We start from the raw sequence: 43,170 nt of genomic DNA, 5'->3' as shown, positions 1-43,170 counted from the left end.
GGCTTCGCCGCCGGGGGCCTCGACGACGCCGTCGAGGGAGACGAAAGCAGAGCTGATCAACGTACGCATCTCAAGATCTCCTGATGTCCATGGGATCTCCACAATGCGCTGTCCGGATCAGGGCGGCAAGGAACGATCACATCACGATCGTCGCCGCGTCCTCTGCGTCCTCCGCGTCCTCTGGGTTCTCTGTGTCCTCCGCGGTGGGCGAGGCGGAGGCCAAGAAGTGTCCTGCCCACCTGTGAACCCACCGAGGATCCGTCTGCACGGTGTGATTGGCTTCGCCGCATGGATCACAGGCCGGCACCTCCCTTCGACCCTGAACTGGGCGTCGTACTCACGGGTTTGAGCGAGGAGGCGCGGAAGCCGATCACGCCGGACGACCTCGCGGAGCGGCAGCGGCGGGATGCCGGGTCCCGGCCCCGGCCGACGGCCGAAGAACTCCGTGCCGACGGGCGGTTCGAGGTGGCGGAGCTGCGCGTGCCGGGGCCGCCGGACGGGCTGGACGTCACCCTCGTGAGCGCCCGCCCGTCCGGACTCGCCGGACGGCCCCTGCCCCTCCTCTACTACCTGCATGGCGGCGCCATGATCATGGGCAACGCGTGGTCCGTGCTCCCACGGATCCTGCGTGAGTGGGCGCTGCCGCTCGAACTGGCCGTCCTGTCCGTCGAGTACCGCCTGGCACCGACGACCACGTACCCGGGACCGCTGGAGGACTGCTACGCCGGGCTCGCCTGGGCGATCGGGCACGCGGACGAACTGGGCATCGACGCGGACCGCGTCATCATCGGCGGCAAGAGCGCCGGAGGCGGCCTCGCCGCCGCCCTCGCTATGCTGGCGCGCGACCGAGGCGGGCCGCGAGCGCTCGGGCAGTTGTTGCTGTGCCCGATGCTCGACGACCGCGACGAGACGTTCTCCAGCCATCAGATGTCGGGCCTGGGCGTGTGGGACCGCACCTCCAACGCGACTGCGTGGAAAGCGCTGTTGGGGGACCGCCGCGGCGCCGATGACCTTCCGCCCTACGCGGCCCCCGCCCGTGCCACGGATCTCTCCGGACTGCCCCCGGCCTACGTCGACGTCGGCTCGGCCGAGATGTTCCGGGACGAGGCGGTGGCGTACGCGAACGGGATCTGGCAGGCGGGCGGACAGGCCGAACTGCACGTGTGGCCCGGCGCCTTCCACGGCTTCGACGGGATGGCGCCGCGCGCCGCGCTCACCCGGGACGCACGGGACACCCGCACGCGCTGGCTCCGGCGCCTCCTCGCGCAGTCCGGCACGGAGGACCGGCCCCACTCCTTGGAGTAGAACCGGCCGCTGGGCTCAGCCGAACTGGCCGGGCTGGTAGTCGCCCGCGGGCTGCTGGACGATGACGTTCGCCCGGTTGAAGGCGTTGATGAGGGAAATCGAGGCCACCAGGGCGGCGAGCTGCTCCTCGTCGTAGTGCTTGGCGGCGTTCGCCCAGGCCTCGTCCGTGACCCCGCCGGCCGCGTCCGCGATCCGGGTGCCCTGCTCCGTCAGCTCCAGCGCGGCGCGCTCGGCCTCGGTGAAGACCGTGGCCTCCCGCCAGGCCGCGACGAGGTTGAGGCGCACGGCGCTCTCACCCGCGGCAGCGGCGTCCTTGCCGTGCATGTCGGTGCAGAAGCCGCACCCGTTGATCTGGCTGGCGCGAAGCCTCACCAGTTCCTGCGTCGTGGCGGGCAGTGTCGACTCCGCAAGACCCTTGCTCGCGGCGACGATGTGCTTGAAGACCTTGGTGAGGGTCTCGCTCGCGAAGACGTCCAGACGTGCGCTCATGGTGTTCTCCTCTGTCGTTTCTGCCGTTCTCATGTGCTGGTACACGTATGACGGAACGGCTCGACGAGATGTGACAGAGGCGGGCGGACCCGTCGCGGAAAGCCGGGCCGGGTGGCGGACCTCCGGCCCTCGGCGGTCAGCTCCCGATCCCGCCGTCGCTGCTGAGGAGCTGCCCGTTGATCCATCCGCCCTGCTCGGAGCAGAGGAAGCCGACCAGGTGCGCGCAGTCGCGCGGGACGCCGAGGCGCCCCAGTGGTGTGGCCTCGGTCAGCTGGTCCCTGAGAGGCGCGGGCATCCAGCCGTTGTCCACCGGCCCCGGGTTGATCGCGTTCGCGGTCACCCCCAGCCCGGCGAACTCCCGGGCGGCGGCCAGGACGATCCGGTCGAGGGCGCCCTTGCTGGCGCCGTAGGGCAGATTGTGCGCAGTGTGGTCGCTGGTGAGGGCGATGATCCGGCCACGCCTGTGTGCTCCCGCGAACCGGGACCCGTACTCCTTGATCAGCAGCCAGCTCGCCCGGGCGTTCACGGCGAAGTGGCGGTCGAAGCTCTCGACGCTCGTGTCGAGGATCGAGGAATCCACGGACTCGGCGTGGCACATCACGAGGGCGTCGACGGTGCGTCCGCCGAAGCCCTCCGTGACCGCCTCGAAGAGCTGCGCCGGGGAGTCCGGGGCGGCGAGATCAGCCTCGAACCCGATGGCGTGCGCTCCCAGTTCGGCGAGCTCCGCGCTGAGCCGGGCCGCGGCGCCCGGGGTCGCGCCCCAGGCCATCCGGGCGTCGTAGGAGGTCAGATAGCTGAAGGCCACGTCCCAGCCGCCATCGGCGAGTTCGCGTGCGATGGCGTACGCGATGCCCTCGGGACGCCCGGCCCCGGTGACGAGCGCGAGGGGGCGGGCGGGTGCGGTGGTGTGCTGCGGTGAATTCGTCATCGCGCGGCATCCTCGTGCGCCACGACGTCCGCCGCATCTGGATTAATGCGGTCGGTACGTCCAGCCGTACGTCCAGCCGTACGTCCATCAGTACATCCGTCCCCGCGCGAGCGCCGCAGCCTCGGCCCCAAGGCCCGAACATCCCTGTCTCTGCGAGACTTGCCGACATGACAAGCGTGACAGGTGTGGCAGTTGTGACAGAACCGGCCGAGGGTGGAACCGGAGCCGTGTCGTGACGGACGGGGAAAGGCCGCGCGCCGCGCGCCTCGCCGCTCACGGTGACGTCTCCACATCCCTGGCCCTGCACAGTGACCACGCGCTGCGCGAACTCGTGGATGGCGCCGTGCCGATCGGCTCCGGCATCGGCGGCACGTCGGCTTTGCTGGAGGTCGCCGGCACCCAGGTCTTCGTGAAACGCGTGCCCCTCACCGATCTCGAACGCCGACCGGAGAGCGTCCGCTCCACGGCGAATCTGTTCGAGCTGCCGCTCTTTTGCCAATACGGCATCGGCGGACCGGGGTTCGGCGCATGGCGCGAGCTCGCCGCGCACGTCATGACGACCGACTGGGTTCTGACGGGGGACTGCGAGAACTTCCCGCTCATGTACCACTGGCGCGTGCTCCCGGGTATGACGCCTCTCCCCGAGGAACTGGCCGATGTCGAAAAGGCCGTCGCCTATTGGGGAGGCGGCCCGCAGGTGCGCGGTCGGATCGAGGAACTGCGGAAGGCGTCGGCGAGCGTCGCGCTGTTCCTGGAGTACATCCCGCAGAACCTGCACCAGTGGCTGGGCGAGAGGATGCAGGCCGGGGGAGAGCAAGCGGAACGGGCTTGCGCCATGACGGAAAGGGAGTTGGTGGCCGGTACGTCGTTCATGAACAGTCGAGGCCTGCTGCACTTCGACGCTCATTTCGAGAACATCCTCACCGACGGCCGAAGCCTCTTCTTCACGGACTTCGGACTGGCTCTTTCCTCCCGGTTCGACCTGTCCCCAGAAGAGACGGCCTTCTTCGACCGGCATCAGACCTACGACCGCTGCTACTCGCTTTCCTACTTGGTGAACTGGCTGATCACTGATCTGTACGGATATGCGAGAGACGACCGCGAGGCGCGGATACGGGCGTACGCCCAAGGCGAGCGCCCCAGCGGAATCCCAGAGGTCGCCGGGTCCCTCCTCACCCGTCACGCATCACTCGCCGCCGTGATGACGGACTTCCTCCGCGCGCTTCAGTACGAGAGCAGGGAAATCCCGTACCCATGGGAGGAGATCGAAGGAATCGGCGAGGCCCTCGGTTCTCGTCGGCGCAGTCCGCGACGGGTCCCGCGATAGGTTCCGCGACGGGTCAGTCCGCGTACGCCGCGATAGCCGTCCGTACGAACGCGCGGACGAGCGGATTCGTGTCGGGCTCCCGCCACGCCGCCACCGCCCGGCTAGGTGCCATGTCGAGGAGAGGCACCACGGTCAGGCCTTCCGGGGGCTCGTGGTCCAGGAGTGTCAGGCCCACCGTGCCGTTCCAGAGCACGGCTTGTCGGCATTCGTGGACGGCACGTACCACCGGGCCCTCGCGCGACTGCCCGCCGTGCCAGTACGCCTGCCACAGGGGGTCCGTCCCGGCCGGGAAGCGGAACCAGCGGCGGTCGGTCAGGTCGGACAGATTCAGGGCGTCGCGGCGGGCCAGCGCGTCGTCGGTGCGCAGGAGCGCGCCCACCGGGTCGGCGCGCAGGTCGCGTACGGCCAGGCCGGTCCCGTCGAACGGTCCTCGGGTCAGGGCGACGTCGACGACTCCAGCGTGCAGTCCGCAGGTGGGGTCGGTCAGGTCGGTGTCACGGACGCGCACGTCGACGTCCGGGTACCGGCGGCGGAAGGCCTCGGCCAGCCGTGTCGCGCCGGTGTCGGTGCTGTCGCCCAGGATGCCGATGGTGAGGACCGAGGTACCGGCCGCCGCGGCCACGCGCAGGCGCGCCCGGTCGGCCTGGAGGAGCAGAGCGCGTGCCTCGTCGAGCAGCACCGTCCCCGCCGCGGTGAGCGTGACGCCGATGGGGGAGCGGACGAGGAGCAACGCGCCGAGATCCGCCTCCAGTTGTTTGATCGCCCGGCTCAGCGGCGGCTGGCTCATGTGGAGCCGGGCCGCGGCGCGGCCGAAGTGGAGTTCCTCGGCGACCGCCACGAAATAGCGCAGCGTACGTAGCTCCATGCTGCGACGATACCCAAGCGGTATCGGCGTCGCGGAACGGGTCTTGGACGGGAGCCGTGCCGTGGCCGTGGAATCGAGACATGAACAGCGAACCGAAGTCCCACCCTGTGTCCCGCGATCTGAAGTCCACCGCGCCCTCCCGCGATCCGAAGCCCACCGCGCCGTCCCGCGATCCGAAGTCCACTTTGCCGTCCGGCGATCTGAAGCCCACCGCTCCGTTCGGAGATCCGGACGCCACCGCACCGGCTGCCGCCCCCGACGCCGCTCCCGCCGTCGTCCTCGTCCGCCCCGACGAAGGCGAGACCATCGTCCTGGGCACCACACGCATGCGCGTCCTCGAAGACGGCAGCCACACCGAGCACCGGCTCGGGCTCGCCGAGTCCGTCCTCGCGCCGCACACCCCAGGTCCGCCGCAGCACCGCCACGCCCAGCACGACGAGGGCTTCTACATCGTCTCCGGGACCGTGCGGTTCACCGTCGGCGCGACGGACCATGACGCGACGGCGGGCACCTTCGTGATGGTCCCGCCCGGCGCGCCGCACACCTTCGCCAATGTGACCGACCAGCCGGCCGTCATGCTCAGCATCCTCACGCCGGATCTGTACATGCAGTACTTCCGGGATCTGCGGGACTTGACCTCCGGCGGCCGGCCGCTGACCCCGCGGGCGAACATCGAGACGATGAGCCGCTACGCGACCGAGCCGGTCGCCGACCTCTCCTGACGGAGCGCCTCCAGGACCACGCGTACCGCCGCGCGAGGCGGTGAGCCGCGGCGGACGGCCGCCGTGATCGTGCGCGTCACCGGGGCGGCGAGTTCCAGAGTGGCGACGCGGTAGCGGCGGTCGACGGCGAGGCCGGGCAGCAGGGTGATGGACAGGCCCGCCTCGACGTGCTGGAGGGCCAGCATGTAGTTGCTGAAACGGCACACCACGCGCGGTTCGAAGCTCGCCTGACGGCACAGCCGCTGCGCGAGGTTCGCCATGTACGACTGCGGCATGTCGAACGCCCACGCCTCGTCCGCGCACGCCGCCAGGTCGACCGCGCCGCGCCCGGCGGCGGGGTGGTCGGCAGGGACCACCAGGAGGACCGGGTCCGTGGCCAGCGGCACGAGGTCGAGGTCGGGACCGAGCGGCAGCTCGTCGAAGTCCGTGGTCGTGATGATGATGTCCGCGTCGCCGCCCCGCAGCGCGGGCAGGCTCTCGTGCGGTTCCAGTTGCAGCAACTCCACACCGAGGTGCGGGTGCTCGCGTGCCAGGCGCGTCACCGCGGGCACGGCCATCGTATGGACCGCGCTCTGGAACGCCCCGAGTCGCACGAGCCCGGCCGGTTCCTCGCCGAAGCCGCGCAGCTCCGCCTCGACGCTGTCCATGTGATCGAGGATCGCCCGCGCCCGCCGCGCGAGGATCAGCCCGGCCGGGGTCAGCCGCACCCGGCGCCCGGACCGCTCCAGGAGCTGGGTCCGCGTCTCGGTCTCGAGCACGGCGAGCTGCTGGGAGACGTTCGACGGGCTCAGGTTCGCCGCCTGGGCGACGGCGCGGACGGTGCCGAGCGTGTCCAGTTGGCTCAGCAGCCGGAGCCTCCAGGGGTTCATCACACCCCGCATTATTGTGCGGTTCTGCCGTACAGGGAGGACGGAATTGTGAGATGGACGTGACGTTCCGGTGCGGCCTACCGTCGGCGGCATGACCGCCTCGTCCCCCGCCTCGCAGTCCCCCACGTCCCGTGATCCGCAGTCCTCCGCATCCTTCGCCCCGCAGTACCCTGCGGACCTCACCCCGCAGTACCCTGCGGGCCTCACCCCGCAGTCCGCCGAGGCCTTCTGGACCGATGCCGAGAGGCATCTCGTCCGCTATGGCGGCGAGTTCACCCGCGAGATCATCGACCGTGCCGCCGGGAGCTTCGTGTTCACCGCGGACGGCAGGAAGATCCTGGACTTCACCTCCGGCCAGATGAGCGCGATCCTCGGCCACTCGCACCCCGAGATCGTCGAGACCGTCCAGCAGGGCGTCGCGACCCTCGACCACCTCTTCAGCGGCATGCTCAGCCGCCCGGTGGTCGACCTCGCCCGCCGCCTCGCCGAGAGCCTCCCCGCGCCGCTGGAGAAGGCGCTGCTGCTGACCACCGGAGCCGAGTCGAACGAAGCCGCCGTCCGGATGGCCAAGCTCGTCACCGGGCGGCACGAGATCGTCTCGTTCGCGCGGTCCTGGCACGGCATGACCCAGGCCGCCGCGTCCGCCACGTACAGCGCGGGTCGCAAGGGCTACGGGCCCGGCGCGCCCGGCAACTTCGCCATCCCCGTGCCGAACGCCTACCGGCCCGACTTCACCACGCCCGACGGCTCGCTGGACTGGCGCCGCCAGCTGGACTTCGCCTTCGACCTGATCGACGCCCAGTCGACCGGCAGCCTCGCCGCGTGCCTGGTCGAACCGATCCTCAGCTCGGGCGGCATCGTCGAGCCGCCGCCCGGCTACTTCGCGGCCCTGCGCGACAAGTGCCGGGAGCGCGGCATGCTGCTGATCCTCGACGAGGCCCAGACCGGCCTGTGCCGCACCGGCACCTGGTACGCCTTCGAACGCGACGGCGTGGTCCCCGACATCCTCACCCTGTCCAAGACCCTCGGCGCCGGGCTGCCGCTGGCCGCGGTGATCACCAGCGCCGAGATCGAGCAGGAGGCGTACGAGCGCGGGTTCCTGTTCTTCACCACGCACGTCGCCGACCCGCTGGTGGCCGCCGTCGGCAACACCGTCCTGGACGTCCTGATCCGCGACGGGCTCGACGAGCGGGCGCGGACGCTCGGCGCGTTCCTGCGCAAGGGCCTCGACGACATCTCCGCGCGCCACGAGGTCGTCGGCGACATCCGCGGCCGGGGTCTGCTGGCGGGGCTCGAACTCGTCACCGACCGCGCGACCAAGCGCAGCTCGAACGACCTGGGCGCGCGGGTCACCCGACGCTGCCTCGAACTCGGCCTGCACATGAACATCGTCCAGCTCGCCGGGATGGGCGGCGTCCTGCGGATGGCACCGCCGCTCACCGCCACGGAGGAGGAGTTGTCACTCGGGCTGTCGATCCTGGACGAGGCGATCGGCGAGGCCGGCCGTACGCTCTGAGCGCTCCGCTGATGCACGCGCAGGACTGGCCGGCGAGGATGCCGTTCGGCTTCCGTTTCGAGGGCGGGCCGGAACTCCGTTCGGCGGTGGCGGCGGTGGCGGCGCGTTTCCGGGCGGCGGCGGAGCCAGTTCATGATCTCGGCGGATGAGAGTGTCTCGGCCGCGCGGGGGAGACACTCGGTCCACGGGGGCGATTCCTCGTTCTGCCCGGTCCACGAGGGTGGAGCCATGGCATTCAAGATCCTTCACACGCCCCCGCCCGTCGGCGACACCGAACGGCCGGTTCCCCGCTGGGCGATGCGCCTGGCGTACGCGCTTCCGCTGCTCCTGCTGCCGTCGTGCCTGTGGCGGCTGCCTTTCGCCCTCCACTTCGAGATGGGCCAGGTCCAGGAGCTCGGCATGCCGCCCTACTGGCTGAGCATCCCGTACGTGCTCGGACTCAGTGTCTTCTCCGAGGCGACCGCGATCCTGGCCATCGGCCTGGTCCGGGGCTGGGGCGAAGTGGCGCCCGCCTGGGTCCCGTTCATCGGGGGCAAGCGGGTCAGGCCGCTCGCGGCGGTCGTCCCCGCGGTCATCGGTGGTCTGATCCTCACCCTGCTGTTCACCAGTATCCCCATCGGCGACGGCCGCAGGATCACGGCGTACGGAATCACCGAGGGGGTCGAGTACGTCAACGGAGCGTGGGGGACGCTCGCGGCGGTGTGCATCGCCCCGACCGCCGTGTGGGGGCCCATCATCATCGCTCTCGCGGTGGCCTACTACCGGCGTCGGACGCGGGGCACGACCGGACCGGATCGGACCGGAGCGGTCCGCGACGGGCGCACGACTCACGATGCGAGCAGGTCCTCCAGTTCTGCCGCGAACAGTTGGGCGGGGTCGAACCCCATGCCGCTGAAGTGACCGGCAAGTTCCAAGGACAGGACACCATGCAGCCGTGTCCAGAAGGTCAGGGCCCGGTGGAGCGCGGCCGGTGAGGCGGGGTGGTCGACCGACCACTGGAGCCGGTCGGCGAGGTGCGCTTCGAGTGGCGTCGCGGGGGCGTCCGACGGCGGCGAGGGACAGGCGCCGAGCAGCGTCCCCATGATCTCGTCGGAGACGGCGGTGATGTCGTCGGGCGCGTGGTAGCCGGGGACTGGCGTGCCGTAGATGAGCAGGTAGCGCTGAGGGTCGTCGAGGGCCCAGCGGCGCAGGGCATGCGCGAGGGCGGCCAGGTCGGCGCCGGGCTCCTGACCCGGTGCGGTGGCGCCGACCCCGTTGAAGGTGTCGGCGAGGCTGCGATACGCGTCCGAGATCAACTCGGTGATCAGCGCGTCGCGGTTGGCGTAGTAGCGGTAGAGGGCGGGGCCACTCATGCCCATCCGCTTGGCGATGGCGTTGAGCGAGAGCGCGGAGGCCCCGGCGCTGGCGATCTGCTCCCAGGCGTGTTCCTTGATCTCCGCGCGGACCTGGGTGCGGTAGCGCTCGCGAGGGTTCGCCGCCTCGGCCTTCGCCTTCGTGGGCCCGGTCGTCCCGGTCTCCGCCATGGCCTGCCTCATTCCGCATTCCGCGTCTCGATGCCGCCAGTCGCTGTTGTAGCTACAGCATCACGTTCCAGTTAGAAGGTATCACGCAACCGCTTGACGACGCCCTCTCGCTGGAGTTACAACTTATAACGAACGGCAAAGCCACTCACTTCAGCGTCCGACCGCGGACATACCCAGGGGAGAGTCATGTCCAGCACGCGCAGCACCGACGTCCGTCATAACGGAGTTCGCCGCACCGACGTCCCTACCGGCGACGTTCGCAGCGTCAACGCCCGGACCAGCGGCGCTCGCCGCACCGGCGTCCGCGCCGCCCTGCTCACCGTTCCGCTCGTGGTCGGCGTCCTCGCCACGGCCGCCGTGCCCGCCGGCGCCACCGCTTCCGGCTCGCATCACCCCGGCTCCGGCAAGTCCCTCACCTGCCGCGGACAGGGCGTCGACCCGAAGGCCGTCGTCCGCTACCGCACCTCGACCGTGATCGACGCGCCGCTGAGCACCATCTGGAAGCTCCAGACGGACGTGGAGCGCTGGCCTTCGTGGCAGGCCGGCGTCGAGACGATGGAGCGCCTCGACCACGGCCCCTTCCGCAAGGGCTCGTCGTTCCGCTGGACGACCCCGGTGCCCGCCACCCCGTCGACCCCCGCCACCACCTTGGAGATCACCTCGACGGTCAAGCAGCTCAAGCACAAGTCGTGCATACGCTGGGAAGGCCCCGCGATCGGCGACGGGCTGCGCATCGACAACGGCGTGCACGTGTGGAACTTCACCGAGGTCAAGGGCGGCGTCCTCGTGCAGACCGAGGAGACTCACGTCGGTGCCCAGAGCGAGGCGGACCCCGACAAGGCGACCGAGCTTCTCGGCGGAGGCCTCGAAGCATGGATGCGGGAGCTGAAGGTGGCCGCCGAAGCCCGTGCGGATGCCGAGTCGCGCTGACGTGTCAACGGCCGTCGCCCTTGGGCCGGTCGAAGTGATGGCACGTCGCGCCCGCGCCCACCAGCGCCGTGGCGATGAGCATCCCGTGCGCGATGACGACGCCGACGCCGAGAAGGGTCAGCATCAGCGCGAGTACGGCCCAGGTTCCTCGGCGGTCGTACTCGCGCGGACGGTACGGCCGCCCCTCGCTCATGGCCCGGGCGAAGCGGGGGTCGTCCGCCTCCAGACGGGACGCGATCGTGGCGAGTCGGCTGTCGTCGCTGTGCAGCATGTCCGTACCTCCGGCGTCGGCGTGATGAGCGGGTCGTTGGGGCGAGGGCGATGGGTGTCGGCAGGGGGGGGGCGGTTCATGGCAGGGCGAAATAGCGGAACCACACCCACAGGGAGGCGATGACGAGGGAGAGCGCGGTGACGACGAGGCCGTAGCGGCTGAACTGCCAGAACGAGATGTGCTCGCCCTCGCGGTCGGCGATGCCGATCACCACGACGTTCGCCGAGGACGCGATGATCGTGGCGTTCCCGCCGAGGTCGGCGCCCAGCGCGAAGGACCACCACAGGACCTGCGCCTCGTCGGCGCCGGCGGCGCCGACGATCTGCTCGACGACCGGGCTGACGGATGCCACGAAGGGGACGTTGTCGATGACGGCGGAGGGCACGGCCGAGCCGAATACCAGCGCCATGGACGTGCCGAACAACTGGCCGTCGGTGGCCCGCGCGGCGGCCTGGCCGAGCGCTTCGAGGGTGCCGGTGCGCACGAGCGCTCCGACCATCACGAAGAGCCCGGCGAAGAAGGCGAGGGTCTGCCACTCGACGTCCTTGATCACCTGCACCGTCGCGTCGCGGGAGGCGCCCAGGAGCAGCAGCCCGCCGGCCATGGCGATCACGGAGGGCTCCAGACGGAGCGTCGTGTGCAGGACGAACGCGGCCATCACGAGCACGATGACCGCACCGCTCACGGCCAGCAGCCGGGTGTCCTTGATCGCGTCACGCGGGCGCAGTTCCCGGACCGTCAGCGCCCGCTCCGGGTCGGCGACGAACGCCTTGCGGAACATGACGCGGAACAGGAGGGGCAGCACGGCCAGGAGGATCAGGACGATCGGAGCCATGTGCAGCAGGAAGTCGTTGAAGGAGAGCCCGGCGCGCGAGCCGATCATGAGGTTGGGCGGGTCGCCGATCAGCGTGGCGGCCCCGGCGATGTTGCAGGTCATCACCTCGGCGATCAGATAGGGAGCGACCGGCAGGCCGAGCCGGCGGCAGACGAGAATCGTCACGGGCGCGATCAGCAGCACCGTGGTGACGTTGTCGAACCACGGGGAGAGCAGCGCGGTGGCGGCGCACAGCAGCACCATGAGGCGGTACGGCCGTCCGCCGGCCTTCTGCGCCGCCCAGATGGCGAAGAACTCGAAGACGCCGGTGCGCTTGAGCACCGAGACGATCAGCATCATGCCGAGCAGCAGAAAGAGGACGTTCCAGTCGATGCCGGCGTGTGCGGAGTAGAACGCGTGCTCGGCGTCGGTGGCGCCGATGAGCAGCATGGCGATCGCGCCGCCCAGCGCGGCCGCCACCCGGTGCACCCACTCGGTGGCGATGAGCACGTACACGACGGCGAACACGATCAGAGCGAGCCACGTGGTCACATCCATCGGCGGCCTCCCTGTGCCGGGTTCCGCGTCGCCCGCCCTCGGCCGTGGCCGGGGTCCCGCCTTCTCACCGTCTCCCGAGCCGGTTCGCGCCCACCATCAGGGCCGACCCCCATATCCCGGGGAATGCGCCATGTATCCGGGGGAGCAGTCCTCGGGACATGGGGGTGTGCGGGGTGTCGGCGCAGGCCACGGGCCCGGATGGGTGTCGCCCCCGATGGACACGACCCCTGCCGAGCAGGAAGCCTGGGGGCAGGCGGCTCTACCGTTGCCGACCGTTCACGCGAGGAGGTCCCGCACCTGTGTCCCTGTTCTGGCGGATCTTCCTGCTGAACGCCACCGTTCTGCTCGCCGCCGTGGCTCTCCTCCTGCTCGGGCCGGTCACCGTGTCGACGCCGGTGCTGCTGACGGAGACGCTGATCCTGGCGGCGGGCCTGGTGGTTATGCTGACGGCCAACGCGGCGCTGCTGCGTATCGGGCTCGCGCCGCTGCAGCGGGTGACCCGGGCCATGACCACCACGGACCTGCTGCGCCCCGGTGTGCGTCCCACGGCGTCCGGGACCGACGACGTGGGCGGCCTGATCGAGACGTACAACGCGATGCTCGACCGTCTGGAGGGCGAGCGCGCGGCGAGTACCGCCCGCGCCCTGTCCGCGCAGGAGGCGGAGCGGCGCAGGGTCGCGCAGGAACTGCACGACGAGGTCGGCCAGACCCTGACCGCCGTGCTGCTGGAGCTCAAGTCCGCGGCGGACCAGGCCCCCGAGCCGCTGCGGGAGGACCTGCACCGGATCCAGGAGACGACCCGGGCGGGTTTGGACGAGATCCGGCGCATCGCCCGGCGGTTGCGGCCCGGGGTCCTGGAGGAGCTGGGACTCGTGAGCGCGTTGAGGTCGCTGGGCATCGAGTACACGGACTGGGCCGACACCGTGGTCAGCAGCGAGGTGCCCTCGCGCCTGCCTCCCCTGGGGCGCGAGGCCGAACTGGTCATCTACCGCGTGGCGCAGGAAGGGCTGACCAATGTCGTACGGCATGCCGACGCGTCCCGGGCCGGTCTCGCCGTGAGCGTCACCGAAGACCGGGTCACCCTCGTCATCCGGGACGACGGCCGGGGCATCGGCGCCGCGGAGGAAGGCGCCGGGATCCGGGGCATGCGGGAGCGCGCCCTGCTCGTCGGGGCGGACCTGACCGTCGCTCCCGCCGGGGCGCGGGGGACAGAGGTGCGGCTCGACGTCCCGGTCACGACTGCGGAGAGAGGCTGATGAACGAGCGCGGCATTCGGATCCTGCTGGCGGACGACCACGCGTTGGTGCGGCGGGGCGTGCGCCTCATCCTCGACAGGGAACCCGACCTGACCGTGGTGGCCGAGGCGGGGGACGGTGCGGAAGCCGTCGCCCTCGCGAAGTCCGAGCGGCCCGACCTGGCCGTGCTGGACATCGCCATGCCCCGGCTCACCGGACTTCAGGCCGCCCGTGAACTGGCGCGCCTCCAGCCGGAACTGCGCATCCTGATCCTGACGATGTACGACAACGAGCAGTTCTTCTTCGAGGCACTCAAGGCGGGTGCCTGCGGTTACGTGCTCAAGTCCGTGGCCGACCGGGATCTGGTCGAGGCGTGCAGGGCGGCCGCCCGGGACGAACCGTTCGTATACCCGGGCGCGCTCAAAGCCTTGATCCGGGACCATCTGGAGCGCGTGCGCCGAGGTGACGGTGTGCCGGAGCGCACCATCACCGATCGCGAGGAGGAGATCCTCAAGCTGGTCGCCGAGGGGAACACGTCGCAGCAGATCGCCGATCTCTTGTTCATCAGCGTGAAGACGGTGGAACGGCATCGCGCCAACCTGCTCCAGAAGCTGGGTCTGAAGGACCGCCTCGAACTCACCCGCTATGCCATCCGCGTGGGGCTGATCGAACCCTGAGGCCGTCCCGCCGAGCCCCGGGTGGGCGTCTGAGCCAACCTTGAATTCAAGCCGACGGCGCCGGAGTTATGCCTTGTATGTCGGAGAAGAAAGACAACGCGTCAATTGGCATACGCTAAAGTAATGGTCAAGAGATAACCGCTCTGATGATTGCCTGCCTGCTCATCAGGGCGGGGCATGGGCATGTTCGACGCAGGAAAGGGGGATGCCATGAGCCGACTCGGCCCCTTCGCGGGGTTGCCCCGCACCTCGGCCTCCCTTTCGGACTTCGTGCGCCCCTATCGCTGCCCGCGGATCGACAACGCGGCGCGCGACGGCGTTCCTGAATGCCGCCTCCAGGCAATCTGACCACTTCTCTCGGCTCGCCCCGATCCGCCGTCTCGGCCGACTCCGCTCTCTTGGCGAAGCCGGTCGGAACCTCATCGCGGATCCCGCGAGGATCACGGACCCCATAGGGGTCGTGGATCTCATGAGGGCTGTGGCCCCGTGACGGCTGTGGATCCCATGAAGATCGTGGACCCCGAGAGGGCCGCGATCCCTGCGGCGACACGTACCTCGCGAACCACGGCCTCCGCTTGACGACCGAAGCATGCCCGCCTCCCCGGCGGAGCTGCTCGCGCCCGCTCCCGCAACGGACCCACCCGCACTTCGCCCGCACCGCGAAGTCACCCACACCGCTGCGGATTTGATCACCCGGGGGGTAGATCACCCATGCACGACACCACAGCCCTGCTCATCGAACTAGGCGCCGTCATCCTGGGTCTCGGACTGCTGGGCCGCCTCGCGAGCCGGGTCGGATTCCCGCCCATTCCGCTCTACCTGCTCGCGGGGCTCGCGTTCGGCACCGGCGGTGTCGTGCCCATGAGGGCCAGCGAGGAGTTCATCGCCACCGGCGCCGAGATAGGCGTCATCCTTCTGCTGCTCCTGCTCGGTCTGGAGTACAGCGCATCGGACCTCGTCAGCAGCCTCAAGACCCAATACCCCTCCGGTGCCGTCGACTTCGTCCTCAACGCGCTGCCGGGTGCGGTGGCCGCGCTCGTTCTCGGCTGGGGTCCGGTCGCCGCGGTGGCGCTCGCGGGCGTCACCTGGATCTCGTCCTCGGGCGTGATCGCCAAGGTGCTGGGCGATCTGGGGCGCCTCGGCAACCGCGAGACACCCGTCGTCCTCGGGGTCCTGGTCATGGAGGACCTCGCGATGGCCGTCTACCTCCCCATCCTCACGGCCCTGCTGGCGGGCGTCGGCCTGGCGGGCGGCAGTGTCACCCTGCTCATCTCCCTGAGCACCGTCGGCGCCGTCCTGTTCGTGGCCCTGCGCCACGGCCACCTCATCAGCCGCGCGGTCTCCTCCAGCAACGCGGAGATGCTGCTCCTCGTCGTGCTCGGTCTCACGCTGCTCGTCGCCGGTATCGCGCAAGAGCTCCAAGTGTCAGCGGCCGTGGGCGCGTTCCTCGTCGGCATAGCGCTTTCCGGCGAGGTGGCGGAGGGTGCGAGTAGTCTGCTCACCCCGCTGCGCGACCTGTTCGCCGCCGTGTTCTTCGTCTTCTTCGGACTGTCGACGAACCCCGCGGACATCCCGCCGGTCCTCCTCCCGGCCCTCGCGCTCGCGGTGGTGACCACCCTCACCAAGATCGCCACCGGCTGGTACGCGGCCCGCAGGGCCGGCATCCGGGGCGCGGGACGCTGGCGCGCGGGCGGCACCCTCGTCGCCCGCGGCGAGTTCTCCATCGTCATCGCCGGACTGGCCGTCGGCACCGAGCCCCGCATCGGCCCGCTCGCCACCGCCTACGTCCTGATCCTGGTCATCTTCGGCCCCCTGACAGCGCGTTGGACCGAGCCGCTGGCCCGACGGCTCCGTCGCGCGCCCGCCGCCCCGCAGCCGGTTCGCGCGCCGGAACCGACGGCCTCCGTCCCCGCCGGCGCGTCAGTGGCAGGGGATGCCTGACGCCTGTCCGCGCCGTGGTTCGCGGCACATCGCGGTGCCGCACGGACGTATCGCGGACGTCTGATCTTGCGCCCGGGTTGTGATCAATTCGGGGGATTGACCCTGCGGGCAGAGATGCGATTGCCTCAGGAAGAGCCCTCGGCGCAGGATCAGCAGGGCCGGGGGAGAAGCGTCAACGGGGAAGCACAGGGGGAATCGTGACAAGAGCAAGTGGACTGCGCGCGCGTGGCAGAGGCGCGCGCGGGATGTCCGTCGCCGCACTCGTGGGGGCGATGGTCGTGCTGTCGGCGACGCCGGGCGTGGCCGCGCCGAAGCCGGGGACCGAGCGCGTCACCCTGTCGTCGACGGGGGAGCAGGCCGACGGCGACGCGTATGGACCGCAGTTGAGCGCCGACGGCCGCTTCGCGGTCTTCACGGCGTACGCGTCGAATCTCGTGCCCGGCGACACCAACCAGTCCTCCGACGTGTTCGTGCGGGACCTGCGCAAGGGGACCGTCGAGCGGGTCAGCGTCCGTTCGGACGGTGGGCAGGCCGACGGCACGTCGTCCGCTCAGGCCATCAGCGCCGACGGCCGGTACGTGCTGTTCCGCTCCAACGCCAGGAACCTGGTCCACTGGGACAACCCGCCCACGACCGACTCGGGCGACGACATCTATCTGCACGACCGTCGCACGGGCACGACGAAGCGGATGAGCGTCGCCCTCGACGGAGGGACGGCCTACGCGGCCAACGCCACGATGTCGGCCGACGCGCGGTACATCGCCTTCAACGCCAAGGCCGACCGGATGGAGACCGACCCCGCCGACCTGTTCGGAGCCGTGTACGTACTGGACCGTCGCACCGGCGCCGTGGAGCGGATCACCAACCGTGACCGTCCGGACAACCCCGCGCTCCTGCAGGGGCTGAGCGCGGACGGCCGTCAGGTGGCGTACACCCAGCTGGTGCCGCGCAGCTCGTACGGCAGGACGTGGGTGCACGACCGCAGCACCGGCACCGAGGAGCAGGTCAACGTCAGACCGGACGGCAGCCCGGCGGTGCGGTACGCGATGCCCGCCTCTCTCTCCGCGGACGGCCGCACCATCGCGTTCGACTACTGGGGCGACGAGGAGTTGGTGCCGGGGGAGACACCCGACAGTTCCTCCACCGTCTACGTCCGTGACCTGAGCAAGGACGTCACCCGACGGGTCAAGGCGAGTGCGGCCGGAGAGGACCGGCTGCGCGAGCCCCGGATCAGTCCGGACGGCCGTTACGTCACGTACCACGCGAATCCGCGCCTCCCGAACGGCGAACTCGGACCCGCCAACGCCTACCTCCGCGACCTGCGGACCGGCTCCACCCGCCTGCTCGGCACCTCCGCCTCCGGTGATCCGGTCACGGACGGCGACGTGACGGTCTCCGCGGTCGGTCCGGACGCCCGGTTCGTCGGTCTGAGCAGCGACTCGGCCCAACTCGTCCCCGGCGACACGAACGGCCGCTCCGACGGTTTCGTACGACGGCTGCGCTGACGGGTCGACCACAGGCGGGCCGCGGCCGTCAGCGTGAGGTGCTGAGCCAGTCCTCGTAGCGGGTGGCGGCCAGGCGTGCGCCGGGACCCGCGACGAGGACGTCGCCCTCGACGGCCGCGAACATGCCCGCCTTCTCGTCGGTGACGACGGTGCGGTGGTCCTTCAGAGCCGCCAGTGTGAGGCGGCCGAGCTCGTCCAGGGGGAAGACGTCGGGGCCTGCGACGTCGAGCGTGCCGTTGAGGGGCGACGCGCCGGCGACGTCGGCGAGGGCGGCGACCACGTCGGCCGTCGCGATGGGCTGGACGCGGGTCGGGGGCAGCCGGACGGTGTCCTCGTCGGAGGTCCACGACAGGACCGCATCCATGAACTCGAAGAACTGGGTGGCGCGCACGATCGAGTACGGCGTGGGCCCCTGGCGCAGCAGGTCCTCCTGCACGGTCTTCGCGCGGTAGTAGTCCAGCTGTGGCACCTGGTCGACCCCGACGATGGAGAGGATGACCTGGTGGCGGACGCCGGCACGCTCGCCCGCGGCCAGCAGGTGCTCCATGGTGGTGCGGAAGAACGCCGGCGATGCGTCGTCGAACGTGGGTGAGTTGGTCACGTTGACGACGGTGTCCGCGCCTTCCAGCGCCTCGTCGAGTCCCGCGCCGGTCAGCAGGTCGAGCCCGGTCGACAGGGACGCGGGCACCACCTCGTGGCCGGCCTCGCGGAGCGTGCGGACGAGCTGGGAACCGATGAGCCCGGTGGCGCCGATGACCGTGATCCTCATGTTCGTGCCCTTCCGTGAACCGAGTGCCGCTGTCGCCACATACTCGGATATCTGATGTCCGAGATAATACTCGGATAGCCTGTGTCCGAGTCAATCGGGAGGACGTATGAAGCTGTCCGGTGGCGTGGAATGGGCGCTGCACTGCTGTGTGGTGCTGACCGCGGCGACCGCCCCGGTCCCCGCTGCCCGGCTGGCGCAACTCCACGACGTCTCACCCAGCTACCTGGCCAAGCAGATGCAGGCGCTGTCCCGGTCGGGCCTCGTGCGGTCCGTCCAGGGAAAGACGGGCGGATACGTCCTGACCAGGCCGGCCGCCGAGATCACGGTCCTGGACGTGGTGCAGGCGGTCGACGGGGCGAGCCCGGCGTTCGTCTGCACCGAGATCCGCCGGCGTGGGCCCTTGGGCACGCCGCCCCAGGACTGCACCAAGCCGTGCCCGATCGCCCGTGCGATGAGCGCCGCCGACGCCGCCTGGCGGGCGTCGCTGCGCGAGGTCTCCGTAGCCGACCTCGTCGGCGACGTGGCACAGGACAGCGGCCCCGAGGCGCTGCCGAGGATCGGAGCCTGGCTCAATTCGTCCGGCTGAGCCGACACGTGAAGGGACGTCATCCATGACGCAGCCTGCCGAGGGCGCGCCGGTCTTCGTCGGCCCGGAGCGGACGGTCGCCGACGGACCGGGTGCGATCAGGGTCGTGTGGTCGCTGGGCGGCGACGGACGTGACCTGGACGCCGTCGTCGTACGCCTGGCCCCCGGCGCGACGGTCGACGACCGCGCGGAGACGGCGTTCGGGGTGCTGTTCACCGTGCTGGCCGGGAGCGGTGAACTCCAGGTGCCGGACGCCCTGTTCACGCTCGCGCCCGGCGCCCTGGCCTGGCTGCCCGCGGGCACCGCGCACGCCGTACGGGCGGGAGAGCGCGGACTCACCTATACGGCCGCCCACCGCCGCCCCCTCCGGAATGTCGGCCCCGAAGCCCACGACGACGCCGGTGAACCCGTGTGCCTGCTCGAACGCGTCTGCCCGGCGTGCGGTCGCCTGGCCACCGACCGCGAAGCGCGCTACTGCGGACGCTGCGGCACACCACTGGCGGAAGCGGAGGGACAGGAGCGGATCGAACCCGCGTGACGGGAGCCGGCGGAATCCGCGTGGCACGAGCCGACGGAACCCGCGTGGCACGAGCCGACGGAACCCGCGTGACAAGAGAGCCCGTCGCGTCACCAAGAGGAACCCCGGTCGCAAGAGGGGAAGTCGTGGCCCCCGGACGCCTGAGCGGTGACAATGAACGCATGCTGATCACCGCGGACCGCATCCTCACGGACACGGGAACCCATCTGCACGACGGCGCCATCCTGATCGACGGTCAGTCGATCGCCGCGGTCGGTCCCAGAGAGGAACTCGCCCGACGGGCGGGCCCGGACGCCCGACACATCGCCCACTCCGGCACCATCACGCCCGGCCTCATCGACTCCCACGTCCACCTCATCTTCGACGGCAGCCCGGATCCCGTCGCGGCCCTGCGCGACACCGACGAGGCACTCCTCGCCGACATGGGCCACCGCGCGGGCCAGTTGCTGCGCGCGGGCGTCACGACCGCCCGCGACCTGGGGGACCGCAACGGCCTCGCGTTCCGCGTCGCCGCCGACATCGAGGCCGGTCGGCTGACCGGCTCCCGCATCCTGGCCGCCGGTACCCCGGCGACCCCGCCCGGCGGACACTGCCACTTCCTCGGCGGCGAAGTGTCGGGCGAGACGGAAGTGCGGGCCCTGGTCCGCCGCAACGCCGAGGCCGGCGCCTCCGTCATCAAGGTCATGACCAGCGGCGGCGGGCTGACCAAGGACGGCCCGCGCAGCTGGCAGAGCCAGTTCTCCGGCGTGGAACTGCGTGCCCTGGTCGACGAGGCACACCGCGCCGGGCTCCCCGTCGCCGCGCACGCCCATGGAGCGGACGCGATCACCGAGGCGGTAGGGGCCGGGGCGGACACCCTGGAGCACTGCACCTGGATGACCGAGGAGGGCTTCGACCTGCGCCCCGACACGCTCGCCCGCATCGTCGACGAGGACATCGCGGTCAGCCTGACCGTCAGCCCGCACTGGCGCATGCTCCCCAAGGTGTTCGGCGAGGAGCGCGCCGCCGTCATGTTCGACCAGGTGCGACAGATGGCCGAGGCAGGCGCGAAGCTCATTCTCGGCACCGACGCCGGAGTCCAGCGCACCGGCTTCGACGGTCTGCCCGGCGCCCTGTCCTTCTACGCGCATCTCGGCATCCCGAACAGCGAGATCCTCGACATGGCCACCCGGCGCTCCGCCGAGGCGCTCGGTCTGGGCGCGTCGACGGGGCGCATCGCTCCGGGGCTCCGGGCCGATCTGCTGCTCGTCGACGGCGACCCGCTGGCGGACCTGGACGCGCTGGGACGGCTGAGCGGGGTCGTGGCGGCGGGACGGCTGGTCGCCTAGCGGGCGCGAAGGCCCGTCGCTCGGCGAGTGGTCGCCGGGCGGCCGATTCGCGCTCGGCGTCCTCGGCCGCCGCCCGCCCGGGTGATCTACTGACGTACGAGGCCATCCGCGCCGGCTCGCACCCGAGTGCGTGCGCTCGTGCGCGCAGGCGAGGAGCAGCGCACGCGAGCCGACGGCCATCCGTCACACCGCAGCAGGAGGTACGCAGCATGATCATCGATCTGTCCGGCAGGACCGCCCTCGTGACCGGCTCGACCCAGGGAATCGGCGCGGCCATCGCGGCCGGCCTCGCGCGGGCGGGTGCGCGGGTCGCGGTGAACGGCCGGTCCGCGGAATCCGTCGGCAAGGCGGTGGAACGGCTGAAGGAGGAGGCCGGAGACGCCGAGTTCCTCCACGCGCCCGGTGCCATCTCCACCGAGGACGGCGCCCGGCAGGTCTTCACGGCCCTGCCGCAGACGGACATCCTCGTCAACAACCTCGGCATCTTCGGGGCCGAGGGCGCCCTCGACATCAGCGACGACGAATGGCGCCGCTACTTCGAGGTGAACGTGCTGACGGCGGTGCGGATGATCCGCCACTATCTGCCGGGGATGAAGGACCGCTCGTGGGGCCGGGTCCAGAACATCGCCAGCGACTCGGCGATCGTCACCCCCGCCGAGATGATCCACTACGGCACGTCGAAGACCGCGCTCCTCGCGGTGTCCCGTGGCTTCGCCAAGGAAGCGGCGGGGTCGGGCGTCACGGTGAACTCCGTGATCGCGGGCCCCACGCACACCGGCGGCGTCGAGGACTTCGTGTACGAGCTGGTCGACTCCGCCCTGCCCTGGGACGAGGCGCAGCGCGAGTTCATGCTCAAGCACCGTCCGCAGTCGCTGCTCCAGCGGCTCATCGAGCCGGAGGAGATCGCGAACATGGTGGTCTATCTCAGCTCGCCGCTGGCCTCCGCGACGACGGGCGGCGCGGTGCGGGTCGACGGCGGCTACGTGGACTCGATCGTCCCGTGACCGCCACCTTTGAGGGCGCCGGTGCCGGTCTCCTGCTCGGCATCGACATCGGCACGTCCTCCGCCAAGGGAGTTCTGGTCCGCCGCGACGGCACGCTCGTCGCCCGGGCGCGGCGCGAGCACACGACGTCCACGCCTTTCCCCGGCTGGTTCGAGCACGACGCCGAGCGGGTGTGGTGGGCAGAATTCCATTCGCTGGCGCAGGAGTTGCTGACGCGGCGGCCTGCGGGGGAGGCGCTCGCCGCGGTCGGCGTCAGCGGCATCGGGCCCTGTCTGCTGCCGACGGACGACCGGGGCACGCCGGTCCGTCCGGCGATTCTCTACGGCGTCGACACGCGCGCCGTCGCCGAGATCGCCGAGCAGAACGAACGCTACGGCCCCGAGGAGATCATCCGCCGCTGCGGCTCACCCCTGACGAGCCAGGCCATCGGCCCCAAACTGGCCTGGCTGCGCCGCCACGAGCCGTCGGCGTACGCGGCCACCGACCGCTGGTACATGGCCAGTTCGTATCTCGTGCACCGCCTCACCGGCCGGTACGTCCTCGACCACCACTCGGCGAGCCAGTGCACACCGCTCTACGACCTGGCGGAGCGCTCCTGGATCACCGAGCGCTGTGAGGAGATCGCGCCGGGCCTCACCTGGCCCGAACTCGTCTGGCCCGCCGAGCCCGTGGGCACCGTCACGCCCGAGGCCGAGGCCCGGACCGGCATCCCGGCGGGCACGCCCGTCGTCGCGGGAACCGTCGACGCCTGGGCCGAGGCCGTGGGTGTCGGCGTGGCGGCCCCCGGCGACCTCATGCTGATGTACGGCACGACGATGTTCCTGGTCGCCACCCTGGAGCGGCCCCTGAGCAGCCCGCGCCTGTGGGGCACGGCGGGGGCGTTCGAGGGGACGTACTGCCTGGCGGCGGGCATGGCGACCTCGGGCGCGGTCACCGGCTGGCTGCGGGACCTGACCGGTACGTCGTACGAGCAACTCACCGCCGAAGCGGCCCAGTTGCCGCCCGGCGCCGAGGGGCTCGTGATGCTGCCGTACTTCGCGGGGGAGCGCACCCCGCTCTTCGACCCCGACGCCCGAGGGCTCGTGCACGGCCTGACGCTGCGTCACGGGCGCGGTCACCTCTACCGTGCCGCGCTGGAGGCCACCGCGTACGGCGTGCGGCACAACCTCGCCGCGATGAGCGAGGCGGGCGCCGCCGCCGACCGCCTGGTCGCGGTCGGCGGCGGCGCCCACGCGCTGTGGACGCGGATCGTCTCCGACGTCACCGGGCGCGCGCAGCACCTGCCGCGCCACACCATCGGCGCCGCGTACGGCGACGCGTTCCTGGCGGCCGTCGGGGCCGGGCTCGCCGAACCCGGCGACATCGCGCACTGGAATCCGACGGTCGACGTCGTCACCCCGGACGCCGCCGCGGCCGCCGTCTACGACGAGCTCTACGGGCTCTATCTGGACCTGTATCCCGCGACCCGTGAGGCCGCGCACGCCCTGGCCGCCCGGCAGCGCGCCGACAGCGGCGCGCCGCCGGAGTCCTGACGCTGTCTCAACTCTTGGGCGCCGCCGCGTTGCTGGTGGCCACACGGACGTAGTCGACGACGAGCTGCTGTGGGAACTGGGTGCTGCCGTCGGGGTCGCCGGGCCAGTATCCGCCGACCGCGAGGTTCAGGATCAGGAAGAAGGGCTTGTCGAAGACCCAGCGGTTGCCGTTGAGGTCGGCGGGGGTGCGGGTCTGGTAGACGTTGCCGTCGACGGACCACGTGACCTTGTTCGGTGACCAGTCCACGGCGAACGTGTGGAACTTGTCCGCGAACGCCTCGCCGCCGGGCAGTGTGTAGCCCGCGCCGATGCCGCCCGAGCCGGAGTAGCCAGGACCGTGCAGGGTGCCGTGCACGGTGCCCGGTTCGAAGCCGACGTTCTCCATGATGTCGATCTCACCGCTGTTCGGCCAGCCCACGTCACCGATGTCGGCGCCGAGCATCCAGAAGGCGGGCCACATGCCCTGGCCGCGCGGGACCTTCATCCGCGCCTCGACGTGGCCGTAGGTCTGGGTGAACTTGCCGGAGGTGTTCAGCCGGGCCGAGGTGTACTCGCACCTTCCGTACCAGCACTGGTAGTTGCCGGGGTTCTCCTTGCGGGCGGTGATGACCAGGTTGCCCTGGCCGTCCAGCGCGGCGTTGTTGTTGCCCGCGGTGTAGTACTGCCGCTCGTGGTTGTTGACGTTGTCGCCGGTCTCGATCTGCCACTTCGACCCGTCGACCGCCGACCCCGCGGGGCCGTCGAAGTCGTCGGTGAACGTGGCGGCCTTGGATGCGGCGGAGGGGGAGCGGGGCGCGGGCTCGGCCGAGGCCCCGGTGGGCAGCGCGGTCAGGGTGAGGGCGCCGCAGGTCAGGGCGAGCACGCCGAGTTTGGTGCGGCGGCGGAGGGGGAGGCGCATTGTCATCACATCGCTTTGTGTGGGGGGCGTATGTGGCTTCTCTGGGGTGTGAGGGTGATGCAGAAGTGCATGCGCATGACAAAATACGGTCGAGAACTGAACGCGGCGGGAGGATTGTCGCGGCGCTTTGTTCAGTACTTGATTTAAGGGTGACTCCCCTGGGGCGTCAAGGAGTTGGTGCGGACCAACCTCGTCCGATGTCTCGACTGTCTCAACGCGCCCGCATGAAGCGGTACATGCCGATCGAGCCGTGCGCGGCGGTGTCCGCGAAGCCGAACTTCTCGTACAGGAAGCGCGCCGGGCCGTCGGCGATCAGTGAGACGTACGCGGTCGCGGGCGCGCGGCGCTCCAGCTCCTCGGTGAGCGCGGCCATGATGTGCCTGCCGAGACCGCGCCCCTGATGGTCGGGGTGCACGCAGATGTCGACGACCTGGAACGCGGTGCCGCCGTCCCCGATGATCCGTCCCATGCCGATCGGCGTGCCCTCGTGGTGCAGCACCACGCCGTGCCAGGTGTTCGGGAGGGCGATCGCGGCGGCCGCGGGATCCTTGTCGGAGAGGCCCGCGTCGGTCCGCAGGCGGCGGTAGTCCTCGACGGACGGCACTCCGGTACGCAGGTCGTAAGAGTCACTGAGCGATGTCATGTATTACATCGTAAGGGTGCGAGGGAAGTACTTTTCCATCAGTGATGGAAACTTTCGGCGTCCGGTGCTCTCCTGGGCGCATGGCCACCGATTCCACCCGGGCCGCGCTGCTCGACGCGGCGGAACGGCTCTTCCTCGATCACGGCTACGAGAAGGTGTCGGTCCGCGCCGTCAACGCCGCGGCGGGGATGAACCCGGCCGCTGTTCACTACCACTTCGGCACGAAGGAGGACCTGGTCGCCGCGCTGCTGCAGAACCGGCTCGGTCCGCTGTGGGCGGAGCCGCTCGCCGAGGTGGAGCGACGGCTGGACGAGGGCGGGACGGTGGACGTCGACGAACTGGTCGCCGTACTCGTACGCCCCCTCGACGAGCTGACGGAGAAGCCGCGCGGCAGACTGCTGGTCCACCTCCTCGCACGCGTCGTGCTGCGCCGCCGTCAGCTGCCGTTCGACGCCCACTGGTTCGGGTACGCGCCGTGGCAGCGACTCCTGAGCGCGGCCCGGCCCGACCTGCCCCACGAGGAGGTCGCCCATCGCTGGCGGATGACGTTCGACCTGCTGCTCCAGCTGTACGGGGAGCCGCAGGCGCCCGCCGCCGAACTGGGCCGTACCCCCCGACCCTCGACGCGGTCGGTCACGTCCTTCATCGCCGCCGGCCTGAACGCCCGCCCACCGATTGACAGTTCCTGAACGCCAACCCACCGCACGACAGTTGAGGAGTTGACCGCCCATGCCGCCCTCCGCGGACTCCGCTCGTACGGCTCGTGCCCCATCGGACGAGGAACCGGCCGGGGCCGGGCAGGGCCACGCGCCCGACCTGCTGGCGCCGGCCCGTCTCGGCCCCCTCACCCTGCGCAACCGCGTGATCAAGGCGGCCACCTTCGAAGGAGCCACCCGCGGCGCCCTGGTCAGCGACGACCTGATCGAGTACCACCGGCGCCCGGCCGCCGGTGGCGTCGGCATGACCACCGTCGCCTACTGCGCCGTCGCACCCGAGGGGCGCACGGAACGCGACCAGATCCACATGCGGCCCGAGGCGCTGCCCGGACTGCGCCGCCTGGCCGACGCCGTCCACGCGGAGGGCGCCGCGATCTCCGCGCAAATCGGTCACGCGGGACCCGTCGCCGACGCCGCGTCCAACGGCCTGCCCGCCCTCGCGCCGAGCCGCCTCCTGAGCAAGGTGAGCCTCCGCGTCGTCCGCGCAGCCACCCGGGACGACATCGCCCGGATCGTCCGCGCCCACGCACGCGCCGCCCGCACGGCACTGGACGCCGGTTTCGACGCCGTGGAGATCCACCTCGGCCACAACTACTTCGCCAGCGCCTTCCTCAGTCCCCGCCTGAACAAGCGGAAGGACGAGTACGGCGGCTCCCTCGCCAACCGGGCCAAGGTCGCCCGCGCGGTGGCTCGGGCGGTCAGGGACGAGGTCGGCTCGGCGATCGCCGTGACCGCCAAACTCAATATGGACGACGGGGTGGGCGGCGGCATCTGGCTCGACGAGAGCCTGCGGACCGCGGCCTGGCTGGAGCAGGACGGCAGCGTGGACGCCCTCCAGCTGACGGCGGGCAGTTCTCTGCTCAACCCCATGTACCTGTTCCGCGGCGGCGCGCCCGTCCGCGAGTTCGCCGCCACGTTCCCGCGGCCGCAGCGGTTCGGCGTCCGGATGCTCGGCAAGAAGTTCCTGCGCGCCTACCCGTATCAGGAGGCGTATCTGCTCGACTCCGCCCGGCAGTTCCGGGCCGCGCTCTCACTGCCGCTCATCCTCCTCGGCGGGATCGCGGACCGCTGGACGGCGGAGCGTGCCATGGCCGAGGGCTTCGAGTTCGTGGCGATGGGCCGCGCCCTCCTCCGCGAACCCGACCTCGTCCGGCGGTTCGCCGAGGACCGGGCGGCGGGACGCCCCACCCGCTCCCTGTGCATCCACTGCAACCGCTGCATGCCGACCATCTACTCCGGGACCCGCTGCGTCCTGGTCGATCTCCAGCCGCCCGCGTCCACGAACCGCTGAGAGGAGACAGCGTGGGAACCTTCGCCGTCACCGGCGCCGCCTCGGGCCTGGGCGCGTGCGTCGCGGCCCTGCTCACCCGCCAAGGACACCGCGTCATCGGTGTCGACCGCCACGGCGCCGAGGTGAACGCCGACCTGGGCGAGCCGGCGGGCCGGACCACCGCGATCGCCGGGATCACCGAGCTCTCCGAGGGGCGGCTCGACGGCCTCGTCCCCTTCGCGGGCATCGCCGGCGGGGCCGGGAGATCGCCGGGCCTGCTGGTCTCCGTCAACTACTTCGGGGCCGTGGACCTCCTGGAAGGGCTGCGACCGCTCCTGGCCGCCGCCGGCCGGTCCTCCGTCGTGCTCGCCTCGTCCAACTCCGCGACGACCCAGCCCGGTTGGCACCCCGAACTCGCCGAAGCCTGCCTGACCGGCGACGAGGAAGCGGCCCGCGCCCTGAGCGAGTCCCTGGGCGACGACGGCGGAGTCCTCGCCTACCCGGCCACCAAAGCGGCCCTCGCCCACTACGCCCGGACCCGCGCCGCCGACTACATCGCCGACGGGATCCGCCTGAACGCCGTCGCGCCCGGCTACATCGACACCCCCATGACCCGGGCGGGGCGCGAGGACCCCAAGATCTCGGCCGGCATCGAGGCGTTCCTGGCCGCCATTCCCGCGGGCCGCCCCGGCCGTCCCGAGGAGGTCGCGGAAGCGGTGCTGTTCCTGCTGTCCGCCAGATCCGCGTACTGCGTGGGCACGGTGATGTACTGCGACGGCGGCCTGGACGCCGCGGTGCGCGGCCGGGACTGGCCGGCCGTGTGGGAGAAGCAGGGCTGAGCGCCCGCGCGGCAGGGAGACGCGGACCCTCACGGGTACCCCGAAGGGGTGGTCGCCCGGGTGAGCCGCGTCTCACCTGCCCGGCGCGGCTTGTCTATGCAACGAGTTGCATAGAAGGATTCGGGCATGGCGCTTGAGCACGCGATTCTCGTCTCCCTGCTGGAGAAGCCGGGCTCCGGATACGAGCTGGCCCGGCGGTTCGACCGGTCCATCGGCTACTTCTGGGCCGCCACGCACCAGCAGATCTACCGCGTCCTCAAGCGCATGGAGGGCGACGGCTGGATCGAAGGCCGCGCGGTGGTGCAGCAGGACAGGCCGGACAAGAAGGAGTACTCCGTCGCCGCCCACGGGCGCACCGCGCTCTCCCAGTGGCTGCACGAGCCGATCGAACCGGAGAGCGTCCGCCACGAGCTCGCCGTGAAGATCCGCGGCGCCGCCTTCGACGACCCGGTCGCGCTGATCCACGAGGTCGAGCGGCACCGCCGGGCGCACGCCGACCGGCTCGCGCACTACCTCGCGGGGGAGCGGCGCGACTTCACCGGGCCCGAGGCCCCCGAGACGCTCGACGCCGCCGAGGAGCTCCAGCACGTCGTGCTGCGCGGCGGCATCGTGTACGAGCGCATGACGCTCGCCTGGCTCGACGACGTGATCGCCACCCTGCACCGGCTCGGCCCCGCACGCTGAGCCGCCGCGAGGCCGCCCGCCGCGCCCGCACCACCACCCTCCCTTCTCACCCCCCTCAGCCGGAAAGGCGAACCGCCATGGCCGACAGCCTGCTGTTCAACCCGAACACCTACGACCCGCAGCACTTCGACCCCGAGACCCGCAGGCTGCTGCGCGCCACCGTGGACTGGTTCGAGGCGCGCGGCAAGCGTCGGCTGATCGAGGACTACCGCTCCCGCGCCTGGCTCGCCGATTTCCTGGAGTTCTCCGCCAAGGAAGGCCTGTTCGCGACCTTCCTCACCCCGGCCGCCGCCGCGGACGGGCAGCAGGACAAGCGCTGGGACACCGCCCGCATCGCCGCCCTCAACGAGATCTTCGGCTTCTACGGGCTCGACTACTGGTACGCCTGGCAGGTCACCATCCTCGGCCTCGGCCCGGTCTGGCAGAGCGACAACGCCGCCGCCCGCGCCCGCGCCGCCGAACTCCTCTCCCAGGGCGAGGTGTTCGCCTTCGGCCTCTCGGAGAAGACGCACGGCGCCGACATCTACTCCACCGACATGCTCCTTGAGCCCGACGGGAACGGCGGCTTCCGGGCCACCGGCTCCAAGTACTACATCGGCAACGGCAACAAGGCCGGACTCGTCTCCGTCTTCGGCCGCCGCACCGACGTCGAGGGCCCCGAGGGCTACGTCTTCTTCGCCGCCGACAGCCGCCACGAGGCGTACCACCTGGTCAAGAACGTCGTCGACTCCTCCAAGTACGTCAGCGAGTTCCGCCTGGAGGACTACCCGGTGGCCGCCGAGGACGTCCTGCACACCGGACGTGCCGCGTTCGACGCCGCGCTCAACACCGTCAACGTCGGCAAGTTCAACCTCTGCACCGCCTCCATCGGCATCTGCGAGCACGCGATGTACGAGGCGGTCACCCACGCCCAGAACCGCATCCTCTACGGCCGCCCCGTCACCGCCTTCCCGCACGTGCGCCGCGAGCTGACCGACGCGTACGTACGGCTCGTCGGCATGAAGCTGTTCAGCGACCGCGCCGTCGACTACTTCCGCTCCGCCGGGCCCGACGACCGCCGCTACCTCCTCTTCAACCCCATGACGAAGATGAAGGTGACCACCGAGGGCGAGAAGGTCATCGACCTGATGTGGGACGTCATCGCCGCCAAGGGCTTCGAGAAGGACAACTACTTCGCCCAGGCCGCCGTCGAGATCCGCGGCCTGCCGAAGCTGGAGGGCACGGTCCACGTCAACCTCGCCCTGATCCTCAAGTTCATGGGCAACCACCTGCTGAACCCGGCCGCGTACGAGCCCGTCCCGACCCGCCTCGACGCGGCCGACGACGACTTCCTCTTCCGGCAGGGACCCGCCCGCGGCCTCGGCGCCATCCGCTTCCACGACTGGCGCGCCGCCTACGACGCGTACGCCGAGGTGCCCAACGTCGCCCGCCTCCGCGAGCAGGCCGACGCGCTCTGCGAGTTCGTGACCACCGCCGCGCCCGACGAGGAGCAGAGCCGCGACCTCGACCTGCTCCTGTCCGTCGGCCAGCTGTTCGCGCTGGTCGTGCACGGCCAGCTGATCCTGGAGCAGGCCCGCCTCACCGGACTGGACGAGGACGTCCTCGACGAGCTCTTCGCCGTCCTCGTGCGGGACTTCTCCGCGAACGCCGTCGAGCTGCACGGCAAGGACTCCGCCACCGAGGCCCAGCAGAACTGGGCCCTCGGCGCGGTCCGCCGCCCCGTCGTCGACGACGCCCGCTCGGCGCGCGTGTGGGAGCGTGTCGCGGCACTCTCCGGCACGTACGAGATGGCGCCGTAACCCACGCCGTTCGCCGCGGGGCGCCTCGTGACCACTGGTCCGGGGCGCCCCGCGGCTGTTGTCCTGGCGACGCGTGCGACCGCCGGTCGTCAGTTGTCAGTCGGCCGGCTCCGCGTGCGCCCGCCGCCGGAAACCGGTGGGGGTCTCACCCGTGTGGTGCCGGAAGAAGCGGGTGAAGACGGTCGTGCTGGGAAAGCCGAGCCGCTCGGCGACGGCGCGGGCGGGCAACCGCGTGTGGAGGAGCAGACGTTTGGCCTCCAGGATCAGGCGCTCGTCGATCACGGCCTTCGCGCCGCGCCCGACCGCCGCGTTGCTGGCCCGGGTCAGTGAGCGGACGCTGTAGCCGAGCCGGGCGGCGTAGTCCTGGACCTGATGGCTGCGCGTGAAATCCCGCTCGACGGCCGCCTGGAAGCGGACGAACGTCTCGTCCCCGGCTGCCTGCTTGCGGTGCCCGCCCGGGAGGTGGCTGAGCCGCACCACAAGGACCGCCAGGAGATGGCGGACCACGTCCACGTGGGCTTCCAGGGGCAGCCCTCCGGGCTGGTGGTACTCGTCCTCCAGCAACTCCAGCGTCCGCCGCACCGGCTCCTCGGCGCCGGGAGCGGGGGAGAGGGGCAGCCGCCAGGCCCTGCGGTCGAGTCGGGCCCGGCTGATGGTGGCCGGGTCGAGGAAGCTCGCCTGGAAGAGGACGACGGTCGCGGTGGCCGGGGGCCGGTGGCTCCCGTCGTCCGGCCAGCCGTCGTCCACCGCTGTGACCCGGAAGACCTGCCCCGGCCGCACCCACAGCCAATGGCCGCTCTCGATCACGCAGCCGGTCGTGTCCACCGAGCAGGGCAGGCGCCCCGAGCGGACGGTCACCAGCAGATGGAACCCGAGGCGTACGCGTGCCACGCCCGCGCCGTCGCCGAGCCGGGAGATCCGGGCGGCGAGCCCCCGCAGGTCGGTGACCTCCACTCCCGGCGGACCACCGGCGGTGGCGGGGAACGGGAAGTCCACGATGCCGTCAGGCTGTCCGTTTCTGCTCATGTCCTGCCCGACCTTATCTCTCCTCTCCGATGCCGGACCCCTAGCGTGAACAGGGAAGACATCGCGCAGCCGCTGCGTCCGACAGGTGCGGCGGGCTCCTGCGCGACTGATATTGAGCATGCCGGAGAGGCGGCCGGAAGGCGCCGGGAAGGCAGCCGGAGGGGCGGCCGGAAGACGGCCGGAGAGGCAGGACCTGTGCGACTGATCGTGGGCATGACCGGAGCGACCGGCGCAGTCATCGGCCTGAGGCTGCTGGAGCGCCTCGCCGCCGATCCGGGGATCGAGACGCACCTGGTGCTCAGCCGCTGGGCCCGCGCCACCATCGAGTTGGAGACGGGGCGGACGGTGCGGGACCTGTCCGGGCTCGCGGACGTCACCCACGGCCCGGACGACCAAGGGGCCGCCATCTCCTCGGGCTCCTTCCGCACCGACGGCATGGTCATCGTGCCCTGCAGCATGAAGACGCTCGCGGGCATCCGCACCGGTTACGCGGACGGCCTCGTGGGCCGGGCGGCGGACGTCGTCCTCAAGGAGGGGCGGCCGCTGGTCCTCGTGCCCCGCGAGACACCGCTCAGCGAGATCCACCTGGAGAACATGCTGGGGCTCGCGCGGATGGGCGCCCGCATCGTCCCGCCGATGCCCGCCTTTTACCACCACCCCCGCACCATCGACGACCTCGTCGACCACATGGTGACCCGCGTCCTCGACCAGCTCGGCGTCCCCGCACCCGACGAACGCCGCTGGACGGGCATGCGTGCCGCACGCGCCAACAGCCAGTCCCCGCAAGCCAACTGACGCAGCACCACATCCGCCCATTACCACCCGTGGTCATACCCAAGGAACCGCCATGCCCCAGAACACTCCGCCCCAGAACACTCCTCCCCTCGAATTCCGGGCCTTCGTCGAGCGGCTCCTCGCCGACGGCGACGCGGTGGCGATCGGACAGCGCGTCGATCCGCATCTCGAAGTCGGTGCGGTGACACGCCGCGCCTACGAGACGGGCGCGCCCGCACCGCTGTTCACCTCACTGACGGGCGCCGCCCCCGGTCACCGGATCCTGGGCGCCCCCGCGGGCCTGGGCGACCCGGGGAGCGGAACGCCGTACGGCAGGCTCGCCACCCACTTCGGCCTGCCGCGCACGTCCACCCCGCGCCACATCGTCGAGCACTTGGTCCGCGCCCTGCACGCGGATCCCGTCGCCCCCGTCGAGGTGGCCACCGGCCCCTGCAAACAGAACGTCCGCATCGGCGACGCGGTGGATCTGGAGGCCTTCCCGGTGCCGCTGCTCCACCAAGAGGACGGCGGGCGGTACTTCGGCACGTACGGCTTCCACGTGGTGCGCACCCCGGACGGCCGCTGGACGAGCTGGTCCGTGGCCCGCACGATGCTCCGTGACCGCACCACCCTGGTCGGCCCCGCGATGCCGCAGCAGCACATCGGCATGATCCGGAAGCTGTGGTCGGACCGGGGGGAGCACACTCCGTGGGCGATGGTGCTGGGCGCGCCGCCCGCGGCTCTCGCCGCCGCCGGGATGCCGCTGCCCGAAGGGGTGAACGAGGACGGCTACGTCGGTGCGCTCACCGGCACCCCGGTCGAGGTGGTCGGCACCGAGACCAACGGTCTGTACGTGCCCGCGAACTCCGAGATCGTACTTGAGGGATACCTCAGTCGCGACGAGACGGCGGACGAGGGTCCGATGGGCGAGTACCACGGGTACGCGTTCCCGGACGGCAAGCCGCAGCCGGTCTTCCACGTCGAGGCGGTGACGTATCGGGACGACCCGATCCTGCCGGTCTGCGCCGCGGGTCTGCCGCCCGAGGAGAACCACACCGTCTGGGGCACGATGATCTCGGCCGTGGCACTCGACGTACTGCGCGGGGCGGGACTTCCCGTCGATCTGGCCTGGTGCTCGTACGAGGCGGCTACCTGCTGGCTCGTGGTCTCGCTCGACCGTGCGCGACGCACCGAACTCGGCATGTCGTCGGGCGAAGCGGTGGCGCGCATCGCCGATGTCCTCTTCGCCTCGCACGCGGGCTGGCTGGTGCCCAAGGTGATCGTCGTCGACGACGACATCGACGTCACCGACATCCGCCAGGTCGTCTGGGCCATGGCCACCCGCAACCATCCGGAGACCGGCCACCACACCTTCCCGAAGGCCCCGGGCATCCCGATGGTCCCCTACCTCACCGCGGCGGAGGCCGCCGCGGCCCGGGGCGGGAAGGCGGTCGTCGACTGCCTGCTGCCGGCGGACTTCCAGTGCACGACGGCGTCCTTCCACACCTCGTATCCCCGCGAACTCCGGCAGCGGGTCGTGGCGAACTGGACGCGTTACGGCTATCCGGCTCGCTGACACGGGGGACAACCCCACCTGGCGTCGGGTGGGCAGCGGGATCGCCGCGGATGATCACGTCCGGAAGGCTGAGGGCCGGTCGATCACTTCAGCACCTCATCCCGTCGACTTCGTCGATCCCCTTCATTTCCCCTTCATTCCGTAGGAGTTGGCTCATGCGTGAGCAGACAGTGCAGGCGTCCGTCCGTCCGTCCGGGCGAAGGGGCGGCCGACGCAGAGCCGTACCGGCGGCAGCGGCGGCCGCGGCCGTGGCGGTGGCCGTCACGGCGCTGGGCGGCGTGGCGCCGTCCGATGCGTCCGCCGCCGCCCGGCCGGACGGCGTGCGCCAGGGCCTGAACGCGCTGGTGCACTCCGACGGGGTGCCCGCCGCGCTGGCGAGCGTGCAGGACAGGGCAGGCCGTAACCGCAGCTACACCGCAGGAGTCGGCGACCTGGCCACCGGCGCCGGGGTTCCTGAGGACGGCCAGGTGCGGATCGGCAGCAACACCAAGGCGTTCACCGCGGTGGTGGTGCTGCAACTCGTCGGTGAGGGAAGGATCCGCCTGGACAAGCCGGTCGACTTCTACCTGCCGGACCTCCTGCGCGGCAACGGCATCGACGGAGGCCGCATCACCGTCCGCAACCTCCTTCAGCACACCAGCGGGCTGCCCAACTACACGAAGTACCTCGACGAGGAGATCCGCCGCTACGAACCCCGGGAACTCCTCGACATCGCCCTCCGGCACGAGCCCGAGTTCGATCCGGGCGACGGATGGGCGTACAGCAACACCAACTACGTCGTCGCGGGCCTGCTCATCGAAAAGATCACCGGCCACTCCATTGCCGAGGAGATCGACAGACGCGTCATCAAGCGCATCGGGCTGCGCCACACCTACTTCCCTGCCCCCGGTGACGTGACGATCAGGGAACCCCACCCCAAGGGCTACTACCAGGACGCACCGGGCGCCCCGCTGCGCGACGGCACGGAACTCGACCCTTCCTGGGGCTGGGCGGCAGGCCAGATGATCTCCACCGACTCCGACCTCAACCGCTTCTACAGCGAACTCCTCGCCGGCCACCTCCTGGACGAAGACGAACTCGACGAGATGCAGACCACGGTCCCCGCGGGCTATCCCTTCCCCGAAGGCGCGCGCTACGGCCTCGGGCTCGTGAGCACGCCGCTGTCGTGCGGCGACGTCTACTGGGGCCACGGCGGCAGCACGACCGGCTACGAGACCCGGGGCGGCGCCAGGCAGCACGGTCGCGCGATGAACATCGCCGTCACGACCCAACCGGGCCAGCCGACGAAGCAGCGGATGGACACGATCCTCGACAGGGAGCTGTGCCGCTGACGCCAACGTCGACGGAAGCCTTCCGCCCTGCGGAGGAGTGGCGGTCCTGTCAGAGATGGGGAGGGCCCCGGCCACGGCCGGGGCCCTCCCCATCTTGTTGTGCGTCACGCCGCCGCGAGCCGCGTCAGACCATCGCGGGCTGCGGCTCCGGCTTCTGCAGGGGGCCTTCCGGCTTCGGGTCCCACATTTTCATGGTGCGTACGTAGAGGTAGATCACGGAGACCATCGACAGAATGATCAGCGGACCGAAGAGCCACGGAAGATCGGCCATTTGCACCGACAGATAGCGGTACGACACCAGGAGCGCGGTGAAGACCGTCGCACCATAGGCGACCAGCTGAATTCCGGAGCGCTCCCAGCCCCGGTCGAGCGCGCGCAGCCCCGCCTCGATCGTGAGCGTGAACACCACGCCGGCGACGATGTCCGCGCCGTAGTGGTAGCCGAATCCCAGCGTCGCGCCGAGCGTGGCGAGCAGCCAGAAAGTCCCCGCGTACCGCAGAACGCGCGGACCCCTGCGGGAATGTATGAAGATCGCGGTGGCCCACGCCGTGTGCAGACTGGGCATGCAGTTGCGTGGCGTGAGCTCGTCGTAGAGCATCGGCTCCGGCGGCGTGAGCGGCGGCGGGGTGTCCGGCCAGATGTTCGACACTGCCAGGTGCTCGGCGCCCGTGCCGAACGCCCCCCAGCCGTACGCGAAGATCGGCCCGACCACCGGGAAGATCATGTAGATGCCCGGCCCGAGCAGGCCGATCACCAGGAACGTACGCACCAGGTGATGCTTCGGGAAGCGCCGCTCGGCCGCCACATGACGCAGCTGGTACAGCGCCGCGGCGACCGCGGCGACCGCCAGCTGGATGTAGACCCAGTCGAGCACGTGGGCGCCGGTCGAGCCGGTGGCGCGGACGATCCGGCCGATCACCCACGACGGATTGCCCAGCGCGTGATCGGCGGTCGCCACGTACTGGTCGAGCACCATCGGGCGGGTCTTCGACGTGATCAGGAGCCAGGCGTCACCGGTCTTGCGGCCGGCCACCAGCAGCAGGCCGAGGCCCACGCCCTTCAGGAGCAGCACCCGCTCCTTGCCGGTGCGACGCGTGACGGCGATGACCGCGCAGCCCAGAATGACCCACAACGCGCCGTTGCCGAACATCATCTTGGCGTCGACGAGCCATCGCACAAAGAAAAAGACGAGGTCGATGCCGATCGCGGCGCCAATGGCGATGAAACGCTGCCGCCAGGTGAACACCACCATCATCAAAGCCATGCTGGCATACAGCAGCGGCCCTGATTTCGGGGCGAAAATCACCTCTTTCGCCTGGTTGGTGATCGGGCCCGGCATGCCGTAATGACGCGCGGCGATTTCCAGCGCGATCATAAAACCGAGGGTCACCACGCCCGCCGCGGCCCACAGCAGCACCCGCGGCCTGCGCCATACGGCGGTCGTATCTCTGGGATTTATTCGCGAAAGCACCCGCGACGCCTTAGATCTCAATTGTCTGACCGATTTGTTAGGGGTTATTTAAGTAAGTCACTCTTCGTGCTAGATAGCCCCTTTCCCGGCACAAGACGGGCGATGCGGGCGATCGTCGTGAGTCGGATCATGCTATCCGAGGGCTGCGGGTGGGTTCGCGGGCCATGGCAGCGGCCGTGGGACACGGCTTGCCGAAACAAGGGGGACGTCAGGTACGCGTGCTGTTGACGACGTGGGGGTCGCGCGGGCGAAGGCGCTCGAAGCCCGTGGACAAATCACTGGCGGTACCGGCCCTCGCGGATGAACATGACGCACATGAGTGACCAACCCGCGCGATGGACCCAGGCGACCGTCTACCCCGACATGTGGGCGGACCCGGACAAGGACCCCCGCAACAGCGAAGGAACCAGCCCGGACGGCGAACTCGCCACACTGGACGACTTCCTGGCGAACTACCGCCTGACCCTGCGGATGAAGTGCGAGGGCCTGAGCCCGGAGCAGCTGGCCCGTCGCTCGGTGCCGCCGTCGACGATGTCCCTGCTCGGCCTCCTCCGCCACCTCGTCGAGGTGGAGCGCGACTGGCGCAACTGGATCGCCGACGGCGATCCGCTGCCGAGGGTGTACGGCCCGAAGGACGCGGACTTCGACGGCGCGGTCGCGGACCGGGCCGTCGTCGACGCCGCGTACACCGACCTGGAGCGCGAGCAGACCGCGCTGGACGCCGCGTTGGCCGGGCATCCCGACCTGGGCGAGCGGCTGGGCAAGGACGGCGTCTCGGTGCGGGAGCTCATGGTCCACCGGATCGAGGAGTACGCCCGTCACTGCGGGCACGCGGACCTGCTGCGCGAGTGCGTCGACGGCCGCGTCGGGCAGTGACGCAGTAGGCGGCGGCCCGACCGCCCGCGCCGGCCTCGCCCCCGACCACCGGGCGGTCGAGGCCGGCCGGTACTTCGGTACGCCACCGCGTACGCCATCCTGCGCAGCGCCCCCTTCCCGAACCGTGTCCATCGACACGCCCTGCGCCTCATCCGCCCCGCCCTGCCCCCTCCGTCGCCGGGCACCCCCACAAAGGGCCGATCGGCCCCGGGGTGCGCCCGGTCAGTCCCTGTCCGGCGTGCCCGGCAGGGCCGATGCTCGACACGAGAGGGGGAGGGCGACTGCGGCAGGAGGTCCGCGATGAAGGACTCGGCCCCGGGCAGGGACGCGGAGGACCTGGCCCCGGCGACGTACACGGGCGGGGATACGGACAGTGACGGCGAGCGGACGCCGTCCCGGGCGCGCGCACCCCGCGCCGTGCACGCCCTGCTCGCCGACGGGACCACGGCCCGCATCCGCCCCGTCCGCCCCGGCGACCGTGCCCCACTCCGGCAGCTGTACGCGCACATGCCCCCGGAGAGCCTTCGCCCGAGGTACCTCGGGGGGAGCCGCCCGTCCGCCGCGCAGGCCGTCGACCGCGCCTGCGCCCCACCCCGCCCCGGGCGCCGCGCGTTGCTCGTCGAGACCGGGGGCCGGATCGTGGGCGTGGGCGAGTACGAGCGGACACAGGAGACGGCTGCGGCGGGCACCGCTCGGCCGCCCCGTTCCACCACCGCCGAGATCTCCCTCGCGGTCGCGGAGGGCCTGCGGCACCGGGGCATCGGCACGCTGCTCCTGGAGCACCTGGTCTCGGCCGCCCGCGCCGACGGCATCACCGCGTTCACCGCCGACGCGCTCGCCGACGACAAAGAGATCCTCAAGGTAGTCGCCGGCCTCGGACTGCACACCGCCCGGCACTTCGAGGGCCCCGAAGTGCACTGCACCATCCGGCTCGACGAGGAAGCCGACGGCGCCGGACCCGAGAACGAGACGTACCTGACGGCCGTCGAGACGCGCGGGCGGGCGGCCGGAGTGGCGAGCCTGCGCCCCCTCCTGCGGCCCGAGTCGATCGTCGTGATCGGGGCCGGGCGCAAGGCGGGCTCGGTCGGCCGGGCGGTCCTGCGCAACCTGCGCACCGGCGGCTACAACCGGCAGCTCTACGCCCTCCACCCCACCGCCACCTCGCTCCTGAGCGTCCCGTGCCACCCCTCGGTGGCCGCGCTGCCGCAGGTGCCCGACCTGGCGGTGCTCGCGGTCCCCACCTCGCTCCTCGCCGCCACCGCCGAGGAATGCGGGAAGGCGGGCGTGCGCGCGCTGGTCGTCATCACGAGCGGCCTCGGCCCCGCACAGGCACAGGCGCTGCTCTCCGCGTGCCGTGGGTACGGCATGCGTCTCGTGGGCCCCAACTCCCTGGGCGTGGCCACCATCGACGCCGATCTCTCCCTCGACGCGACGTTCGCCGCCGGGCACCCCCGGCCCGGCATGACGGGCGTCGCCGTCCAGTCCGGGGGAGTGGGCATCGCGATGCTCCACGGCCTCTCCCGGCTCGGCCTCGGCATCTCCAGCTTCGTGTCGCTGGGCGAGAAGTACGACGTCAGCAGCAACGACCTGCTCCAGTGGTGGGAGAGCGACGGCGTCACCGACCTGGTGCTGCTCCACCTCGAATCCTTCGGGAACCCACGCGCCTTCTCGCGCACCGCCCGCCGGGTGACCCGGCGGATCCCCGTGCTCACCGTCGACGTCGGCCGCACCAGGGAAGGACGGCGGGCCGCCGCCCTGCACTCCGCCGCGGCCGCGACACGGACCATGACGCGGCAGGCCCTCTTCACCCAGGCGGGCATCATCGCCACGCGCAGCATCGGTGAACTCCTCGGCACCGCGGCCCTGCTGCACTCCCAGCGCGCCCCCGCGGGCCGACGTGTCGTCGTCGTCACCAACGCGGGTGGCGCGGGCGTCCTCGCCGCCGACGCCTGCGCCGAGGCCGGACTCACCCTCCCGAAGCTCCCCGTCGAGGTCGTCGACGACCTCAACGGCATCCTGCCCAAAGGCGCGACCACCGCCAATCCCGTCGACGCCCGCGCCGACGTCACCGAGGATCAGCTGGGGCGCTGCGTGGACCGGCTGGTGCGCGACGGCTGCGCCGACGTCGTCCTCCTGGTCCTCGTCCCCACCGCGGTCGCCGCGGCGACCGGCGACGATCTCCGCCGGGCCCTCACCTGCGCCCCCGGCCGTCGCTCCCGAACGGTCGCCGCGGTCCGCCTCGACCAGGAGGCCTCCGTCCGACTGCTCCCGTGCGCGGGCAGCGGCTCCGTCCCCTCGTACGCCGATCCCCAGATGGCCGCCTGCGCCCTGGCGCACGCGGTCCGCCGCGCCGAGTGGCTGGCCCGGCCACCCGGCACCGTCCCCGACCTCGCGAACGTCGACACGTCCCGCGCCCGCGCCGTGGCCGATGCGCACCTGGCCGCCCACCCCGACGGCGGCTGGCTCGGCCCGCGCACCTGCGCGGAACTGCTCGGCTGCTACGACATCCCCCAACTGCCCTGGGCCTGGGCCGAGACGGAGGACGACGCGGTCATCGCCGCCGAACGGCTGCGCAGGCCCGACGGCCGCATCGTCATGAAGGCGCACTGGCCGGGCCTGCTGCACAAGAGCGAACAGCGGGCCCTCCACCTCGACCTGCAGGGCGACACCCAAGTGCGGGCGGCGTTCCGGGACTTGTCGACCCGCTTCGAGGGGCTGCTCACCGGCGTCGTGATCCAGCCGCTGGCCGAACGCGGCACGGAACTGTGCGCCGGCGTCGTCCAGGACGACGTGTTCGGGCCACTGGTGCTGTTCGGCCTCGGTGGCACGGCCACCGAAGTGCTCGCCGACCAGGCGGCCCGGCTCGCCCCGCTCACCGACCTGGACGTCCACGACCTGATCACCGCGCCGCGCTGCGCCCCGCTGCTCTTCGGGCACGGCGGCAGCGGCCCGGTCGACCTGGAGGGCATCGAGCAACTGCTGCACCGGCTCTCGCGCATGGCCTGCGACCTGCCGCAGCTCACCGAGGCCGACCTCAACCCCGTCCTGGCGTGGCCGGGCGGCGTCACGGCACTCGACGTGCGCGTACGCCTCCTGCCGCGCGACGCCCCCGACCCCTATCTGAGGCGACTGCGCTGACCCCGAGACCGAAAGGAGACATCCGCCATGACCGGCAGGATGCTCGTCGCCTACGCGACGAAGAACGGGTCCACCGCGGAGATAGCCGGCACCATCACCAGGACCCTCCGCGAGGAGGGCATCGAGACCGACCTGCGTCCGGTGGTCTACATCGGAGGCATCGAGGAGTACGACGGCGTGGTGCTCGGCAGCCCGCTCTACGCGGGGCGCTGGCACAGGGACGCCCGCAGGTTCGCCCGCCGCCGGCGCCGGGCGCTGGCCGCGAAGGAAGTGTGGCTCTTCAGCAGCGGACCGCTGGACGCCTCGGCGAGCGAACGGGACATCGCCCCCGTGCCCGCCGTGCACCGCATGCTCACGGCGATCGGCGCCCACGAGCACGTCACCTTCGGCGGCTGCCTGAAGGACGGTGCCAAGGGGCACATCGCCCGCATGATCCTGCGGTCCGGCAAGGGCGGCGACTTCCGTGACTTCCAGCAGATCGGCGACTGGTCCCGGCGCGTGGCCGCCGCGCTGAAAGGCGAGCTCGCGGGCCGCGCGGAGGGGTACTGACGCCATGGGCGCCCGGCCGTGCACCCGGGTCCGGGGATGGCGCTGGCGGCGCAACCCGCTGCGCCGCCGCAGCGACGTCGTCGAGGCGTGGACCACCCTGGTCCTGGGGGCCGTGACAGTGGTCGGCGCGCCCCTGGCGGGAGTCGTCGCAGGCTCCGCCACGTACGACACCGCCGCGGCGAGGGCCGAACGCCAACGGGCCGAACGTCACGTCGTGCGGGGCACCCTGATCCGCGACGCCCCGCCGCCCGCGATCGGCGCGGACGGCAGCGAGGTCCGCGGCACCCGTCTGGTGACGGTCCGCTGGACCGACCGCGACGCCACGACACACGCCGCCAGGACCCGCACCGCCACGGTCAAGGCCCCGGCCGGTGCCCTCGCGGGCAGCAAGGCCGACGTGTGGCTCGACGCCCGGGGCCGGGTCACCCCGGCGCCCCTCGACGAGGACGAGCTGTGGGGCGCCGCGACGGCCGCGGGAGTGGGGGCGGTGTTCATGGTGTCGGCCGTCGGCGGAGGGACGTGGCTCGCGGTGCGGGTGTTGGCCCAGCGCCGCAGGATGGCCGAGTGGGACCGGGCGTGGGAGCTGACAGGACCGCGGTGGAGCGGCCGCAGGACGTGAGGCGTCGGGGGAGACCGAAGCGGCCGGGGCCCTCGGGGATCAGACGGCGACGAGGGCCCCGGCAGAAACAGGAACACGCGGAGAAGGAGCCGGAAGAATGAGTAACACGACCATGCTGAGCGCCCTGCCGACGGTGCACCGCGAGCGCCTGATGAGGATCGCGCGACAGGTGTCCTTCCCGGCCGGAACCCGCCTCTTCGAGGAGGGCGGGCACGCCGACCGGTTCTGGATCGTCCGCACCGGATCGGTCGTGCTCGACATGCACGTCCCCGGCCGCCGCTCGCCCGTGATCGAGACGCTCGGCCACGGCGAACTCGTCGGCTGGTCCTGGCTGTTCCCGCCCTATGTGTGGCAGCTCGGCGCGTCGGCGCAGAGCCCGGTGCGGGCCGACGAGTTCGACGCGCAGGCGGTCCGGCTGATGTGCGAGGACGACACCGCCCTGGGCGCGGTCGTCGGCCAATGGGTCGGCCGGGTCCTCGCACACCGGTTGCAGGCCGCCAGGATCCGCCTGCTCGACCTGTACGCGCCCTACGGCAGCGGAGACGGCGTACGAGGCTGAGGGTGCCCGGCACGGACGTCAGCGCCGCCAGAACAGATGGTGGGTCACACCACTGGGGCTGGGCACCACGTCGAGGTGGTAGCGGTCGAGCAGCTCGTCGGGCGACTCCCAGAGGCGGATGCCCGAACCGAGCGTCACCGGCGAGACGGCGACGTGCAGGGTGTCGACGAGGTCGGCGTCGAGGAACTCCCGGACCGTGGTGGCTCCGCCGCCGAGGCGGACGTCCTTGCCCTCGGCGGCCTCACGCGCCTGCTTGAGGACGTCGGCGGGGGAGCCGTCGACGAAGTGGAAGGTGGTGTCGGAGAGCGTGAAGGACGGACGGTGATGGTGGGTCATGACGAACACGGGGGTGTGGAAGGGAGGTTCGTCGCCCCACCAGCCCTGCCACTCGTGGTCGGTCCAGGGCCCGCGCTGGGGGCCGAACTTGTTGCGGCCCATGATCTCGGCGCCGATGTTGTGGGTGAAGTCGCGCGTGAGGTAGTCGTCGAGGCCGCGGCTGCCGCCGGGGTCGGTGCGACCGGGCCAGCTCGCCGTGGCGCCCGCCCAGGAGAACATGGTCCTGGGATCGGCGTGGCCGAACGGCCGCTTGAGGCTCTGGCCCTCCCCGGCGCCGAATCCGTCCTGCGAGACGGTGAAGTTCTGCACCCTCAACAGCTGTGACATGTGATTCCTCCATTGCGGTCGACGACGATGAGACTGCCGGGGCCGCGAGAACTCATCGGCGAGGGATCCGACGTGCGTCGATCGGGCTGAAGTGACGCGATCGCGGTGGCCGGGCGGGTCTCGGGGCCGCGCACGGACAACGTACATCCGTCATCCGGGCGGCTCCCGGTCACGACGCGAGGACGGCGCGCGCATGATGCCCCGGTCCGGCTCCAGTGGGCCGCGGGAGCGCTGAAACCCTCGTGAAACCGCGCTGAATCCGTCGTGCCACACCGTCTGCGGCATGACAACGACGACCTCTCCGCCGCCCGCCATCGAGGCCAGGGGGCTGCGCAAGGCCTACGGGGACAAGGCGGTCCTCGACGGCATCGACCTGGTGGTGCCGGGCGGGAGCATCTTCTCCCTGCTCGGTCCGAACGGCGCCGGCAAGACCACCGCCGTCAAGATCCTCTCCACGCTCGTCACCGCCGACGCCGGTGACCTGCGCGTCGGCGGCCACGACCTGGC

Annotated in this window: 43 protein-coding genes and 1 pseudogene; 30 read left to right on the top strand and 14 right to left on the bottom strand. The window is 71.2% G+C overall.

Annotated elements, in window-relative coordinates:
* Positions 1-69 (bottom strand): annotated as a pseudogene (locus AB0L89_RS40375) (deaminase); the annotation flags it as partial.
* Between the two features lie 219 nt (positions 70-288).
* Between AB0L89_RS40375 and AB0L89_RS40370 the strand changes: the two are divergent.
* Complete coding sequence (locus AB0L89_RS40370; protein ID WP_365152860.1) at positions 289-1,305, top strand: alpha/beta hydrolase; 1,017 nt, start codon at positions 289-291, stop codon at positions 1,303-1,305.
* 15 nt (positions 1,306-1,320) lie between these two features.
* Here the strand turns inward: AB0L89_RS40370 and AB0L89_RS40365 are convergent, their stop codons facing one another.
* Positions 1,321-1,794, bottom strand: coding sequence for a carboxymuconolactone decarboxylase family protein (locus AB0L89_RS40365; RefSeq protein ID WP_365152858.1), 474 nt, complete (start codon positions 1,792-1,794; stop codon positions 1,321-1,323).
* Between the two features lie 136 nt (positions 1,795-1,930).
* Entirely contained in the window at positions 1,931-2,722 is a 792-nt protein-coding gene (locus tag AB0L89_RS40360; protein WP_365152856.1) for an SDR family oxidoreductase, read from the bottom strand.
* A gap of 232 nt (positions 2,723-2,954) precedes the next feature.
* On the opposite strand from AB0L89_RS40360, the gene AB0L89_RS40355 reads away from it, so the two are divergent.
* Positions 2,955-4,049 (top strand): protein kinase family protein, encoded by a 1,095-nt coding sequence (locus tag AB0L89_RS40355; RefSeq protein WP_365152854.1) that lies wholly within the window; start codon positions 2,955-2,957, stop codon positions 4,047-4,049.
* A 13-nt stretch (positions 4,050-4,062) separates the two neighbouring features.
* Here the strand turns inward: AB0L89_RS40355 and AB0L89_RS40350 are convergent, their stop codons facing one another.
* Positions 4,063-4,914: a LysR substrate-binding domain-containing protein gene (locus AB0L89_RS40350; RefSeq protein WP_365152852.1), complete on the bottom strand. Its 852-nt coding sequence runs from the start codon at positions 4,912-4,914 to the stop codon at positions 4,063-4,065.
* Between the two features lie 326 nt (positions 4,915-5,240).
* Here AB0L89_RS40350 and AB0L89_RS40345 point away from each other — a divergent pair, with 326 nt between their 5' ends.
* Complete coding sequence (locus AB0L89_RS40345) at positions 5,241-5,636, top strand: cupin domain-containing protein (RefSeq protein ID WP_365152862.1); 396 nt, start codon at positions 5,241-5,243, stop codon at positions 5,634-5,636.
* Here the strand turns inward: AB0L89_RS40345 and AB0L89_RS40340 are convergent.
* Positions 5,603-6,508 carry a LysR substrate-binding domain-containing protein gene (locus tag AB0L89_RS40340; protein WP_365152850.1) on the bottom strand — a complete coding sequence of 302 codons (906 nt, stop codon included), beginning with the start codon at positions 6,506-6,508 and terminating at the stop codon, positions 5,603-5,605. The genes AB0L89_RS40345 and AB0L89_RS40340 overlap by 34 nt on opposite strands.
* Positions 6,509-6,596: 88 nt before the next feature.
* On the opposite strand from AB0L89_RS40340, the gene AB0L89_RS40335 reads away from it, so the two are divergent.
* The gene (locus tag AB0L89_RS40335; RefSeq protein ID WP_365152848.1) at positions 6,597-8,021 is read left to right on the top strand and encodes an aspartate aminotransferase family protein; all 1,425 of its coding nucleotides are present in this window, start codon (positions 6,597-6,599) and stop codon (positions 8,019-8,021) included.
* 228 nt (positions 8,022-8,249) lie between these two features.
* Positions 8,250-8,921, top strand: a complete 672-nt coding sequence (locus AB0L89_RS40330) for a hypothetical protein (protein WP_365152846.1) — start codon at positions 8,250-8,252, stop codon at positions 8,919-8,921.
* Here the strand turns inward: AB0L89_RS40330 and AB0L89_RS40325 are convergent.
* A complete protein-coding gene (locus AB0L89_RS40325; protein ID WP_365152844.1) occupies positions 8,849-9,544 on the bottom strand; it encodes a TetR/AcrR family transcriptional regulator in 696 nt (231 codons plus the stop codon). The genes AB0L89_RS40330 and AB0L89_RS40325 overlap by 73 nt on opposite strands.
* 186 nt (positions 9,545-9,730) lie before the next feature.
* Here AB0L89_RS40325 and AB0L89_RS40320 point away from each other — a divergent pair, with 186 nt between their 5' ends.
* The gene (locus AB0L89_RS40320) at positions 9,731-10,474 is read left to right on the top strand and encodes an SRPBCC family protein (protein ID WP_365152842.1); all 744 of its coding nucleotides are present in this window, start codon (positions 9,731-9,733) and stop codon (positions 10,472-10,474) included.
* Between the two features lie 4 nt (positions 10,475-10,478).
* Here AB0L89_RS40320 and AB0L89_RS40315 read toward each other — a convergent pair whose 3' ends face one another.
* Both AB0L89_RS40315 and AB0L89_RS40310 read right to left on the bottom strand, forming a co-directional pair.
* On the bottom strand, positions 10,479-10,745 hold the full coding sequence (locus AB0L89_RS40315; RefSeq protein WP_365152840.1) for a DUF3040 domain-containing protein: 267 nt from the start codon (positions 10,743-10,745) through the stop codon (positions 10,479-10,481).
* A gap of 76 nt (positions 10,746-10,821) precedes the next feature.
* Positions 10,822-12,117: an ArsB/NhaD family transporter gene (locus AB0L89_RS40310; RefSeq protein WP_365152838.1), complete on the bottom strand. Its 1,296-nt coding sequence runs from the start codon at positions 12,115-12,117 to the stop codon at positions 10,822-10,824.
* A 299-nt stretch (positions 12,118-12,416) separates the two neighbouring features.
* On the opposite strand from AB0L89_RS40310, the gene AB0L89_RS40305 reads away from it, so the two are divergent.
* The 5 genes from AB0L89_RS40305 (at position 12,417) to AB0L89_RS40285 (ending at position 17,475) form a co-directional block, all read left to right on the top strand.
* Entirely contained in the window at positions 12,417-13,373 is a 957-nt protein-coding gene (locus AB0L89_RS40305; RefSeq protein ID WP_365152836.1) for a HAMP domain-containing sensor histidine kinase, read from the top strand.
* Positions 13,373-14,029, top strand: coding sequence for a response regulator transcription factor (locus tag AB0L89_RS40300; RefSeq protein WP_365152834.1), 657 nt, complete (start codon positions 13,373-13,375; stop codon positions 14,027-14,029). The genes AB0L89_RS40305 and AB0L89_RS40300 overlap by 1 nt, the downstream gene beginning before the upstream one ends.
* Before the next feature lie 177 nt (positions 14,030-14,206).
* Complete coding sequence (locus AB0L89_RS40295) at positions 14,207-14,377, top strand: hypothetical protein (RefSeq protein ID WP_365152832.1); 171 nt, start codon at positions 14,207-14,209, stop codon at positions 14,375-14,377.
* A 363-nt stretch (positions 14,378-14,740) separates the two neighbouring features.
* The gene (locus AB0L89_RS40290; RefSeq protein WP_365152831.1) at positions 14,741-15,970 is read left to right on the top strand and encodes a cation:proton antiporter; all 1,230 of its coding nucleotides are present in this window, start codon (positions 14,741-14,743) and stop codon (positions 15,968-15,970) included.
* Between the two features lie 245 nt (positions 15,971-16,215).
* Positions 16,216-17,475, top strand: a complete 1,260-nt coding sequence (locus tag AB0L89_RS40285; protein WP_365152829.1) for a hypothetical protein — start codon at positions 16,216-16,218, stop codon at positions 17,473-17,475.
* Between the two features lie 28 nt (positions 17,476-17,503).
* Here the strand turns inward: AB0L89_RS40285 and AB0L89_RS40280 are convergent, their stop codons facing one another.
* Positions 17,504-18,244, bottom strand: coding sequence for an NAD(P)H-binding protein (locus AB0L89_RS40280; RefSeq protein WP_365152827.1), 741 nt, complete (start codon positions 18,242-18,244; stop codon positions 17,504-17,506).
* Between the two features lie 106 nt (positions 18,245-18,350).
* Here AB0L89_RS40280 and AB0L89_RS40275 point away from each other — a divergent pair, with 106 nt between their 5' ends.
* The 5 genes from AB0L89_RS40275 (at position 18,351) to AB0L89_RS40255 (ending at position 23,232) form a co-directional block, all read left to right on the top strand.
* Positions 18,351-18,830, top strand: coding sequence for an Rrf2 family transcriptional regulator (locus AB0L89_RS40275; protein WP_365152825.1), 480 nt, complete (start codon positions 18,351-18,353; stop codon positions 18,828-18,830).
* A 25-nt stretch (positions 18,831-18,855) separates the two neighbouring features.
* Positions 18,856-19,368 (top strand): hypothetical protein, encoded by a 513-nt coding sequence (locus tag AB0L89_RS40270; RefSeq protein WP_365152823.1) that lies wholly within the window; start codon positions 18,856-18,858, stop codon positions 19,366-19,368.
* 161 nt (positions 19,369-19,529) lie between these two features.
* Positions 19,530-20,696, top strand: a complete 1,167-nt coding sequence (locus tag AB0L89_RS40265) for an amidohydrolase family protein (RefSeq protein WP_365152821.1) — start codon at positions 19,530-19,532, stop codon at positions 20,694-20,696.
* A gap of 209 nt (positions 20,697-20,905) precedes the next feature.
* Entirely contained in the window at positions 20,906-21,700 is a 795-nt protein-coding gene (locus AB0L89_RS40260) for an SDR family oxidoreductase (protein WP_365152819.1), read from the top strand.
* The gene (locus AB0L89_RS40255; protein WP_365152817.1) at positions 21,697-23,232 is read left to right on the top strand and encodes an FGGY-family carbohydrate kinase; all 1,536 of its coding nucleotides are present in this window, start codon (positions 21,697-21,699) and stop codon (positions 23,230-23,232) included. The genes AB0L89_RS40260 and AB0L89_RS40255 overlap by 4 nt, the downstream gene beginning before the upstream one ends.
* Before the next feature lie 7 nt (positions 23,233-23,239).
* On the opposite strand, the gene AB0L89_RS40250 is transcribed toward AB0L89_RS40255, so the two are convergent.
* Together AB0L89_RS40250 and AB0L89_RS40245 are read right to left on the bottom strand one after the other, a co-directional pair.
* On the bottom strand, positions 23,240-24,130 hold the full coding sequence (locus AB0L89_RS40250) for a glycoside hydrolase family 16 protein (protein ID WP_365152815.1): 891 nt from the start codon (positions 24,128-24,130) through the stop codon (positions 23,240-23,242).
* Positions 24,131-24,341: 211 nt separating this feature from the next.
* Positions 24,342-24,773, bottom strand: a complete 432-nt coding sequence (locus AB0L89_RS40245) for a GNAT family N-acetyltransferase (RefSeq protein WP_365152813.1) — start codon at positions 24,771-24,773, stop codon at positions 24,342-24,344.
* An 80-nt stretch (positions 24,774-24,853) separates the two neighbouring features.
* On the opposite strand from AB0L89_RS40245, the gene AB0L89_RS40240 reads away from it, so the two are divergent.
* The 5 genes from AB0L89_RS40240 to AB0L89_RS40220 all read left to right on the top strand — a co-directional run bounded on the left by AB0L89_RS40240 (position 24,854) and on the right by AB0L89_RS40220 (position 30,081).
* On the top strand, positions 24,854-25,462 hold the full coding sequence (locus AB0L89_RS40240) for a helix-turn-helix domain-containing protein (protein WP_365152811.1): 609 nt from the start codon (positions 24,854-24,856) through the stop codon (positions 25,460-25,462).
* Between the two features lie 40 nt (positions 25,463-25,502).
* A complete protein-coding gene (locus AB0L89_RS40235) occupies positions 25,503-26,780 on the top strand; it encodes an NADH:flavin oxidoreductase (RefSeq protein ID WP_365152808.1) in 1,278 nt (425 codons plus the stop codon).
* Positions 26,781-26,791: 11 nt separating this feature from the next.
* A complete protein-coding gene (locus tag AB0L89_RS40230) occupies positions 26,792-27,598 on the top strand; it encodes an SDR family oxidoreductase (RefSeq protein ID WP_365152806.1) in 807 nt (268 codons plus the stop codon).
* A gap of 126 nt (positions 27,599-27,724) precedes the next feature.
* Positions 27,725-28,282, top strand: a complete 558-nt coding sequence (locus AB0L89_RS40225; RefSeq protein WP_365152804.1) for a PadR family transcriptional regulator — start codon at positions 27,725-27,727, stop codon at positions 28,280-28,282.
* 77 nt (positions 28,283-28,359) lie between these two features.
* A complete protein-coding gene (locus AB0L89_RS40220; protein WP_365152802.1) occupies positions 28,360-30,081 on the top strand; it encodes an acyl-CoA dehydrogenase family protein in 1,722 nt (573 codons plus the stop codon).
* Between the two features lie 96 nt (positions 30,082-30,177).
* On the opposite strand, the gene AB0L89_RS40215 is transcribed toward AB0L89_RS40220, so the two are convergent.
* The gene (locus AB0L89_RS40215; protein ID WP_365152800.1) at positions 30,178-31,107 is read right to left on the bottom strand and encodes an AraC family transcriptional regulator; all 930 of its coding nucleotides are present in this window, start codon (positions 31,105-31,107) and stop codon (positions 30,178-30,180) included.
* 195 nt (positions 31,108-31,302) lie between these two features.
* Here AB0L89_RS40215 and AB0L89_RS40210 point away from each other — a divergent pair, with 195 nt between their 5' ends.
* From AB0L89_RS40210 to AB0L89_RS40200, 3 genes are all read left to right on the top strand, one after another.
* The gene (locus AB0L89_RS40210; RefSeq protein WP_365152798.1) at positions 31,303-31,902 is read left to right on the top strand and encodes a non-oxidative hydroxyarylic acid decarboxylases subunit B; all 600 of its coding nucleotides are present in this window, start codon (positions 31,303-31,305) and stop codon (positions 31,900-31,902) included.
* Between the two features lie 52 nt (positions 31,903-31,954).
* Positions 31,955-33,457 carry a UbiD family decarboxylase gene (locus AB0L89_RS40205; protein ID WP_365152796.1) on the top strand — a complete coding sequence of 501 codons (1,503 nt, stop codon included), beginning with the start codon at positions 31,955-31,957 and terminating at the stop codon, positions 33,455-33,457.
* 155 nt (positions 33,458-33,612) lie between these two features.
* Positions 33,613-34,788, top strand: a complete 1,176-nt coding sequence (locus AB0L89_RS40200) for a serine hydrolase domain-containing protein (protein ID WP_365152794.1) — start codon at positions 33,613-33,615, stop codon at positions 34,786-34,788.
* A gap of 124 nt (positions 34,789-34,912) precedes the next feature.
* Here AB0L89_RS40200 and AB0L89_RS40195 read toward each other — a convergent pair whose 3' ends face one another.
* Entirely contained in the window at positions 34,913-36,259 is a 1,347-nt protein-coding gene (locus AB0L89_RS40195) for a phosphatase PAP2 family protein (protein ID WP_365152792.1), read from the bottom strand.
* A gap of 306 nt (positions 36,260-36,565) precedes the next feature.
* Between AB0L89_RS40195 and AB0L89_RS40190 the strand changes: the two genes are divergently transcribed.
* The 5 genes from AB0L89_RS40190 (at position 36,566) to AB0L89_RS40170 (ending at position 42,000) form a co-directional block, all read left to right on the top strand.
* On the top strand, positions 36,566-37,135 hold the full coding sequence (locus AB0L89_RS40190; protein ID WP_365152790.1) for a DinB family protein: 570 nt from the start codon (positions 36,566-36,568) through the stop codon (positions 37,133-37,135).
* A 300-nt stretch (positions 37,136-37,435) separates the two neighbouring features.
* Positions 37,436-40,273 carry a GNAT family N-acetyltransferase gene (locus AB0L89_RS40185; protein ID WP_365152788.1) on the top strand — a complete coding sequence of 946 codons (2,838 nt, stop codon included), beginning with the start codon at positions 37,436-37,438 and terminating at the stop codon, positions 40,271-40,273.
* Between the two features lie 27 nt (positions 40,274-40,300).
* Positions 40,301-40,822, top strand: coding sequence for a flavodoxin domain-containing protein (locus AB0L89_RS40180; RefSeq protein WP_365152786.1), 522 nt, complete (start codon positions 40,301-40,303; stop codon positions 40,820-40,822).
* A 4-nt stretch (positions 40,823-40,826) separates the two neighbouring features.
* A complete protein-coding gene (locus AB0L89_RS40175) occupies positions 40,827-41,441 on the top strand; it encodes a hypothetical protein (RefSeq protein WP_365152784.1) in 615 nt (204 codons plus the stop codon).
* Positions 41,442-41,538: 97 nt separating this feature from the next.
* A complete protein-coding gene (locus AB0L89_RS40170; RefSeq protein WP_365152782.1) occupies positions 41,539-42,000 on the top strand; it encodes a cyclic nucleotide-binding domain-containing protein in 462 nt (153 codons plus the stop codon).
* An 18-nt stretch (positions 42,001-42,018) separates the two neighbouring features.
* On the opposite strand, the gene AB0L89_RS40165 is transcribed toward AB0L89_RS40170, so the two are convergent.
* Positions 42,019-42,663, bottom strand: a complete 645-nt coding sequence (locus AB0L89_RS40165) for a dihydrofolate reductase family protein (protein WP_365152780.1) — start codon at positions 42,661-42,663, stop codon at positions 42,019-42,021.
* 283 nt (positions 42,664-42,946) lie between these two features.
* Between AB0L89_RS40165 and AB0L89_RS40160 the strand changes: the two genes are divergently transcribed.
* The coding region (locus AB0L89_RS40160; protein WP_365152778.1) for an ATP-binding cassette domain-containing protein at positions 42,947-43,170 on the top strand (224 nt) is incomplete at its 3' end.

Source organism: Streptomyces sp. NPDC052114, from assembly GCF_040680155.1.
In the GTDB taxonomy this organism is placed as follows: Bacteria; Actinomycetota; Actinomycetes; order Streptomycetales; family Streptomycetaceae; genus Streptomyces.
This window is presented reverse-complemented; position numbering and strand designations above follow the sequence as displayed.

Bases quoted from the DNA above. Each gene is read 5' to 3' on its own strand.
- AB0L89_RS40370 (WP_365152860.1), top strand. From the start codon at position 289: ATGGATCACAGGCCGGCACCTCCCTTCGACCCTGAACTGGGCGTCGTA.
- AB0L89_RS40365 (WP_365152858.1), bottom strand. From the start codon at position 1,794: ATGAGCGCACGTCTGGACGTCTTCGCGAGCGAGACCCTCACCAAGGTC.
- AB0L89_RS40360 (WP_365152856.1), bottom strand. From the start codon at position 2,722: ATGACGAATTCACCGCAGCACACCACCGCACCCGCCCGCCCCCTCGCG.
- AB0L89_RS40350 (WP_365152852.1), bottom strand. From the start codon at position 4,914: ATGGAGCTACGTACGCTGCGCTATTTCGTGGCGGTCGCCGAGGAACTC.
- AB0L89_RS40345 (WP_365152862.1), top strand. From the start codon at position 5,241: ATGCGCGTCCTCGAAGACGGCAGCCACACCGAGCACCGGCTCGGGCTC.
- AB0L89_RS40335 (WP_365152848.1), top strand. From the start codon at position 6,597: ATGACCGCCTCGTCCCCCGCCTCGCAGTCCCCCACGTCCCGTGATCCG.
- AB0L89_RS40330 (WP_365152846.1), top strand. From the start codon at position 8,250: ATGGCATTCAAGATCCTTCACACGCCCCCGCCCGTCGGCGACACCGAA.
- AB0L89_RS40325 (WP_365152844.1), bottom strand. From the start codon at position 9,544: ATGGCGGAGACCGGGACGACCGGGCCCACGAAGGCGAAGGCCGAGGCG.
- AB0L89_RS40320 (WP_365152842.1), top strand. From the start codon at position 9,731: ATGTCCAGCACGCGCAGCACCGACGTCCGTCATAACGGAGTTCGCCGC.
- AB0L89_RS40315 (WP_365152840.1), bottom strand. From the start codon at position 10,745: ATGCTGCACAGCGACGACAGCCGACTCGCCACGATCGCGTCCCGTCTG.
- AB0L89_RS40310 (WP_365152838.1), bottom strand. From the start codon at position 12,117: ATGGATGTGACCACGTGGCTCGCTCTGATCGTGTTCGCCGTCGTGTAC.
- AB0L89_RS40300 (WP_365152834.1), top strand. From the start codon at position 13,373: ATGAACGAGCGCGGCATTCGGATCCTGCTGGCGGACGACCACGCGTTG.
- AB0L89_RS40295 (WP_365152832.1), top strand. From the start codon at position 14,207: ATGGGCATGTTCGACGCAGGAAAGGGGGATGCCATGAGCCGACTCGGC.
- AB0L89_RS40290 (WP_365152831.1), top strand. From the start codon at position 14,741: ATGCACGACACCACAGCCCTGCTCATCGAACTAGGCGCCGTCATCCTG.
- AB0L89_RS40285 (WP_365152829.1), top strand. From the start codon at position 16,216: ATGTCCGTCGCCGCACTCGTGGGGGCGATGGTCGTGCTGTCGGCGACG.
- AB0L89_RS40280 (WP_365152827.1), bottom strand. From the start codon at position 18,244: ATGAGGATCACGGTCATCGGCGCCACCGGGCTCATCGGTTCCCAGCTC.
- AB0L89_RS40275 (WP_365152825.1), top strand. From the start codon at position 18,351: ATGAAGCTGTCCGGTGGCGTGGAATGGGCGCTGCACTGCTGTGTGGTG.
- AB0L89_RS40270 (WP_365152823.1), top strand. From the start codon at position 18,856: ATGACGCAGCCTGCCGAGGGCGCGCCGGTCTTCGTCGGCCCGGAGCGG.
- AB0L89_RS40265 (WP_365152821.1), top strand. From the start codon at position 19,530: ATGCTGATCACCGCGGACCGCATCCTCACGGACACGGGAACCCATCTG.
- AB0L89_RS40260 (WP_365152819.1), top strand. From the start codon at position 20,906: ATGATCATCGATCTGTCCGGCAGGACCGCCCTCGTGACCGGCTCGACC.
- AB0L89_RS40250 (WP_365152815.1), bottom strand. From the start codon at position 24,130: ATGCGCCTCCCCCTCCGCCGCCGCACCAAACTCGGCGTGCTCGCCCTG.
- AB0L89_RS40245 (WP_365152813.1), bottom strand. From the start codon at position 24,773: ATGACATCGCTCAGTGACTCTTACGACCTGCGTACCGGAGTGCCGTCC.
- AB0L89_RS40240 (WP_365152811.1), top strand. From the start codon at position 24,854: ATGGCCACCGATTCCACCCGGGCCGCGCTGCTCGACGCGGCGGAACGG.
- AB0L89_RS40235 (WP_365152808.1), top strand. From the start codon at position 25,503: ATGCCGCCCTCCGCGGACTCCGCTCGTACGGCTCGTGCCCCATCGGAC.
- AB0L89_RS40225 (WP_365152804.1), top strand. From the start codon at position 27,725: ATGGCGCTTGAGCACGCGATTCTCGTCTCCCTGCTGGAGAAGCCGGGC.
- AB0L89_RS40220 (WP_365152802.1), top strand. From the start codon at position 28,360: ATGGCCGACAGCCTGCTGTTCAACCCGAACACCTACGACCCGCAGCAC.
- AB0L89_RS40215 (WP_365152800.1), bottom strand. From the start codon at position 31,107: ATGAGCAGAAACGGACAGCCTGACGGCATCGTGGACTTCCCGTTCCCC.
- AB0L89_RS40205 (WP_365152796.1), top strand. From the start codon at position 31,955: ATGCCCCAGAACACTCCGCCCCAGAACACTCCTCCCCTCGAATTCCGG.
- AB0L89_RS40200 (WP_365152794.1), top strand. From the start codon at position 33,613: ATGCGTGAGCAGACAGTGCAGGCGTCCGTCCGTCCGTCCGGGCGAAGG.
- AB0L89_RS40190 (WP_365152790.1), top strand. From the start codon at position 36,566: ATGACGCACATGAGTGACCAACCCGCGCGATGGACCCAGGCGACCGTC.
- AB0L89_RS40185 (WP_365152788.1), top strand. From the start codon at position 37,436: ATGAAGGACTCGGCCCCGGGCAGGGACGCGGAGGACCTGGCCCCGGCG.
- AB0L89_RS40180 (WP_365152786.1), top strand. From the start codon at position 40,301: ATGACCGGCAGGATGCTCGTCGCCTACGCGACGAAGAACGGGTCCACC.
- AB0L89_RS40175 (WP_365152784.1), top strand. From the start codon at position 40,827: ATGGGCGCCCGGCCGTGCACCCGGGTCCGGGGATGGCGCTGGCGGCGC.
- AB0L89_RS40170 (WP_365152782.1), top strand. From the start codon at position 41,539: ATGAGTAACACGACCATGCTGAGCGCCCTGCCGACGGTGCACCGCGAG.
- AB0L89_RS40165 (WP_365152780.1), bottom strand. From the start codon at position 42,663: ATGTCACAGCTGTTGAGGGTGCAGAACTTCACCGTCTCGCAGGACGGA.